Origin of the sequence: Marinobacter oulmenensis (genome assembly GCF_014201735.1) — a bacterium.
Taxonomy (GTDB): Bacteria; Pseudomonadota; Gammaproteobacteria; order Pseudomonadales; family Oleiphilaceae; genus Marinobacter; species Marinobacter oulmenensis.
The window spans coordinates 170,795-227,863 of record NZ_JACHFE010000003.1 but is presented as its reverse complement, the minus strand read 5'-3'; the positions used below and the strand labels follow the sequence as shown (position 1 = coordinate 227,863).

Sequence of the window (57,069 nt, the reverse complement as noted above, 5' to 3'; positions counted from 1 at the left end):
CCGGCTACGGGCCCTATGGGCTGGCGTTCATTGCCTGGGGCTATGCGCTGGTGCGCAGCCCGTCTTCCCTGCTGGGAGTGCTGACCTATCTGGTGCCGGTGATTTCCTCGGCCTTTCTGATTCTTGCCGGCTGGGCATCGGTCAGCGTGCAGTTACTGATTGCAGTGATCGCCATCGTCGCCAGTGCCTTTATCACCAGCTGCTCCCGGGGCGCTTCGGCGGCCGCCCATTAATCCCGGGCGACATCCATAAATTCACTGACCGAACAGGAATTGCATGAGCAACGACACATACGAGCTGGAGTATGCGGCTGCAGCGGCCGGGGAGGAGTCGATTCCTTCTCCGGACGGGCACTCGAATCTGATCGACACGGATTACGTGATCGGCCAGGACAACATCACCTATGGCTTCATGGGCCTGAAGGTGGATCTGCACAGCCAGGTTTTCGCCTGGTCTGCGCTGGTGATCCTCACGTTTGTCACCATCACCCTGGCCCTGCCGGACACCATGGGGCCGATGTTCAATGACATCCGCAGCTTCCTGACCAACAACCTGAGCTGGGCCTTCATGCTCTCGACCAATGCCTTCGTGATACTGGCCATTGGTCTGATCTTCTCTCCCCTGGGCAAGGTTCGTCTGGGAGGCACTCATGCCAGTCCGGATTTCAGCTACCTGGGCTGGTTTGCCATGCTCTTTGCCGCCGGTATGGGCGTGGGGCTCATGTTTTACTGCGTGTCGGAGCCGCTGACCTACTTTGATGATCTGCTGGCGGGGACCAGTGGCCCCCTGGGCCAGCAGTTGGTCAACACGGAAAGTGCCCGTTCGCTGAGCATGGCGACCTCGATTTTCCATTGGGGTATGCATCCCTGGGGCACCTACGCCATTGTCGCGCTCGCTCTGGCCCTGTTTGCCTTTAACAAGGGCCTGCCCCTGACCATGCGCTCGGTGTTTTACCCGGTGCTGGGTGAGCGCATCTGGGGCTGGCCAGGTCATGTGATCGACGTGCTGGCGGTGTTCGCCACCCTGTTTGGTCTGGCCACCTCGCTCGGACTGGGGGCCTCACAGGCGTCGGCCGGGCTGCATTACCTGTTTGGTTTCCCCAATGACAACACCACCATGGTGCTTCTGGTTCTCGGCATTACCGCAGTAACGCTGGTGTCAGTGATTGCCGGAGTCGAAAAGGGGGTTCGCCGGATTTCCCAGCTCAACATGACCCTGGCATTTTTGCTGATGATGTTCGTCATTGTCGTCGGTCCGACACTGCTGATTGCCACAGGGGTCGCCGGCAACCTGGTGTCCTATCTGCAGAATCTGCCGGTACTTTCGGTGCCCTTCGGCCGGGAAGACGAAGGCTTCATTCACGGCTGGACCGCGTTCTACTGGGCCTGGTGGGTCAGCTGGTCACCGTTTGTGGGGATGTTCATTGCACGGGTGTCCCGTGGCCGTACCGTGCGAGAGTTTCTGATCGCGGTGCTTCTCGTGCCGACCGCCGTCTCCGTTGTCTGGATGTCAGCGTTCGGAGAAACCGCACTGGATCAGCTGGCGCAGGGTTATGAGGGCGCGAAGAATGCCGCGCTGGAGCTGCAGCTGTTCTCCATGCTGGATCAGTTGCCGCTGGCATCGGTGACTTCGCTGGTCGGCATTCTGCTGGTGATGGTGTTCTTTATCACTTCTTCGGATTCCGGATCGCTGGTGATCGATTCCATCACGTCCGGTGGCAAGGTCAGTTCCCCGAAAACCCAGCGCGTTTTCTGGGTGACCATTGAGGCAGCGATTGCCATTGCCCTGTTGCTGGGCGGCGGCCTGACAGCGCTGCAGGCCGCCGTTCTGATCACCGGTGTGCCGTTCATGCTGGTGGTGCTGATTTCCGGCTACTCGGTAGTGCAGGGCCTGCGTTCCGAGCCACGGTTGTCATGATCCGCAACGCTGTGGCGTCACCAGGGCAGACCTTCCCGGAACCGGTCCACGAGAAAATCAGTCAGCACCTTGAGTTTCATCGACCGCTGCCGAGCCTGGGGATAGACCAGCCAGACTCCGCTGAACGGATAGCGGTAGCGCTCCAGCATGGACACCAACTCACCCCGGGCCAGCAGGGGTTCCACGTAGTAATCGGGCAACTGGGCAATGCCCAGGCCTTTGCGCACGGCGTCCAGCAGCGCCGGCCCAGAGTTGGAGCGCCAGTTGCCGGTTACTTTCAACTCCCGCCGCTGGCCGTTGTCCATGAACAGCCACCAGGGGTTGGAGCCCAGCAGGCAGTTGTGGTCTGACAGCTCCGAGAGCGTATGGGGCATGCCATGGCGCTGAAGGTAATCCGGGCTGGCGCAGAGGTATTCCCGGCGGTCGCAGAGCCGGCGGGATAGCAGCGAGGAATCCTTCATGGATCCCATACGTACGGCCAGATCATAGCCTTCGGTCACCAGATCTGTCTGCCGGTTGGTCAGATGCAGGTCCAGCCGGATACCCGGATACTGGGCGACAAAATCGTTCAGCGGCGGTGCCAGGAAGCGTTCGCCAAAGGTGGTGGCGCAGGTGACCCGGAGCGATCCGGTGGGTTCCTTCTGGGCCTGGCGGATCTGCTCCTCCGCGCCGAGAAATCCCTCCAGCAACTGGTGGCATTGCTCGAAATACTGCTCGCCGGCTTCACTCAGGCGGATTGATCGGGTGGTCCGGTAGATCAGCGGGGTGCCCAGGCGTTTTTCCAGTTCGGCCACCTGCCGGCTGATGTGGGACGGCGACACGTCCAGCCGGCGTGCTGCCGCGCTGAAACTGCCTTCCCGCACCACGGTGACAAAGGTTTCGATGGCGTCCCAGCGTCGCATTCTAAGGGTCCTCTCGGGGAATCCGGGAATTTGTACCAGGATTGTTGCTGTGTGGCAAAGATGATTTTCCATCTGTGCAGGGATGGTCGGCGCTGTCTCGTATACACTGAGTGACATACTCAACCGAACACGAGGAGACCGATCATGAAATCACGCGCTGCTGTTGCCTGGGCACCAGGCAAACCGCTGACCATCGAAGAAGTGGACGTTCAGGGCCCGAAGGCCGGTGAGGTACTGGTGCGCATCGTTGCCACCGGCGTCTGCCATACCGATGCCTACACCCTGTCCGGCGCCGATCCGGAAGGCATTTTCCCGTCCATCCTGGGCCACGAAGGCGCCGGTGTGGTGGAAGACGTGGGTGAAGGGGTCACCTCCCTGAAACCGGGCGACCACGTGATTCCCCTTTACACCGCCGAGTGTGGCAAGTGTAAATTCTGCCTGTCGGGCAAGACCAACCTGTGCGGCGCGGTGCGTGCCACCCAGGGACAGGGTCTGATGCCGGACGGTACCAGCCGTTTCTCCATGGGTGGCAAGACCATCCACCACTACATGGGCACCTCTACCTTCTCCGAGTACACCGTGCTGCCGGAAATCTCCCTGGCGAAAGTGCATGTGGATGCGCCGCTGGAAAAAGTCTGCCTGCTCGGTTGTGGCATCACCACCGGCATTGGTGCGGTGAGGAACACCGCGAAGGTCGAGCCGGGTTCCACCGTCGCCATCTTCGGTCTGGGCGGCATCGGTCTGTCCTGCATCCAGGGCGCCCGCATGGTGGGTGCTGAACGCATCATCGCCATCGACATCAACGAGGACAAGTTCGAAATGGCCCGCCAGTTCGGCGCCACCGACTGCATCAATCCGAAAGACTACTCGGACCCGATCCAGCAGGTGATTGTGGACCTGACCGACGGCGGCGTGGATTACTCCTTCGAGTGCATCGGCAATGTTCAGGTGATGCGCCAGGCGCTGGAGTGCTGCCACAAGGGTTGGGGTGAGTCCATCATCATCGGCGTGGCCGGTGCTGGTGAGGAAATCTCCACCCGTCCGTTCCAGCTGGTGACCGGTCGGGTCTGGAAAGGCTCCGCCTTTGGTGGCGTGAAGGGTCGCTCTGAACTGCCGGGTTATGTTGAGGATTACATGAACGGCAAGATCGAGATTGACCCGTTTGTCACCCATACCATGGGCCTGGAAGACATCAACAAGGCGTTCGATCTGATGCACGAAGGCAAGAGCATCCGGTCGGTCATCCTGTTTGACCAGTGAGGTGATGCATGGCTGAGTCCACCCCCGAACTCGTTGCCAGCAACAAGTGCTTTGACGGCTGGCTGAAACGCTACAAGCACACGTCCGAGGCCACCGGTACGGAGATGGTGTTTGCCATTTACCTGCCGCCACAGGCCCAGACCCGCAGTGTGCCGGTGCTGTACTGGCTGTCCGGGCTGACCTGTACGGATGAAAACTTCATGCAGAAGGCCGGCGCCCAGCGCCTGGCCGCGGAGCTGGGCATGGCGATTGTCGCGCCGGACACCAGCCCCCGTGGCACAGACCTGCCCGGCGAGCACGACAGTTACGACTTTGGCTCCGGCGCCGGCTTCTATGTCAACGCCACCCGCGAGCCCTGGGCGGCCCATTACCGGATGTACGACTATGTGACCGCAGAACTGCCGGCTCTGGTTGAGCAGCATTTTCCGGTGACGACTGAACGGGCCATCAGTGGCCACTCCATGGGCGGGCACGGGGCGCTGATCTGTGCCCTGAAAAACCCGGGGCGTTATGCCTCGGTATCGGCCTTCGCGCCGATCACCAACCCGGTGAACTGCCCCTGGGGTGAGAAGGCGTTCAGTGGTTACCTCGGGGATGACCGGGAGGCCTGGAAAGCTTGGGATGCCTGCGAGCTGATCGCCACAGCGGAGGAAAAACTGCCGCTACTGGTGGATCAGGGTGAAGCCGATGGTTTCCTGCAGGAACAGCTCAAACCACAAGCCCTGGAAGCGGCCTGTGAAGCAGCCGGTCATCCGCTGGAGCTGCGCCTGCAGCCCGGCTATGACCACAGCTACTTCTTCATTGCCAGCTTCATCGATGCGCATCTGCGCCATCACGCCCGGGCACTGGGCCTGACCGAAGACTGATCGGTTAGCTAGCTTGAGCCGGTGGCGTGCGTCTGAGTGACCTGGGCGTGCGCCCTGGCCGGTGCCAGCATTTCCACCGTCCGCATCAGCGCCAGTCGGCGCTGGGCCAGTTCGGTGAAACTGGCGAAGGCGTCAGAAGGGACCTTGGTGGCAGTGGGTATGTCGGCGGTCACCGGGTTTACCGGCCGGCCGTCGATGCGGAATTCAAAGTGCAGGTGTGGGCCAGTGGAACGCCCGGTGTTTCCGGACAGGGCGATTTTCTGGCCACGCTTGACCCTCTGCCCCTTGTGGACCAGTACCCGGCTCAGGTGCAGGTAGCGGGTGGTCAGGGAGCCGTTATGCCGGATGTTGATGTACTTGCCGGCGTAGGGATGGTCGCCAATACGGGTGACCACGCCGTCACCGGTGCTCATCACGCGGGTGCCGATAGGAGTGGCCAGATCCACGCCATTGTGAGGCGAGATCCGTCCGGTCATCGGGTGAATACGACCGGGATCGAACGGTGAGCTGATCCGGAAGCGATGCTGGGTGGGCCAGCGCCGGAACGCCGGCAGAATGCTCTCGCCGTTCTCGTCGTAATAGTTGCCGTCCGTGTACAGGAAGGCATTGGTGGTACGTCCCCGGGTGGACAGACTCACCGCCTCTATCCGGTAGCGACCGGTTTCCTGCTCGTGGGTGACCTCGTTGGCCACCAGCACCGTGAACGGATCGCCTTTGCGAATCTCCCGCCGGAAATCGATTTTCCGTTTCAGCATGCGGGCCAGTTCTTCCACCTGCTGCTCGGTCAGCCCGGCCCTGAGTCCGGCCTTGAAGAAGCTCTGTTCAATCGCCCCGGAACGCACGTGATACGACCACCGCGTTTCCGCCTCCACATGCTGGTAGGAAAACGACCCGTTGTCCTGACGCTGGAACACCACTTTACGGGCCGGATCCACGTGCAGGGTCAGTTGTTCAAGGTGTTGCTGGTCATTGAAGCGGAAAGCCAGCTCCGTGCCCGGATGCAGGATTTCCAGGGACAGGTACTCGGCATCGGCCGCCAGCAGTTCGTGGAGCGTACCCAGGGAAATGCCCCGGCTCTCGAAAATGGCACTGAGGGTGTCACCGGCCTGGATCTGATAACGCTGGACCGGGTCCGGCTCGGCGAGCACCGGGGCCGGGTCTGCCGGGGGCGTGGCTGTGGCCGGGGTTGCCCGTTTTTCCGCCGGTTCGGTGGTGACGGTGCCGGACTCCACGAAAAGCGCCTTGGAATGCTCCGGAGAGGCAAACAGCCCGACCAGCAGCACGATAATCGACAGTGCGAAAAGCAGGATGTGGCTTCGTGAAAACAGATGTCTGGTTGCCATGCCGTGTCGGTCCTGTCTGGCCGGTTTCTGGTCTAGTGGGCCGGTGTCTCCGTGCTTGTGTGCCGGAGGGCCCTGAATAGGCTCGAGAGAGCAAAAAGTATGGCCGCCGCGCATACGATGGTCGGCCCGGTCGGAGTATCCATTATATAGGAAGCTCTCAAACCTGAAAGGGAGGCCACGCTTCCAATGACTGCCGCCATCACCGCCATGACTTCCGGTGTCCGGCTCAGGGGGCGGGCTGCGGCCGCAGGCAGTATCAGCATGGAGGCAATCAGCAGTACGCCCACCACTTTAATGGCCACTGCCACCATCAGGGCCAGCGCCAGGGTCAGCACCAGTTGTTCCCGTTTCGGCGACACCCCGCCCGCATGCGCCAGGTCCGGATTGAGGGTGGACATCAACAGGGCGGACCAGCGCCAGGCCATGAGGATCAGAACCAGGGCCGTGCCACCCCAGATAATCGCCAGGTCAGCCTTTCCTACGGACAGGATATCACCAAACAGGTAGGCCATGAGATCAATCCGTATGCCGGACAGAAAGGAGACCGCCACCAGCCCGAAGGCAAGGGCGGAATGAGCCATGACCCCCAGCAGGGTGTCCATGGCGTAGCCGCGACCGCTGAGCAGTGTAACCAGCAGCGCCATCAGCAGCGACACCACCAGCACGCCGGCAAAAACCGAGGTGGACATGGCCAGCGAGATGGCCACACCCAGCATGGCCGCATGGGCGGTGGCGTCGCCGAAATAGGCCATCCGGCGCCAGACGATAAAGCAGCCCAGAGGCGCAGCCGCAAGTGCCACGCCCAAACCCGCCAGCGCGGCCCTGATCATGAAGTCGTCCAGCATTCAGGCCTCCCGACAGTTGGGATGGATGGGGTAGACCCCGGCGGTTGCGGGGTGACCGGATGGAGAGTCCAGACCAAACAGCGACTGGTATTCGGCCATTCCTGCAACGGTGTCAGGGCTTCCCTGGCAGACAATGGTGCCGCTCAGGCAGGCGACCCGGGTGGCCGACTGCATCACCAGATTCAGGTCGTGGCTGACGATGACAATGGCGCAATCCAGAGCCTGCTGAATCTGTTCGAGCTGCCGGTAGAACTGCCGGATGCCGGCGTAATCAAGCCCCTGCGAGGCTTCATCCAGCAACAGAAGATCCGGTTTTTCGAGAATCGCCCGGGCCAGGAGTACCCGTTGGAACTGCCCACCGGAGAGCGTCGACAGCTGTCTGGCCCCCAGGGCCGGGGCGCCGGCCTGATCAAGCGCCTGTTGGAGTTTTTCCCGCGGGTGCCGGTTGGGCAGTTGTAAAAACCGGTTGACCGTCATCGGCAGGGTTTCGTCAATGTGCAGCCGCTGCGGAACATAGCCGGTCACCAGGCCTGACTGTCGGGATATGCAGCCTGACGAGGGTGGCAGGGCGCCAATCAGTGTCCTCAAAAGGGAAGTCTTTCCCGAACCGTTGGGGCCGAGCAGGGCCAGGATCTCGCCCCTTCTGATATCAAGGTTCACCTGTTCGAGCAGGGGCTGGCCTGCGAAGCCGATGGTCAGGTTACGGGCTGCGATTAATGCCATGGCGTTACACCTGAATGGGTTGGGCTGGTTTCTGTTGACGCCGGACTGCATTGCAGCCGGAGTACTTTTCTGTCACTAATAAAATGTTATAACATAACATTAACAAAGTCGAACCAACGAGGTGAGGTAATCATGAAGAAACTCAGGATGCTGATGGCGGGCGCTTTAGCGCTGCCTTTGAGTGCCGTGGCGTCAGTGCCTAAGGTGGCGGTGGATATCACTCCGCTGCATTCTCTGGTGGCACAGGTGATGTCTGGAGTCGGGGAGCCGGAACTGCTGGTCCAGTCGGGGGCGTCGCCCCACGGTTATTCGCTCAGCCCGTCCGAGGCGGAGGCTCTGGAGGATGCCGACCTGGTGTTCTGGGTGGGGGAACCCCTGGAGCCGTGGCTGGAGAACTCCCTGGAGACACTGGGCCGGGATGCCAGGGTTATTGAAATGCTGGAGGTGCCAGGGACAACAACGCACGCTTTTCGCGAGGGGGCAACCTTTGAAGGGCATCACCATCACGACGGGGAAGACGCGTCCCACCATGAGGACGGCGAGGGCCATCATGACGAGCACGCTCATCATCACGAAGAGCATGATCATCACGACCACGGTCATCACCACGAAGGTCTGGATTCCCATGCCTGGCTGGATCCGGCCAACGCCCGTCTCTGGCTGGAGGTGATTGCCGATGAACTGTCCGGGATGGATCCGGAAAACGCCGACCTGTACTCCCGGAACGCGAAGCAGGGCCAGCAACAGATTGCGAAGATCAGTGCCGGCATCGAGGCCACCGTTGCGGACCTGGGCGACCTTCGCTTCATCGTATTCCACGACGCTTACCAGTACTTCGAGAAGCGCTTTGGCATCGAGGCGACCGGTGCCATTTCCATCGGTGATGCCTCGGACCCCGGTCCGGCCCGTGTCCGGGAAATCCGTGAACTGGTGAAGACCCTGAACATCCGTTGTGTGTTCACCGAACCCCAGTACAACCCGGATATGGTCAACACCGTGTTTGGCGGCACTGGCGTCAATACGTCGGCGGTCATGGACCCGCTGGGCGCCCACCTGGAGCCGGGGCCGAAGTTGTACCCGCAACTGCTGCAGGGCATCGCCGGCAGTCTGGACGACTGCAGGGACCAGGCTGGCTGAGTGACCGGCCCTGGCCAAACGGAGCATGGGCGCAGAGATTCTGATTGCGGTCCGGGTCTGCTAGCATTTCCACAAATCCGGGAACGACAACGCACACAGAGGTGCCCATGACCCCGTTGAAGCTGTTGATGATTGGTGCAGGTGGTATCGGTGGCTACTACGCCGCCAGGCTTGCCCAGGCTGGCCATTCACTGGTGCTCACTGCCCGTGGAGAACACCTGACGGCCATCCGGGCCGGGGGCCTGCAGGTGGATTATCAGGGGCAGCACCTGGCCTGTGATGCGCCGGTGTTTGACCATGCCTCACTGGTACAGCATCACCAGCCGGATGATTTTGATCTGATCATCGTGGCCCTGAAATCCACCGCCACGCACCCGGTGCTTGACGAACTGGGGGCCTGGCTGGCCGGTGGTCAGGCACCGGTTCTGTCGCTCCAGAACGGTGTGGATAATGAGCCGCTGATTGCCGGGGTGGTGGGCGAAAAGCGGACCCTGGGCGGACTGGCAGTCCGGATCGGTGGCCATATTACCGAGCCCGGCCATGTGTTCGCCGAGGGCGTGGCTCAGGTGGTGATGGGTGCCTGGCCAAGGAATCCGGAGGCCGGCGATCCGAGGCTCGCGCTTCTGGGCCGTCTGGAATCCTCGTTCTCCGAGGCGGGTATTCCCACGACGGTGACCGATAACATACGCTATGAACTCTGGCGCAAGCTGGTGATCAATAACGGGGTCAATCCGTTGTCCGCCCTCACCGGCCTGGACACCCGAAGCCTGACCCATCACCCGGAGTATGGCCGGGTGGTCTACCGCATGATGGCGGAAACGGTTGAGGCCTCGAAAGCCGATGGCGTTAATCTCAGCCAGCGGGATCTGGACGAGATGTTCGAGCTGATCAGCGACTTCAATGCCATCAAGACCTCCATGCTGGTCGACCGGGAGAAAGGCCGCCCGCTGGAACTGGACAGCATCGCCGGGGCGGTACTCCGGCGCTTGCCGGATCCGGAGACGGACGCGCCCTATACCTTTCTGGTGAACGCCCTGCTGTCCTCTGGGTCCTCACTGACTTCGTCATAGGCCGGGCTGTGAAAGCCCGGGACCGGCCGTTCTGATCCATGCTTTGGGGGTCGCTCCCCAGTGCTGCTTGAAGGCTTTGATAAAATGGCTGAGGCTGGCGAAACCGACGGCGTCAGCCACTTCCGTGACCCCCCATCCGCGCTCCAGAAGCGACGCGGCCGTCTCCATTCGTGTCTGCCTCAGACAGGAATGTACCGATTGGCCATAGAGGGCGGCAAAGCCCGCCTGAAGCCGTTTCTCACTGATGCCGACCTGCTCTGAAAGCACCTTGACGGTCAGGCCCTGCTCATAGTTCCGCTGGATATACTCGTATGCGTGCTGAACCCGGGTGCGGTCGAACGGGGCGGGCAGGGCTGGCTCCCGGCGGCGGGTATCCAGATGGCGAAGGGCCAGGGCCAGGGATTCCATGGCCTTGGCCTGCAGGAACAGCAGCGATGACAAGCCCGCCGCGCTGGTGGGCGGGTGACGCAGAATGTCGGCGGCCAGGCGTTTCATCTCACGGCTGGCCGGCAGGCTGCCCAGGTAGGCGTTCTGGCAGGGAACGCTGCAGTCACGCAGTAGCTTACCCGTGAGTTCAGGCGGCCGATGCCCGCACAGGGATGCCAGTCCCTCCGGTGTAAAGCGGATATCAACAATGCGGGTGGCGTGACCGCCCCGAAAATCGTCCCAGCCCCGGATGGGCTGGGCGGTGGAATAGAGAATGGCGGTGCCGGCTTCTATGTTCAGTGGCGGCCCGCCGTCCAGCGCCATGGCCCCGGCTCCCTCCAGGACAATGGCGATGCCAAAACCCGGCCGGGAAATACCATCAAGCTGCCAGTTGGATGTCGGCCGGCCGTCGAGGCAGCCGATACTGACTCCGTCACTGACTGAGTGCAATTGGCTGATCAGCGCCCAGTCCGGGGGCATGGACAGGGACATCGGGTTGCGGGGGGCTGAAGCAGGGCAATCCATCAGTTATTTCCTCATTTCCGCTATTTTCAGCGCAAATTCGCTAGCGGTTCATGATTGCGCTGTAGATGATACGCATTATCAATTCCGATTGTAATGCAGGTGTGACCATGAAGCACGTTCCAAGAGTCTGCGTCGGTGCAGGTATGCCACTGGCGACTGTCCTGGCGATTACCCTTTCTCCGTCGCCCGCTCTGGGGCAGGCTGAACAACAGGAGACGAAGGGCGCCCGGGAGCTGGATGCGCTGGTCATACAGGCGAGCAAGAAGGGTGAGCCGGCGGCGACCATGAACAAGGCCGTGGAAGTCGCCGACAATGAAGAGTTGAAGGCTGCGCACATCACTACCGTGCAGGGACTGGAACGGGCGTTCCCATCACTGCACATGTCTTACAGTGGCTCCGCCCTGTTTCCGATCATGACGATGCGTGGGGTGACCTCGGCCCAGGATTTCTACAATCCGGCGCTCACGGTTTATGTGGATGGCGTGCCTCAGTTGCCCGTGGCGTCGTTGCAGGCTCTGGGTGACGTCAGCCAGGTGGAGTTGCTGAAAGGCCCGCAGGGAACACTCTATGGCCGCAGTGCTTCGGGCGGCATCCTCAATATCGTGACCCGGGAGCCGGGTAATGAGCCGTATCTGCACGCCAGGGCCGGTGCCGCCAGTCGGGATGGGTATGAGTTGAAGGCGCAGGCCTCCGGCGCCATCAAACCAGGCCTTCTCTATGGCTCCCTTACCCTCCTGAGCCAGGAGCAAAACGGCGACCTGGACAGTTCACTGGTCAGGGACGATCTTGGTGGCAGCCAGACGGACGCCGGCCGGCTTCGACTCAGGCTGGCTCCGGATGACGCCGATTACGAATGGAATCTGACCGCGGCGAGGGACTGCACCCAGACCACCCAGGATGTCTATACCCTTTACGACGACATTGATGACCGCCAGGCCGCGATTTCACCCGACCTGCCGGAACCATACCGGAATTTTGACCAGGAACGCTGCGGCAATCAGTTTGCGGTTAACGGCCAATATGACCTAGGCGGCTGGCAGGTTTCCGCGATGCTCAGTGATCAGGACCTGGACATCCGCCGACACTGGGCGATCACCAACTATTATTCCTCCCAGCCCGAGCAATGGGACCAGCGTACGGCGGAGCTCAGGATGGTCAGCCTGAATGACGGCAGCCAGCCCTGGGACATGATCATGGGGATCTTCCATCAGGAAACGGACCAGAGCCGGCGCTATCTGTTCGACATGGTGGCACCGGTATATTCCCCCTATATCGACACCCGCTCTGACAATGAACGCCGGTCTCTGGCGGCCTACGCCGACCTGACCTGGTACCTGACGGAGCGTGCGGATATTTCCGTAGGCGGTCGTTTTTCCCGGGATCATGCCGAAACCCGTTTCAATGGCACGGTCGCCGGCAGTGGCTTAAGCGGTGATGAGGAGGTGACAGACAACACCTGGCTCGGGCGGGTTGCTGCGGGGTACTGGCTCAGTGACCGTTGGCGGACCTATGTGAACGTTTCCCAGGGTTACAAACCCGCCGGCTATAACCTGGCGCCATCCAGTGTGGCCGATGCGGAAGGCTTTGATCGTGAAACCTCGATCAACTACGAACTGGGCCTTCGCTACCAATCCCCCCGATTGAGTTTCGCCTCTGCCATTTACCGGATCAACACCCGGGATGTGCAGATGTACGGCGACAGTGACATGGGGACCCAGACGCTCACCAACGTGGGCGATATGCTCGCTACCGGCGTGGAGATGTCTCTGGACTGGCGGGCATTGTCTTACCTGTCCCTGTCTGCCGCCGGTCATTATACCCGGGCGGAGTACGATGATTACGACAGCCCGGCCAGTTGCAGTGACTGCTCCGGAAACAAGGTGCCGCTGGTGCCGGAGTACAAGGGCAGCGTGTCGGTGACTGGCCACTTCCGGCCCTCGGGCCAGCGCCTGGAGCCAAGGGTGACGGTGTCGAGGACCGGCCGGCAGTACTTCGACAGTGCCAATACCCTGGAGCAGCCCGGGTACACCCTGCTGGATGCCAGCGTTGACTGGCAGCCCCTTCCGGACGTCACCCTGTCCATTTACGGCCAGAACCTGACCGATGAAACCTACCGTGGCTACGGCTTTGTGTTCGGTGGCACACGGTATGCGCAGGTTGCAGACGGCAGAACCCTGGGTGCTTCGGTCGACTATGTCTACTGAGCCCGGGTCCATGGCCGGGACGGCGGGGGCGAGATTCCTGCTGGCCTGCGGTGCGGTCTATGTCTCCCAGACGCTGGTCACCACCCTGGCGACCCAGTCCATGCCGGCATTGCTTAGGGACGCCGGGTTATCGCTGCAGATCGTGGGGCTCAGTTACCTGTTCTATCTGCCCTGGGTGCTGAAGTTCCTCTGGTCGCCGGCGGTGGAGCGGGCCCGTCATCCGTTACCGGGTAACGACCGGTCGGTACGGATGATCGTCGGCGGTCAGTGTCTGCTGGCCCTGATTCTTCTGCTCCCTGCCGTACTGTCACTGGCAGGAATCACGCTGCCGCTAGTGATCGGTGTGATGCTGCTGCTGGCGGCGCTGGTATCGGCTTCCGTGGATATCGTCACGGACGGCCTGCTCATCGACACCCTGCGTGGAGAGGCCCGTTTCGACCGGGGCAACCTGATGCAGGTGGGCGGCAGCTATGTTGGTGTTTTGCTGGGGGGCGGGGGATTCCTGCTGGTTGCCGGTGCCACAGGCTGGCCCCGAGCGTTGCTGATTGTCTCCTTGCTGGTGGTTGTGATCAGCCTGCCATTGCTGATCACCCGGCGCCCGACTGTCTGGCTGGCCGGCCACCGCAAGCGGCCATCACTCCTGAAGGCCTTGGCGCGCCGGGAGATCCGCCAGGGCCTGCTTCTGGTGTTATTGCTGGGCGCTGGCGTACGCACGGCCTTCGGCATGTTGGGGCCGATGCTTCTGGATCATGGTGTGGAGTTGTCAGAGCTTGGTTGGCTGTTTGGCGGTTTCAGTGCCCTGGCCGGACTGCTGGGCACCCTGGTCGGCGGCATACTTGCCCGCTTCTTGCCCGGCTGGTGGGCCGTGACCGTGGTGTTGGCGCTGCAGGCTTTGACATTGGGCGGGGTGATTGCCGGGCTGGAATCCGGCGCCACGACCAGCGTGTTGGTTACCCTGGCCGGCGGCCTCTTTTCCAGTATGGCTGCCGGCTTCGTGGTGATCTATTCCGCGCTGATGCAATTGACCAGCCCAAGTCAATCCGGCGTCGACTTCACGCTCTTCCAATGCTCTGACGCCCTGATTGCCATGATTGGCGGGGTCGTGGGCGGTGTTCTGGCGCAGCATTTTGGTTATCCCGTCTGTTTTGGGGTCTCCGCCTCCCTGGCCCTGCTGGCCACCCTGGTGTTGGTTTCGATGAATGTGAGGAACCGGGCGCCGTTGAATCCCCATCAAACTGACCTGGAGCCCGCCTAATGACGCCGGACCCCGTAACACCGTTGAGCCTGACCCGACTACTGGGGCTGGCACCTGGCCCTGTTGCCGTTTCGATTGTCTGTGCCATGTTGGCGGCAGGCCTGAGTATCCTGCCCCTGTGGCTGATCTATCGCATGGTGGTTGAGCTGGAAGGCGTGTCTCCGTCGATGACGTTCATCTGGCAGCAGATAGCGTTGATTGCCCTGGTGTTGATGCTGCGTTGGGCGCTGATGGCCGTCTCCCATGTGCAGGCGCACAAGGGCGCCTTCCGAATCCAGCACCGCCTGAAGCTGGCCATGGTCCGCCGGCTCGGCGAGGTTCCGCTGTCATTCTTCAGCGGTCGGGGCAGCGGCCCCCTCCGGCGTGTGGTTAACGACGATGCCAATAGTATGGAAGGCTTCTTCGCTCACATGTTGCCGGACATTGCCGCCTCGGCCACGGTGCCGGTGCTGGCTGCCGCCCTCCTGATGGCGGTCGACTGGCCATTGGGGCTGGCGGCGGTCGCCCCGTTGCCCCTGGCGCTGCTGGGGCAGTGGTGGTTCATGCGTGGCAGCGGCGAACGCATGCGCCAGTGGAGCGAACTCCAGCAACGCATCGCCGGTCAGGTCAGTGAGTACATTCGGGGCATCCACCTGATCAAGACCTATGGCCTCAGTGCCCGCTCCTTTGGCGAACTGGCCCGGGCGATCCGGGGCGCCGTTGACTGGGTTTCGGGTTTTGCCCGCCAGTCTTCGGGTGCTTGGGTGGTGTTTGTCGCGCTCCTGGGCTCCGGCCTGGTTATTGTTGCGCCTTGGGGCGCCTGGCGCGCACTGAACCAGGATCTGGAACTATCCACACTGGTGCTGTTTCTTCTGGTGGCGCCCACGGTTCTGTCCCCCCTGCTGCGTCTGACCTTCGCTGTCGGTGAACAGGCACAACGCCAGGAGGCTCTGAAGCGAATCGGAGACATCCTCGAGGCTCCTCCTTTGCAGCAGGCCCACGCAGACGGCCTTCCGGCAACGGACCTGGCGATTGAGTTCCGTAATGTCAGCCAGCGCTATCACGACAACTGGGTGCTGGATGGGGTCAGTTTTACCGCGTCAGCCGGGCAACTGACGGCGATTGTTGGAGCCAGTGGCGCTGGCAAAAGTACCCTGTTGAGCGTCGTTGGCCGGCTTTATGAATACCAGCGGGGTGAAATCCTGGTGGGTGGCCGGGAGATCCGGGAGTGGCCCCTGGATGAATTGCTCCAGCGATTCGGTGTGGTGCTGCAGGAGGTCTTCCTGTTTTACGGCAGCGTTCGTGACAACCTGCGGATGGCCCGGCCATCGGCCTCGGATGAAGACATCGAACAGGCGGCCCGGGCCGCCCGTGCCCATGACTTTATTGCCGGGCTCCCCGAGGGCTATGACACCGACATTGGTGAACGGGGTGCCCGCCTGTCGGGCGGCGAGCGCCAGCGGATCTCCATTGCCCGGGCCCTGCTCAAGGATGCGCCGATACTGCTGCTGGATGAAGCGACCGCCAGTATTGACGCGGATAACGAGGTTTATATCCAGCAGGCCCTTAACCGCCTGTGCCGGAATCGCACCGTGCTGATGATCGCGCACCGGCTGGCCACCATCAGGCACGCCGACCGGATTGTGGTGATGGACGAAGGGCGGGTTGTCGGTTGTGGCCGGCATGAGCAATTGCTGGCGACCTGCGAGGCCTATCGCCGGTTGTGGGCCGCAGACCAGCAGGCCCGCCAGTGGACTCTGGGATCAACGACAGGAGCAGAGGCATGATCCGGGAACTCATGCAGGCGGGATTCCGGCTTTCCGGACAACGCGATCCAAGGCTGGCCAGGGGGCTTGCCTGGATCATGGTTGAGGCCTTCTTTACGGCTCTGCCTTACGTCTTTGTCTATTATCTCCTGGCCGGCCTTTTTGACGGATCACTCACCGGCGTGGAGGTGCTGTCCTTTGCTGCCCTGATGGTGCTGTCGGTGGTCTTACGCATACTGGCCGGTGTGCGCGGCATGCCACTGGTGTTCAGTGGCGCCTATGCCATGATGGCCGAAGCCCGGTTGCGGGTGGCGGACCACCTGGGGCGGGTTCCGCTGGGTTGGTTTGGCCAGCAGCGGGGCGGTGACCTGGGGGCCCGGCTGACCTCTGACCTGGAACTGGTGGAACACATCTGGTCGCATTTTCTGGGGGTGTTTGTATCCGGCTTGCTGGTGCCGGTTTTTCTATTGCTCTTTCTGTTTACCCTTGATGTCCAACTGGCGCTGGTCACCCTCATTACCATCCCCTTCGCGTTAATGACGCTGTACCTGACCCAGAAGGTGCTGAGCCGGACTGGACCGCGCCTGATGGCGGCGGGATCCCACGCCCAGGCTGCGGTTCAGGAGTATATTCAGGGCATTGCCGCTATTCGCGGGTTTGGTCGGTTTGGCTGGGCATGGAACCGGCTTGAGTCGATCCTGAACGAGCATCATCTTGCGCAACTGGAGGCGGAATCCCGGCCTGCGCCCTGGCTGGTGGCTTTCGGTTTTGTGTTGGAGTTGGGCTACCTCCTGATACTGGTGGCGGGAGCCGGCTGGCTGGGCAACGATGCCATCGGAACTGCCGACCTGGTGACGTTCCTGGTGCTGGCCCTGCCCGTTTACCGGCAACTCTTCGAGGTTGGGCTATCCACGCTGCTGTTGCGGTTTGCCAGCCGGGCCATGGCGCGCATTGAGGAACTGCTGGAACAGCCGGTTATGCCGGAGCCATCGTCACCTGCCGTGCCGGTTGACCAGAGCATCGAGTTTGAGCAGGTCAGCTTTGGTTACGACGACCAGCCTGTGTTGAAACACCTGAGTTGCGAGATTCCCGCCAACGCTCTGACGGCGGTGGTCGGGCCGAGCGGCGCCGGGAAGACCACCCTGGTTCACCTGATTGCCCGCCTGTGGGACGTTGACACCGGCCGTGTTCGCATTGGCGGAGTGGATGTGCGTGATATGAGCCGGGATACGCTCTATCAGCAAGTGGCCATGGTGTTCCAGGATGTTGTCCTGTTTTCCGGTACGGTCATGGACAATCTGCGCCTGGGCAGGCCGGACGCCTCCTTTGACGAAGTCGTTGCGGCAGCGAGACAGGCCTACGCCGACGACTTTATCCGGGCTTTGCCCAATGGCTATGACACCGTGCTGGATGAAAATGGCGGGTCGCTCTCCGGAGGTGAGCGCCAGCGCCTGTCCATTGCCCGCGCCTTGCTGAGAAATGCCCCCATCCTGCTGCTGGATGAGGCGACTGCCAGTGTCGATCCTTCCGCTGAACGCGAGATCCAGCGGGCCATCAGTAACCTGGCCCGGGGCCGCACCGTCGTCATTATTGCCCATCGACTGAAGACGATCCGGGACGCGGACAGAATCCTGGTTCTTGATCACGGAAGCCTGGTGGAGGCTGGCTGCCATGACACGTTGATGGCACGGAAGGGCCTGTATGCGCATCTTTGGCAGCAACAACAGCGGGCTGAAGACTGGCAGATTGGTTTCGACGGGGTCTCTGAGCCTGTCCCCCAGCCCCTGTGATCCCGGGGCGGAAATTGACAGCGCGGGTGGCTGAACATATATTGATAATCATTCTCATTTTAGAGGTGTGAAAACGTGGGTGTCTGGTCCCGGCAATTTGCAACCGATTTGACGATGTCGGCGAGTACCTTTACTCCCGATCACGCAGTGATCGAACAGGGCCCGGTATTTGAGGGATTGCAGGTCATTGTCTCGCTGGATGGCTGTCGACAGGCCCGGGTTAATGGCAGCAGGCCTTTTGATATCGATAATTCGTCTGTCTATCTGGTGATCTCTGAAGGCGGGCAGGATGGCAGCGATTATCTCGTTGCCCATCGGCTGCAGCGAAGCCTGCGGGTCGGCCTGGACTGGGTGAGTGCACGCCGTAACGGTTTCAATCTGGAAATGATGGCTCAATGCCGTCGGGGGCGTCTCCACACCCAGAGGGGCATTCAGGTTCTGAAACAACCCATGACTCCCGCCATCAAGGCGATTGCGGCCCAGGCCATGGCGTGTCCGTTCCAGGGGGGCGTGCGTGACGTCTATCTTGCCGGCAAGGGACTGGAACTGGCCGCGACGGCGGTCAATAACCTGCTGGGTGAGGGCGTTGAACCGGGGCGTCGTCTCAACCGGATGGATATCGAACGTGTGCATCATGTTCGGGAGCTTGCCATTGAGCATTACCAGAACCCGCTATCGCTGGCGGAACTGGCCCGACGGGCCGGTACCAATACCAAGAAGCTGTCCGTGGATTTTCGCCAGGTATTCGGGATGAGTGTGTTTGCATTCATCCAGCGATACCGCCTGCAGGAAGCCTACAGCATGCTGGCCACAGGGGAGTACTCGGTGTCCGAGGTGGCCTCCTTTGTTGGCTACGCCATTCCCCATTTCTCCACCCTCTTTCGCAAGGTTTACGGTTTTCCCCCAAGCCGCCTTGCAGGTTGACCGAAAAACGAAAGAAATAGCGCATCAATCTGAAGCGGTCGTTGTCCCTACTGGATATCGTTAATAATTATTCTCATTAACATTCTGGGGTAGGCAATGATATCCGTTTTTTCTGTTCGCTCTTCCTTTTTGGGGCATTCACCAGGCTTTCGGCCGGTCAGTGTGTCTGCTTTGGTGTTGTCCTGCGCCACCGCCGCGTTGCCGGTCTCTGCACAATCGAGCGACGAGGCCGGGCAATCCGGCTCTTCCTATGAACTGCCCGCCATCGAGGTGAAGGGCAGTGCCATGCCGAGTTTCCAGACCGAAGGCACGGGACAGTATTCCACGCCTTCGGCGTCCGTCGGGTCAAAGGGCGCAGCGTCGCGTAAAGAGACCCCGCAATCCATCACCGTCATCACCCGACAGCAGATTGAGGACCAGAACCTGACCAGTCTTGATGAGGTGATGGCCAAGACCCCGGGTATAACGGTCGATCAGTCAGGGACCGCGATCATTCCCGCCTTCTATTCCCGGGGGTATCCGGTGCAGTATTTTCAGTATGACGGTGTTCCCATCCAGACTGGCGGAGCCTCCTGGTCCCAGCCCGACATGCTGATGTTCGACCATGTTGAAGTGCTGCGGGGGGCGGCCGGGCTGTTTAACGGCGCCGGCCAGCCGGGCGGTGTGATCAATCTGGTGCGCAAGCGGCCGGGTGCGGAGCCGGCTTTCCGTGCGTCTGCGGGCCTTGGTTCCTGGAATAATCAACGCATCGAGCTTGATTACAGTTCGCCGCTGAACCAGAGCGGCAGTGTGCGTGGGCGCATTGCCGGCGCCTGGGACGACCGTGAGTCCCACATCGATTATGTGGAGGGCGAGCGGCACGCCCTTTACGGCATTGTCGAGAGTGACCTGGGTGAGCGCACGCTGTTCACCCTGGGGGCCGGGTACCAGAAACGGGACTGGACACCGCCTTTTGGCGGCCTGCCCAGATACAGCGACGGTGGCGACCTGGATCTGTCACGGGATACGTTTTTGTCCACTCCGTGGACCTACTGGGATTTCGAGACGACCCAGGTCTTCGCGGAGCTGGAACATGCCCTGAGCCGGAACTGGCGGCTGAAGCTCAGCGCTGTCTACGACGACGAAACCAGTGAACTGAAATACGCCTATACCCGCGGCGCGGTGGACAGGGGCTCCCTGACCGGGCCGATGATGATGGGCGGTGCCAATGCCTATGACAATGAGCAGTTGGCCCTGGATGCCTATCTGGATGGTCGCTTTGACGCTTTCGGGCAGACCCACGAGGCGGTTCTGGGGGCCAACTGGTATGACCGTGATGCCCGTTCAAACCGCGGCCAGTTGCCCGGGTTTGGCGGCACGCCCGTTGATGTGTTTAATTTCCACCCGTCCTCCATCGCCGATCCCGGGGCGCCTGTCTGGGGGGACGAATCCAGTACCGAGACCCGACAGAAAGGCATCTACGGAACCCTGCGCCTGTCGCTGACGGATCCTCTGACCGTGATTGCCGGAGGGCGTGTCAGTTGGTGGGACACCCGCTCGAAGAATCTCGCCACTGGCGAGGTCAGCTCCGATTATGATCAGGACCACGAATTTACCCCCTATCTTGGCCTGGTCTATGAGCTCACGGAGGACTGGGCCGCCTATGCCAGCTATGCCGATATCTTCGAGGTTCAGAGCAATCGAAAGGACGTTAACGGCAATTCCCTGCCACCGGTGGTCGGTGCCAACTATGAGGTGGGCATCAAGGGTGAACTCATGGACGGCCGTCTCAACACCTCTCTGGCGTTGTTCCGTATCGAGGAAACCGATCGAGCCATTGCGGTCACTGATCCCATCGTGGACAACTGCTGCTATGCCAGTGATGGCGAGGTCCGAAGTGAAGGGGTTGAGGTTCAGGTGTATGGACAACTGCAACCGGACTGGCAGGTTGGTGCCGGCTATACCTACAACACCTCGGAATACCTGGATGATCCCGAGAACGAGGGGCAGCCATACCGGACCTTTACGCCCCGCCACCTGCTGAAACTCTGGACCAACTATCGGCTTCCCGGTGCCTGGGATGCCTGGAGCGTGGGGGCCGGTCTGAATGCCCAGTCCGACATCTATTCCGAGGGCGGACGCCCCCCGGTTCGGGTGGAGCAGGGCGGTTTTGCGATTGCCGACATGAGGGTCGGATACAGGATCAACCAACACTGGTCGGCGGGCCTGAATATCAACAACCTGTTTGACCGGAAATACTACAACCGGTTGGGCAGTGCCAACTTTGGTCCGGCCACCATGGGCAATGTCTACGGACAGCCGAGAAACCTGATGCTGACCGTCAGAGCCAAGTACTAAGGCGTCAGCTATGGGCTCTGTAAAACGAAAGCGGTCGGCCAGGCGCCAGGTGTGGCTGCGCGTCCACCGTTGGCTGGCCCTGGGGTTGGGGCTGTTCCTGGCACTTGAGGGGGTGACGGGTGCGGCCCTGGTGTTCAAGGAGTCCTGGTTGGGCGCCGAGGTTGGGGACTCGATGCTGACCCTCATGGAGTCCCCCGGGGCCACCACGACACCGGCGTCCCCGGATCGGTTAAAGGCCGCCGCCCTGGGTGCTTTCCCGGAACTTGAGCGCGCCCTGGGAACGGCGCCGCCAGGGCGCGGCTTTCTGCCCTCGGAAAACGTGATTGTGTTTGGCCCCCTGCGAGATCGCCCGGGAATGGGGGTGGCCATGCTGGATCCATACAGCGCGCAGCCCCGGGGGTTTTTCGTTTACGACGACCTGTGGTTGTCAAAGGTGGTGTCCCTGCATACCGCCATGATGCTGCCGCCGCCCGCGGGCCGGCTGCTTGCCGCCTCTTTGGGCGTGGTCATGATGCTGTCACTGGTATCGGGCGTCTGGTTGTGGTGGCCAAGGGGCAAACGGCCGGACCGCTGGCGGCGGGCGCTGCTGCCGGGATGGCAGTGTCTTGGCCTCAAACCCTATGCGCGTCGCTGGCGGGATATCCATAACCTGAGTGCCGTTGCCCTGTGGTTGCCCATGACCCTGCTGGCCGTGACCGGGGTATGGCTATGCGTACCCATGATGTTCGCGGGTGAGGAAGCCATGCGATCACTCAAACCCGTGTTTTCCGAAATCCACGCGTCACTGATGCTGGGCGCGGTTGGTCAAACGCTTGTTGTGCTTGCCGGCGTTTTTCTGGTCGTTCTCTATGCCACGGGCCTGGCTGTCTGGTGGCAGAAGAAGACACGTAACCGTTCATCCAATTCCTGACGAGGTTATCTGAATATGTGGCGTCCGAATGCTTCTGCCAGCCGGATTCTTGTGTTGTTGATGGTGCTGTTTTCCATGTCGGCCGGAGCCCGGGAGGTGGTTGATGTTACCGGCCGAACGGTCGTGGTTCCTGATCACGTGGAACGGGTATTACTCGGCGAGGGGCGGCTTATCTACAGCCTGGCTTTGCTGGAACGCAGCGATCTTACCGAGCGTGTTGTCGGCTGGCAGGGGGATTTCCGGATGCTGGATGTACAGGGCTATCAGGCCTTCCAGCGCAGCTTCCCGGACATGGCCGAGATTCCCCTGGTGGGTGGCAGTTCCGCCCAGACCTTCAGCGTGGAGAAGGCGCTCGCCCTGGCGCCGGATGTGGTGTTTCTGACCGTGACCGGAGGGCACGGCCCCGGCTCCGGGAGTGCCGCGGTCAGACAACTGGAAAAAGCCAGTGTGCCGGTTGTCTATGTGGATTTCAGCGCACACCCACTGACAAACACCTTACCGAGTATCCGGGCAATGGGACAGGTACTCGAGCGGGATAAAGAAGCAGAAGCCTTCATCAGGTTTTACCGGCAGCAACTGAAACGGGTGGCCTCCGTGCTCGACAGTGCGCGGGAAGCCCCGGAGTTCCATCGGCCAACGGTCTTCCTCGATATGCTGGCCGGCCTCAGGGACTGTTGTGGCTCGCCCGGTGAGGGCAACCTTGGCGAGCTGATCGCACTGGCTGGCGGAGAGAACATCGGGGCCAAACTGATCCCGGGGCCATTTGGCACGCTGAACCCGGAGTACATTCTTACCCGCGACCCGGAGGTTTATATCGCCACCGGCGTGTTCGCCGGCGATCAGGGGGGCGTCACGCTCGGATACCAGGCAACCCGGGCCGCCGCCCGCAGGAGTCTCGAAGCCGTCGCCCACCGGGACGCCACGTCGGCGCTGACGTCTGTCCGGGAAGGCCGGGTCTACGGGCTCTGGCACATCTTCTACGATTCCCCGGAACATTTCCTGGCGGTCCAGGCGCTCGCCCGGTGGCTGCATCCGGAGCTTTTCCCTAATCTGGACCCGTACGCCACCCGGGCGGAATTCTACCGCCGCTTCATGCCGATTCCGGAGACCGGGGTACTGTTCACGGAGCTATCCCGTTGAGCCCATACAGAACCGGCTATCAGGCGAGGTTCCGGCGGGGAGTGCTGATTGTTGGCGCCCTGATGCTTGGCGTCCTTGTGGCGGTTTCTGTTGATGTGACCACGGGGCCGTCGGGCATGAGTGTCGCCCGGCTCTGGCATATTCTGCTGCACCCGGAGACCGTATCGCCGGCGGAGGCGGTGATCGTCTGGAACGTTCGCCTGCCCTACGCCTTGATGGCGATACTGGTTGGCGCGGCTCTGGCTCTGTCCGGCTGTGAAATGCAGACCACACTGATGAACCCGCTTGCCAGTCCTTTTACCCTCGGGGTTTCTGCGGCGGCCTCCTTCGGCGCTGCCCTGGCGATTGTGTTGGGACTGGGCCTGCCCGGTCTGGCCCAGGAGTACATGGTCGCGACCAATGCCTTCGTGTTTGCCCTGGCTTCGTCGTGTCTGCTGTGGCTACTGGCGAGCTGGCGGGGCCTGGGCGTGGAGAGTCTGGTGCTTTTCGGGATCGCCCTGGTCTTCGCGTTCAACGCGTTGGTGGCGTTGCTGCAGTTTGTTGCCAGTCAGGATACCCTGCAGCAACTGGTGTTCTGGACCCTCGGGAGTCTGGGGCGGGCGTCATGGAGCAAGCTGGCGGTGCTGGCGACCCTGCTGCTGGCCTCTTTGCCTTTTGCTATGCGAAGGTCCTGGTCGCTCACCGCTCTGACGCTTGGCGAGGACCGGGCGCGCAGTTTCGGTATTGATGTCGGACACCTGCGGTTGTCCTCGCTGGTAAGGGTGAGCCTTCTGGCGGGCGTCTCGGTCTCGTTTGTCGGTGTCATCGGGTTTGTCGGTCTGGTTGCCCCCCATATCGCGCGTCTGATGATTGGCGAGGATCACCGCTTCCTGCTCCCGGTATCGGCGTTGACCGGGGCCTTTATCCTGTCTCTGGCATCCATTGCGAGCAAGGTGCTGATCAGTGGCGTGCTGATCCCGGTCGGGATCGTCACCGCGCTGGTGGGCATTCCCTTCTTCGTCGCCATTGTCTTTCGGGTCAGGGAGGGCGCGGCATGAGTGCTCATTCACCGGAACGCCGCGGGTCGCGCCTGGATGTCAGCAAACTCAGTCTGCGTTACGGGATGGTACAGGTCCTGCACCAGGTCTCCTTGCCGTCCATACTGCCCGGAACGGTTGTCGCGCTGCTGGGCCCCAATGCCGCCGGCAAGAGCTCATTGCTCCGGGGCATTGCCGGGCTTAGCAGCACGACCGGCGAGGTCTGCCTGGATGGCGTTCCGGTCGGTCAGGCCGGCTTTGCTGAGCGTGCCCGGAAAATCGCCTATGTCCCCCAGACGCTCCCCGCCGCATCCCGCCTGTGTGTCTTCGAATCGGTGCTCAGCGCAGCCATGGCCGGGGCTGGGCCTGATGGGCGTGAACTTCGGGTTGCCCGCGCAGCAGAGCAGGTGGAGGCGACGCTTCACCAACTGGAACTCATGCCGTTGGCTGACCGCATGCTGGCGCAACTGTCCGGTGGTCAGCGCCAACGGGTGGGGCTGGCCCAGGCTCTGGTCCGGAAGCCCAGGGTCATGCTCCTGGATGAGCCCACCAGTGCACTGGATCTGTATTACCAGCTCAGATCCCTGGAGCAGGTTGTGGCCGAAACCAAGCGTTCGGGGCTCATATCCATGATTGCCCTGCATGATATAAACCTGGCGTTGCGATACGCCGACACGGTCGTCGTGTTAAGCAACGGGTGTGTCAGGGGTGTGGGTTGCCCACGGCAGGTACTGTCTCCGGCACTGTTTGCTGAGGTTTATGGTGTTTCCGGCCGGGTTGTGGAGTTCGATGGCGTCCCCCAGGCGGTCATCACTGGCGTCAGGGCGATCAGGGACTAGCGCATGTTCATCCCACGGGGTCCGGAAAACCGAAAAGCCTTGCCGGGTTCTTTCCCGGCAGGGCCTTATCGTTTTTATCGACTCAGAACCGGCTGGGGTCCAGCCGCCCCTGGTACATTGGCAGCTCCAGCACCGGGTCGTCCGGCCGGGATTGCGCCCAGAGCCGGTTCAGCCCGGCGGTCCCGAACTGGCGCACCCGCGCCACTTCCTCCATATTCAGTACATCGGTCAGAATCCCGGGCGTTGCGCCGGGCATCGCCGTGCGTACAAGGCCTTCCGGGTCGACGATCAGGCTCTGCCCGGTGCCGGCCGGTTCCGCCATGTTGGCGCTGACCACGTAGGTCTGGTTGAAAATGGCATTGGCCCGGACCAGTACCTGCTCCTGTGCCCGGTCGCAGGTGGTGGTGGCCGCCTGATTGATGATCACCTCCGCACCCATCCAGGCCAGTTGCCGGGAAACCTCCGGAAACCAGATGTCGTAGCAGACCGCCAGTCCGACCCGGGCAATGCCCGGCACATCAAAGACCACAAATTCATGGCCCGGGCGGTAAGGCTCAAAGGGCCGCCAGGGGAAGCACTTGCGGTAGGAGGCCACCAGCTCACCTTCCGGTGAGAAAACCGGAGCGGTGTTGTACAGGTGGCCGTCTTCTCCGCGTTCACAGACGGTGCCTGGTAGCAGCCAGATGCCCAATCGGCGGGCAATCTCGCCCAGTCGCCGGATGCGTGGCCCGGACAGCGGTTCGGCCAGGGCCTCAAGCTGTGTAGTTCGCTCCTCAGGCGTGCCTTCGGCGCTGCACAGGTGCAACTCCGGATACACCACCATGCGGGCTTCGGTGAATGCCGGGCCGAAATCGCTCAGATAGGTGGCCATTTCGTGCTCGAAGCCATCCAGGTTCGGGTCCCGCCCCGGCGCGCGGGCCGGGGCCTGAACGAGTAGCAGGGGAAGAAATCTCGACATGCTGTTCCTCGTCACCTGTCAGACCGGGTCTGCGGCACGCGGGGTGGTGTCAGCGTCATCTTCGCTGAAATCCACTTCCGGCGGCTGCTTGGTGAAGAACCGGGTCAGGTGCATCAGTTGAATGAAGCCAATCGCCAGCCATACCAGGCCCAGGGTCACGGCGTTGATGTCCAGCTTGCTCATCAGCCACAGGTTGACCATGGCACCCAGTGCTGGGACCACGACCGCCTTGAGGACGTTGTATTCGTTGCGCATGCCCCGATCACGGAAATACATGACGATGACCGAGACATTCACCATGGTAAAGGCGATGAACGCGCCGAAGTTGATGAAGGAGGCGGCGGACAGCACGTCCATGAACAGTGCGACAACGCCGATCAGTCCGGTCAGCGCAATGCTGTATACCGGTGTGTGAAAACGCTTGTGAAGCGTGCCGAAAAACCGGCGCGGCAATACGGAATCACGGCCCATCGCAAAGAGCAGGCGGGACGCGCTGGCCTGGGCGGCAATGCCGGAGGTGAACTGGGCCAGGACCATGCCCGCCAGGAACACCGCACCGAACAGGTCGGCACCAATGGCGGTGGCGATCTCGAAGGCGGCCGAGTCGGCGTCGTTGAACTGGGCGCCCGGATGCACCAACTGGGTGGTGTAGCCGACCAGCACGTAGATACCGCCACCGATCAGGGCTGTCAGGAGGATTGCCCGGGGGATGTTGCGTCGGGGATTGACCGTTTCCTCAGTCAGCGTGGTCACCGCGTCAAAGCCGAGGAAGGAATAGGCGGCCACAGCAGCACCGGCCGCGATGGTTGAAAAGCTGGACTCCGAATTGAAAAACGGTGCCAGGCTGAACAGGGCATCAGCACCACCGTCGGCGAACACGTGCCGGAGTGACAGCAGCACGAAGAACACGATAACCAGTACCTGGAAGGCCATCAGCAGGGAATTGACCTTCGCGGCCAGTTTGATGCCATAGACGTTCAGGATCGTGGTAATGCCGATAAAGCCAATCAGGAACAGCCAGTTGGGTACCTCGGGGAAGCGGGCGTGCAGGTAAGCGGCGCCGATCAGCCAGATCACCATCGGCAGGAAGAAGTAGTCCAGGAGGACGCCCCAGCCGACCATGAAGCCGACACGGGAATCGATGGTCCGGCGCACGTAGGTGTAGGCGGAACCGGACACCGGGAAGGCCCGGGACATGACGCCATAGCTGTAGGCGGTAAACAGCATGGCAATGGTGGTGATGATGTAGGCCGTTGGCACCGAGCCGTTGGTGGTGCTGGCCACCACCCCGAAGGTTCCCAGAACAATCAGGGGGGTCATATAGGCGAGGCCGAACAGTACCACGGCCCGCAGCGATAGGGTTCTCTCCAGTGTAATTCTGTCTTGCGACATAAGCCCGTCTCCAGAACAGTCAGGGCGCACCCGGTGCGCCTTATTTTCGTTGTTTACCTCTGCCTGCGTCTTTGTTGCGGCCATTACAGCAACGCCGTTAGACTGCAATACGTAGTAATCGCAGGGCGTGTAAACGTTAGCGAGACGACGCCGGGGCGACTATAACCCCACTGTGGTATGTTTTGGCGAGTAGCCCTCCGTGAAATCAACCGATCAAGACAAGGCGCTGGCCCAGGCCATCCGGGCCCTGGGCACCCCGGACTTTGCCCGTGCCTATGCCGCCCTGCTGCGATGCTATTGCCATTTCGACAACCTCATCATCATTGCCTACAGCGGCGAGAATCGCCCGACGGTGCTGTACCGGGAATACACCGATCCCATCGTCTATCAGCCCATGGACAGCCAGTACCTGGACAGCGCCTATCTGCTGGACCCGCTCTATCACCAGCACCGCAAGGGTGAAACCCGGGGCGTTGTCCGGCTGCGGGACATAGCGCCGGATCACTTCCGGCGCACCCAGTACTTCAAGGCCTATTACAAGCAGACCACGCTGCTGGATGAGATGGCGGTTTTCGCAACGATTTCGGAATCGGTGACCATCACCAGTTGCCTGGGCCGTGACCGCTCCAGCGGCACGCCCTTCAGCAAACGGGAAATCCGGACGTTGTACGAAAATGGCCAGTCACTGAGCGCATTGGCCGAACAGAACTGGCAGGGATATCAGCCGGATGGCCAGCGCGCCGCCGAGCCAGCGCCACTGGGAGACCGGCTGAGGGAGGCACTGAAACGTCAGCATGATATCCGGCTCAGCCCGCGGCAGGCAGAAGTGGCCCTGTTTATCCTGCGGGGGCACTCGTCCCTGTCCATTGGCCTGAACCTGGAGGTCAGCCCCCAGACGGTGAAGGTGTTTCGTCGGCAGTTGTACGCCAAGTGCGGGATTTCCTCCCAGGCGGAGCTGTTCGCCCTGCTGATGCCGTTGTTTGCCAAGCTGACGCAGGAAGAGTGAGGCCGTTTCGGACAGGGACTCAGAGCTCCACCACAATGGCCGGGTTGATCGGCTGGTAAAGCACATTGCAGGTGCTGGCATTGATCAGGCGGGTGTTGCCCAGTTGGTACTGACCATAGCCCTCGTGAATGTGGCCGAATACATGGGCTTTCACGTTCAGTTCCCGCAGTCGGTCGGTCAGATCGGCACAGCCGACGGGCTCGTAGCTGAGTCCGGTATCCACCTGATCGCCAAAACCCATGGGTGGGCCATGGGTGATTAGCACATCTGTATCGGCCGGAATCTGCTGCCATTTTTCCGCAAGTGGCTGGCCACGTTTGAGCATGAAGGCCCAGTCCATGAAGTTCGGTGTCCAGGGTGAACCCCAGAATGTCACGCCATCAATCTTGACCGCCTCGTCTTCCAGGTAGATGGCATTGGTGAGTGCTGCCCTGGCCGCCTGCGGTGCCTCCTGAAAGGCCCAGTCGTGGTTGCCGGCAATCACAACCCGGTGGCGGTAGGGTAGAGAACTCAGCCAGTCATTGAACTCTTCCACGTCATCCAGCGTGCCCGCGCCGAGCCCATCGCCGGCATGGATCAATACATCGCCTTCGGGGAGTTCCGGCAGTTTCCGGTGCAGGCTGTGGGTGTCGGAAATGCAAATCAGTTTCATGATTGTCCGCGCTTTTTCAGCTTCATTGTTGGTCGGGTTCTGGCCCGCCTCCTGGTGCTTCAAGGGCCGTTGACCGAGTTCGTGCCAGGTAAGTAGCTGACTTATCGACCTTGCGTGCCCCGTGTCGTACGACTATACAGGCATAGTAAAAGAGTTCTTCGCTCTGGATGGCTGTCATGAGCACCGGTACATGAAAAAGAATCTACCTGTTACGGATATCGAGCATAAGTTTTCGCCCAGTCAGAAACTGATCTCTTCCACTGACCTCAAAGGCCGGATTACCCATTGTAACCGGGCCTTTGAAGAAGTCAGCGGGTTCTCTAAAGAAGAATTGGTTGGGCGTCCTCACAATATCGTCCGGCATCCCGATATGCCACCGGAGGCCTACGAGAACATGTGGTCGCATCTGAAGGCCGGGCATGCCTGGATGGGCCTGGTGAAGAATCGCTGCAAGAACGGCGATTATTACTGGGTGAGCGCCTATGTCACCCCGGTGACTGAGAACGGTGAAATTGTCGGGTATGAATCGGTGCGGTCTTGCCCGACTCGCGGTCAGGTTGAAAGAGCTGCGAAGCTTTATGCCCGGCTCCGGGCCGGGAAATCCACCACAAGACTGATCGACAAGGTGGCCCCAAGCACCCTGTTTCTGGGCGCGGTTTTTGTGGTGGCGGCTCTTCTCGTCGTGATAGGCCAGCAGGCAGTCTCCGAGTCAGTGCTGGCGATTGGCGTCATTGGCTACGCGGCCTGGCAGTTTGTCGAGCGCAAACGCATGATGCGCTCATTCCGTAATCTGCTGGCTCAGAGCTTTACCGATCCTCTGGCGGCGAGGACCTACACCAACGACAGTCTGGAAGTGGGAAAACTGAAAGTGTCGATTTTGGCGCAGACTGCCCACCTGGATGCCGTACTCACCCGCATTGAGGATTCGGCCAACAGCGTTCGTGCCCGCTCCATGGAGAGCCTGGAGCGGATCCATGAAGGCCAGGAAACCTCCCGGGCCCAGCAGGAGGAAACCGAACGGGTGGCGGCGGCAGTTCACGAGATGAGCCAGACCGTCGGCGAGGTTTCCTCCAACGTGTCGATGACGGCGGACAAGGCCAAGCAGGCCAAGGAATCCACCCAGGACAGTACGCGGGTGGTGGAAGAAACCCGTGAAGCCATCGTTCAGCTCAAGGAAACCGTCCATAACGTTAGCCAGGCGGTGGCGGCCGCCTCGGAACAGAGCAGTAACATTGCGTCGGCGGCACAGACCATTGAACAGATTGCGGAACAGACCAACCTGCTGGCCCTCAATGCGGCCATTGAAGCGGCCCGGGCCGGTGAGCATGGCCGTGGCTTTTCGGTAGTGGCCGACGAAGTCCGGGCACTGGCCAAGCGCACCCGGGAATCAACCAATGAAATTCACGGCATCATGTCGGAGCTGCTGGACAAAACCCAGGGCTCGGTCTCCATGGCCGAGCGGGGTGTATCCGCAGCGGACGAAGGGCTGGAGAAAATGATCTCCGCTGAAACCACTCTGGCCAGCATTACTGACGCGGTGGGTGAAATCGCCGAAATGGCCATTCAGATGGCCGCCGCTGTGGAGGAGCAGTCCCAGGTCGCCGAGCAGATCAACTCACAGGTGGACAACATCTCCACGATGGCCAAACAGAATCTGGCCAAGGGAGAAGAATCCACCCAGAGCATACGTGAGCTTGGTAGCATTGCCGAGGGCCTGCACGAGCTGGTGGTCCGCTTCAAGAACTAGTGTTTTCTGTCGGCCAGCAGTGTCAGTAGCAGGGTTATGCCGCCGGAGCCGATCAGGGCACCGGCAAAGGGTGCCAATGTTGGCGCGCCGCCGGGGAAGCTGGCAATGAGCAGGGCTTCACCCATGCTGCCGGTTATTATCCAGTCCGGCAGAATGGCACCGGCCAGACCCGCGAGAACCCCGGCCATGGCGGCGGTTGTGGTAACCCGGGGCCACAGACCCATCAACACTGGCACGATGGCTGTAGCACAGAGCAGGTCCGCGATCAGGAACAGGCGCAGAACGGATGCCCCCTGAAGCGCAATGATCACCACCGGGACCATCAGCGCCACGGTTATCCAGCGGGCCGAGGTCAGTGTCAGCCCTGCTTTCTCCGCGACTGCCAGAGAGGCGATGCCGTTCTGCAGTGTATCCACGGAGGACGCCACCAGCGTGACGGCCAGCACCAGAGCAACCGCTCCCAGCCATTGCGGCGCTTCATTCAGCAGCGCGAAAAACGGAATCGGTGGCTGGCCAAGGTCCAGACCCGCCATGGCGGCGCTCATGCCCAGGCCACCCACCACGGCAACCACCACAATGGTGGAGCCGCCACCGAGGATGGCCCCTTTCCAGAGGGAGGCACTGTCTCGGGCTGCCCAGACCCGTTGCCAGTAGCCCTGATGGAACAGGTTGGCGGCGGTGACCGCCAGTACCAGTGTGAGCGCCACACTAACCGCGCTCCAGAAGGGAATACCGGGCAGGCTGGCGGAACCGGTGCTGGCAGGCAGGTGTTTCCAGTCTACGAACAGAACGGCGGCCAGCAGCGCCATCAGCAGCAGCGCCTGCCAGCGGTCCGTGGCCAGGCTGGCACGCAGGCCTCCCCAGGCGGTGTATACGAGTGTGGTCACCGCCACTGCAATGATCACGATATCCCCGTTCAGATTGGACAGCAGCCCGGTAATCGAGCCGATGGCCGTCAGTTCGGCGGCCAGGAAACAGAGCATGTACAGAACGGAAACCAGGGACACCCAGCGGCGCATCCCTTTGCCGAAGCGCTGTTCGGTGAATTCACTGATACTGCGGCCATGAGGCATCCGCTTGCGGATCACCGGGCCCAGGGTGGCAAAGACAATAAACGGCAGGGCCGCGCCCAGGGCGTAGCCGGCCAGAGCAACCGGCCCGACAAACGCGCCCACTTCCGGCGGCGCGAACAGGATCCAGGCACCCATACCTGAGGCCAGGAACGACAGGCCAATGGTGGTGGCGCCCTGGCTGTTGCGGGCAGTCATGTAGTCGTCGAGCCCTTCGGCGGTTTTCCGGGCCCGCAGTCCGAGCCAGCCAAAAAGGCACAGTGCCGCCACAATGGCGGCCAGGTGGGTCATCATCATGTCGCGCTTCCTCCGCCGGTATCAACCGGATCAGGTTCCAGGGTCTGTCTGTGACACTCTCAGTCCCGGTTGACGGCCGGGACTCCCCTGTCGACTCAAGTAGTGTGACCGCTATGCTAGAGGTTTTGGTGCGACCTTCCAAGTCTGGGCACCATGTCGGTAAATGGTCGTCCATACGGAGAGAGCGTTATACTCGAGCCATGAGCCACGCTGACATTTCGCTCCATCTGAGAAGCTACGGGGATGAGGGCAGGACCCATGCCCACGACCATCACCAGATTGTGTTGCCGCTGGCGGGCACGCTGTGCCTGTCTGTGGATGCCGTTGAGGGGGAGGTTAGCCAGCAACGGGCTGCGATTATTCCGTCGGGCAGCGCCCACGGATACGCTGCGCCCGATGAAAACCGCTTCCTGGTGGCCGATGTGCCGGAAGCGCTGGTGCCGGCGCTGGAGCGCCTGCCTTTTTTCGTGGAGCTGGACGCACCACTGGTTCACTACGTGCAGTTTCTGCACAGCCAACTGACCGGTGGCGGTGGTTCAGCCCATACCCAGCACCAGATGCTGCTCCTGCTGATCCAGTTACTGCAGGAGCGCCACGGCAGTGCTCTGGACCTGGACCGGCGGGTTGCCGCTGCCAAGCAGTTGCTGGATGAACGCTTCCGGGAACCCGTGGCCACCGGCGATCTGGCCGCCGTTGCCCACCTGAGTGCCCGGCAGTTGAACGATCTGTTCCGTCAGCAGGTGGGGATGACACCGCATCAGTACCTGACCGAGCTTCGCATGAAAGAGTCCTGGCGCCTGCTGGAACAGTCGGATCTGAGCATTCAGCGTGTGGCCGACGCGGTGGGTTATTCATCCCTGTCACACTTCAGTGACCGCTTTCGTCGCCACTATGGCCGCTCACCGGGCCACTTCCGCCGAAAACAACCCCCGTCCGGATAAAAACAGCCCGGACCGTATAGGGTTGTCTGCGCCAGCATGTTGCGCGCGCACTGATCAGGTGCGCCCCTTTGCGCTGTTACGGCGTTCCCTGCCCCGGAACCTGCTTGCCGGAACCCGGCCAGTTTTCTGAAATTAAAAGAAATGCGGCGGGAATTGTCGTGCTTGGCATGGTCTCTGCACTTTCGTCTGGTGACGGAATCCGAAGGGTTTCGTCGTGACAAACTGATTCAGACGACGGCGTCTACTGGCATCTGCACCCTGCAGATAGCCGGTGGCGCCGTTTTTTTATGCCTGGTCCACAGGGCGGGGCCATCGAGAAAGGACAGGGGAACAGATTATGTCTTACATCATGCCTTCGGAATTCGTGACCAAAATGGTCGATGCGGGTGAGTCGAAAATATACATGTCGACGCGTGACACGCTGATCCGGGCCTTTATGGCCGGGGCAATCCTGGCATTGGCGGCGGCCTTTGCCATTACCGTCGCCGTGCAAACCGGTGTCTTTCTGATTGGCGCCCTCCTGTTTCCCATCGGATTCTGCATGCTTTATCTGATGGGGTTTGATCTGCTGACGGGGGTTTTCATGCTCACGCCCCTGGCTTTGCTCGATAAACGCCCGGGTGTGACGCCGGCCGCTGTGCTGCGAAACTGGGGCTGGGTGTTTCTGGGGAACCTGGGTGGCGCGCTGACCGTCGCCTTCATGATGGCGTTTATTTTCACTTATGGTTTCAGCACGGATCCGGGAGCGGTGGGCGAAAAAATTGCCGGTGTGGGTGAGGCTCGCACCTTGGGCTACGCGGAGTACGGTGCGGCTGGCTGGGCCACCATATTCATCCGGGGCATGCTGTGTAACTGGATGGTATCCATGGGCGTGGTTGGCGCCATGATCTCCACCAACGTGAGCGGCAAGGTGCTGGCCATGTGGATGCCGATCATGCTCTTCTTCTTCATGGGTTTTGAACACTCCATCGTGAACATGTTCCTGTTCCCATCGGCGCTGATTATGGGCGGTGAATTTTCCATCATGGACTACCTCTGGTGGAATGAAATCCCCACAGTGCTGGGTAATCTGGTGGGGGGCATCGCCTTCACGGGCCTGACGCTTTACACCACCCATGTTCGCACTGCGCCCAAGCGCCCGGCACCGGCTGCGATGCACGACGCAGCCCTGGCACGCTCCAACTAGGCTGAGCCTGCCACCCTGGCCGCCGTACCGGCCGGGGTGGTTTTTCCTGTTGGAGGACCGGTTCAAATGACGACTTCCCTCTCGGTTTCTGCCGGCCAGTTTTCCCAGGCAGGCCAGAAACCGGTGAACCAGGATTTCCACGGCATGCTGGTGCCGGATAACCACCAGTTGCTGACCAAAGGGATTGCCGTGACCATTGCCGATGGCATCAGTTCCAGCGGTGTCAGCCAGGTGGCCAGTGAGTCCGCAGTGGCCGGCTTTCTCAACGACTACTACTCCACGCCAGACAGCTGGTCGGTCAAGCACTCTGTCCAGCGGGTGCTGACTGCACTTAATAGCTGGTTGTACGCCCAGACTTCGCGGAGCCAGTATCGTTTTGACCGGGACCGCGGTTATGTCTGCACCTTTAGCGCGATGGTGATCAAGGCTGCCACCGCCCATCTTTTTCACGTTGGCGATGCCCGGATCTATCGGATCCATGCGGGTAGGCTGGAGCAACTCACCACTGACCACCGGGTCTGGCTTTCCCGGGAAGAGAGCTGTCTGACGCGGGCTTTGGGGATTAGTCATCAACTGGAGGTGGATTACCTCAGCGTGTCGATCCAGCCGGGAGACTGCTTTCTGCTTGCAACCGATGGCGTCCATGAATATATCGACGAGCGTGCGATGTCGGCCATCGTTCTGGGTTTCCCGGATGATCCCGATTTCGCCGCTCGCCGCCTTACCGAGACCGCACTGGGTAACGGCAGCGAAGACAACCTGACGGCCCAGATTATCCGGATTGACTCGGTGCCTGCAGAGCTTGATAGCAGTGAGTTGTTCCGGCAAATGGCAGACCTGCCGTTTGCGCCCGAGTTGCAGGCGGGGCAGCACCTGGATGGATACCGGATTTTGCGAGCCTTGCATGCCAGCAGCCGCAGCCATGTTTACCTGGCGGAGGAAGCGCGTTCCGGCCGTCAGGTGGTATTAAAGATGCCCTCCATGGAGCAGCGAGAGGACCCGGTCTATCTTGAACAGTTTATGACCGAACACTGGATTGCCCGGCGCCTGAATAACCCTCATGTTGTCCGGCCTTTCCAGGCAGACCGTCCGCCGAGGTATCTGTATCTGGCCATGGAGTTTGTTGAGGGCCAGACCCTGAGGCAGTGGATTCTGGACAACCCCCGGCCGGACCTTGAGACCGTTCGTAAACTGGTTGAGCAGATTGTTCGGGCCCTCAGGGCTTTTCACCGACTGGAAATGGTCCACCAGGACCTGAAGCCGGAGAATCTGCTGGTGGACCGGAACGACACGGTCACGCTGATCGACTTCGGGGCCACGTATGTGACCGGCCTTGAGGAATCCGGCCAGCAGCCATCGACCGGAGAACCGCGGGGCGCAGCGCTGTTCAGCGCACCAGAGACCTTTCTGGGAGAGGCGGGAAGCTGGCTGTCGGACCAGTTCTCCCTGGGGGTAATCACCTACCACCTGCTGACGGGCCGGTTACCCTACGGTGCTGAGGTGCCGAAAATCCGCAGCCGGTCGCAGCAGCGGCGGTTGACCTATCAATCGGCCTGTCAGTTCCGTGATGATCTGCCAGCCTGGATGGACGCAGCCATTGAGCGGGCCGTGCATCCCCAGCCCCATCGGCGTTATCCGGCTCTGTCGGAGTACATTAATGACCTGCGCCAGCCCGGGAAAAACACCGATGGGCGGCCTCCGGTGCCCCTGATCGAGCGCTGCCCGGTGGCGTTCTGGCAGGCCGTATCAGGTTTACTGCTGCTGGCCTTACTGGCCAGTCTGGCATTCGGATAGACGGCTGGTTATTTAAGCACGTCTGCCATGGAAAGCAGGGCACGGGCTACGTCCGGCAGTTTCCGACCCTGGTCCATAGCCAGCCGGCGCAGCACCCGGTGGGCTTCATCGTTACTGATCCCCCGGTGCTCCATCAGAAACAGGACAGCCTTTTCCTGGGTTTTCCGGTCTTCCAGTGCTTCCCTGGCACCCTGGAGTTCGTCATTCATATCTTTCAGGCGTTGAGTTTGCTCCTGTACCAGATGAAATATGGATCGACCAAAGTGTTGGCCAACGCCGTCACTGGCCCAGGATTCTCCGGATGGCTGATCCTTGCCGGAGTCGCATAAAACCAGCATGGGTTGAGAGGCCGTTGTCCGGGCATCCAGGGAGGCGATCAGGGTTTCCTGATGCGCCAGGGAATTGCGGGCTTCGGCGAAGCGTTCGGTGCAGCGGGCATGGAAACAGCCCTCGACAGAGTCCTCGACCGTTTTGAGGTCGTCCATGCGTTCGGACATCAAGCGGAACCACTCGTCGGCGAGTGACGGGTCGAGCGGTTTGTAGCGGCCTATCGACACCCCCAGTTGACGGAGTCTGTGAATTTCCTGTTCCCGGGGATTGGCCAGCAACTGATGCCAGAGCCTGATCGAATCTTCATCCGCGAAACTCGTAAACACCTCGAAACAGCGTTCCTGTGACTCAATCAGGTGCACCATGCGTTCAGAGAGTGCAGAGTCAAAGTGACCGCTGGAAAAGCCTGCCGATCCCACCGCACGCTCCTGCCCGCAGAATTCCTTACCGTTCATCAGGTGCACCATGGCCACCAGTGGGCCGGCAATGGTTGGATCAACCGCTACGTCCGCGGCTTCAAACACCACCGAAATCAGGCTCTGAATCAGTTGACAATAGTGCCCGGTGGCGTCAACGGCCGTGATCTCTCGTGCGGAGACTCCCTGGCGCAGTCCGGAAAGCCCGTCCAGTGCATGGAGGGCGGCGGCCATCTGGTTGAGCAGTGTGGGGCTGACCGGATGGCAGGTCAGTTCCTGGTGGATATCGCCGAGGGCCTGGTTGAATTCCTCGTTCAGTCGGTCTGATCGGGACACCATGGTCTGGCGCTCCTCGGAGAATTTCCCTCCGTCGGAACCAAGGAATACATTGGATGCTCCCCGTTCACACTGCAGGGCATGGACCAGATTGCTTATACACTGCACGACCTTCCCCATCTGGAGGAAGTACTGAAGGTTCTTCAGTTCGGAGTCTTTCGATGCGATCAGGAAGTCGCTCGCACTCGGGCCTGTCTCGCAAGAAACCTGTTGGCTGTTCATCACCGTCTCCTCTGATTGGGAACCCTGGTTACTCCGCCCTCATCACCACCAGAATCTCCGCGGGTCTTATTTCTGCACGCAATTACTGCACCATCGCTGATGCACCGATGGTGTGCGGGGTGCCCTGAAGTGGTTCTCCAGTAAGTCGTCGGCAGGCCTCGGGAACGGTTGTCCCGGTTTTAACTTGTTGATTCCGTGAGGTTCTTATGGCTGGCATGCATTTCGCAGGAGGGTAGGAAAGCAGCTCTGCCGCCTATGAGGCCGGGCCGCTTGAAGAACACAGTTATTGGCATTGGAGCCGGACCATCCTTCCCTCGGGGAGTGATGCTCCGGCTTTTTTTGTTTGTGCCAGAAAACCGGAGGACAGATCCATGAGCAAGAAAACCCTGATCGTGATTGGCAATGGCATGGTGGGCCACCATTTTCTGGAACAGTTCGTTGCCAGCCCGGCCGCCGAGGATTTCCGCGTGGTGGTGTTCGGTGAAGAGAAGCAGCTGGCCTATGACCGGGTGCACCTGTCGGAATATTTCAGTGGTTCCAGCCATGCCGACCTGGCCATGGGCACGGCGGACTGGTACACCGAGAACCGTATCGAACTGCGGCTGAACGAGGCGGTCACCCGTATTGATCGGGAAGGCCGCAAGGTAACGACCGATCGGGGTGATTACGCCTACGACGAGCTGGTACTGGCCACCGGCTCCTACCCGTTTGTGCCGCCCATCGAGGGGCGTGAGCACCCCCACTGTTTTGTCTACCGGACCCTGGAAGATCTGGATGCCATTCGCGCCAGTGCCCGGGATGGGAAGTCCGGTGTTGTGATTGGTGGCGGTCTGCTGGGCCTGGAAGCGGCCAACGCTCTCAAGAGTCTGGGGCTGCAGGCCCATGTGGTGGAATTTGCTCCACGCCTGATGCCCGTGCAACTGGATGCCGAAGGCGGTTCCCTGTTACGCCACAAGATTGAGGAACTGGGCGTTCAGGTACACACCGACAAGGCGACGACCGCCATCGTTGAAGGCCAGGATGCCCGTTTGCGGATGAACTTCAGTGACGACAGTCACCTGGATACCGATCTGATCGTTTTCTCCGCCGGTATCCGGCCCCAGGATACGCTGGCCCGCGCCTGTGGCCTTGAGATTGGTGAACGTGGTGGCATTGTGATCGACGACCACTGCACCACCTCCGACCGCCACATCCATGCCATCGGCGAATGCGCGTTGTGGGATCAACGGATCTTTGGCCTGGTGGCCCCCGGCTACACCATGGCCCGCACCTTGTCCTCGGTTCTGAATAACGACGAGGAAGCGGTCTTCACCGGCGCGGACATGAGCACCAAGTTGAAACTTCTGGGCGTGGACGTGGGCGCCATTGGCGATGCCCATGGCCAGGCCCCGGGTGCCCGCAGCATCCGTTTCAATGACGAACAGGCCGGGCATTACCGCCGAATGGTCATCAGCGAGGATGGCAAGCGCCTGCTGGGTGCGATTCTGGTGGGTGACAACAGCCACTACGACACCCTGCTGCAATACGCCCTCAATGAGATCACCCTGCCAGGCAACCCGGAAACCCTGATCCTGCCGGAAAGCCAGGGCGGCGCGCCGGCCCTGGGGCCGGACGCCCTGCCGGAGACGGCGTCGATCTGTTCCTGCCACAACGTCACCAAGGGCGACATCTGCGGTGCCATCGATGCCGGTTGTTCGGACCTGGCCAGCGTCAAGGTCGAAACCAAGGCCAGTACCGGTTGTGGTGGCTGTTCCGCGCTGCTCAAGAACGTGGTGGACAGCGAGCTGGAAAAACGCGGGGTGGAGGTGAGCAAGGATATCTGCGAACACTTTCCGTATAGCCGCCAGGACCTGTTTCACCTGGTCAAGGTTAATGGCATTCGCACGTTCCGCACGCTGATCAGTCAGTACGGCAAGGGCCACGGCTGCGACATCTGCAAGCCGACGGTGGCATCCATTCTGGCCACCTGCTGGAACGAACATATCCTGACCACAGATCACGTGCCGTTGCAGGACACCAACGACACCTTCATGGCCAACATGCAGAAGAACGGCACCTATTCCATCGTGCCCCGTGTGCCGGGCGGCGAGATCACCCCGGACAAACTGATTGTGCTGGGGGAAGTGGCCCGGGAGTATGACCTGTACACCAAGATCACCGGCGGCCAGCGGGTGGATCTGTTTGGTGCCACCCTGAGCCAGTTGCCGGAGATCTGGGAAAAGCTCATCGCCGCCGGCTTTGAAACCGGCCACGCTTACGGCAAGTCCCTGCGCACGGTGAAGTCCTGTGTCGGTAATACCTGGTGCCGCTACGGTGTTCAGGACAGCGTGGGCATGGCGATCTTCCTGGAGAACCGCTACAAGGGCCTGCGCGCACCCCACAAGATCAAGATGGCCGTTTCCGGTTGTACCCGCGAATGCGCCGAAGCCCAGAGCAAGGATATTGGCGTGATTGCCACCGAGAATGGCTGGAACCTGTACGTCTGCGGTAACGGCGGCATGCGCCCGCGCCACGCTGACCTGTTCGCCACCGATCTGTCTGACGACGGACTGATCCGCACCATCGACCGGGTACTCATGCTGTACGTGCGCACGGCGGACCGCCTGCAACGCACCAGTGTGTGGATGGAAAACCTGGAAGGCGGACTGGACTACCTCAAGGAAGTGGTGCTGGAGGACAGTCTGGGCATGGGCGCCGAGCTGGAGGCGCACATGGCCGACATTGTCAGCACCTACCAGTGCGAATGGAAAACCGCCGTGGAGGACCCCGAGAAACGCAAGCGCTTCCGGGAGTTCGTCAATGAGCCTGAGAAGAAAGACCCGGTACAGCAGTGGACCGTGGAGCGGGATCAGCGCCGGCCGGTTCTGGAGTCTGCCTAGCCTTGGAACTTTGAGTTGGAGCAAGGTGGTAACGCCTGTAAAAAAACAGATTGAGATCAGGAGAAACATCATGAAAGCACCAACCCGTTGGGACGCCGTTTGCACCGTGGATGACCTGGTGCCGGAATCCGGCATCGCCGTGTGGACCGAGGACGGGCCGGTGGCGGTGTTCTATTTGCCGCACCGGCTGCCCGCGCTGTTTGCCATCAGCCATCACGATCCGATCAGTGGCGCGAACGTGCTGGCCCGGGGCATTACCGGGGATCTGAAGGGCGAACCGGTTGTGGCCTCGCCGCTTTACAAGCAGCACTTCAGCCTGCGCACGGGGCGTTGCCTTGAAGATGAGTCGGTCCAGGTCAAACGTTATCCGGTTTTGCTGGACGGGGGCCGGGTGCGTCTGGAGGTTCCCTGCGAACAACGACAGACCTCTGCCGCCTGATGCGGGCAAAAGGCCACTTCCGCCGAAAACCGCAACAGCCCCGCCGGAATCTGAAAGCCGGCTGTGTGATCCCGCGATAGCCTTGCGTCTGAACCAGAAACGGGAGGCGAAACCGCATGATTCGTTGGGAAGATTTCGAAAAGGTGGAGATCCGGGTGGGCACCATCCATGAGGTCATGGCGTTTCCAGAAGCCAGAAAGCCGGCCTACAAGCTGATGGTGTATTTCGGCCCGGAGATAGGGATGCGTAAATCCAGTGCCCAGATCACCGATCTCTACAGCCAGGAGCAACTGGTCGGGAAGCAGGTGCTGGCGGTGACCAATTTCCCGCCGAAACAGATTGGCCCGTTTTTGTCCGAATGTCTGGTGACGGGGGTTCAGACCCAGAGCGGAGCAGTCACCCTGGTTGGGCCGGATAGCCCGGTGGAAGACGGAACCCGCCTGTTCTGAGAGCGGCCTGAAAACCGGTCTGGTCCGTTTTATGCAGCATCCGACAGGGACTTGTTTCCGGAGAATCCCTCATGCGAGCTCTGTCGGTACTGGCACCCATCCGTTCCATTCTTATCAGTGTGGCCCTGCTGCTGTTGGGCAATGGCCTGATCAATACGCTGCTGGCCTTGCGGGGCACGGCGGAGGGGATTTCCACGCCCTTCCTCGGGCTGATCATGTCCAGCTATTTCGCCGGCTTCATCTGTGGCTCCTGGGCTGGGCGTCATCTGATCCGGCGCATGCGCCATATTCGAACATTTGCCTTCTGCGCTGCCATTTGTGCAAGCGCCGCACTGCTGCACCTGGTCTTCATTGACCCCTGGGTCTGGGTCCTGCTCCGGTTTGTCTATGGCCTGGCCTACATCACCCTGATTACGGTGATTGAAAGCTGGCTGAACAGTCAGTCTGCTGCCTCGGAGCGTGGCCGGATCTTTGCCATCTACATGGCGATCAACCTGGGGGCTCTGGCGCTGGCGCAGCAGATTCTGAGGATCGGCAGTACTGAGGGAGCCGTCCTGTTTGTGGTGGTGACGGTGCTCATCTGTTGGGCCCTGCTGCCTATCACTCTGACCAGCAAACCGGAACCGGTGGTGCCGGAGCGGGCCTGGGCCAACCTGCGGGAACTGGCCCGGCATACACCGCTGCCGATCGTGACGGCCTTGCTGTCGGGGCTGGCCATGGGCGCTTTCTGGGGCATGGCCCCGGTCTATGTGGTGAAACTGGGTTTTGATAATGCCGGTGTCGCCATGGTCATGAGCCTGACCATCATCGGTGGTGCGGTTTTCCAGATACCGGTGGGGCGTTTTTCCGACCGTCATGACCGGGCCCGGGTGTTGAACTGGATTCTGGTGCTGGCAGCGGTTAGTGCCGCTGCCATGCCCTTTGCGAGCTATCCGCCGGCATTGATGGCGCTGTTCTTTGTCTGGGGCGGGCTGGCTTTTACCCTGTATCCGCTGGCGGTGGCGCAGCTGGTGGACCAGTTGCCGCCCGAAGAGATCATCTCAGGTTCTGCAGCCATGCTGATGCTCCACGGGGCCGGCTGCGCCATTGCCCCGGTGCTTGCCGGGACCCTGATGGGGGTGCTGGGCAACCATGCGCTGCCTGGCTATATTGCCCTGACTCTGGTCGGGCTGGCGGGCTATACCCTGTACCGGCGCCGCCACGTCAGTGATCTGACCACCGGAGCCGCGCATTTTGAGCCCTTGATGCAGGCCGGGCCGGAGTCGCTGGATATGGCCTTCAGTGAGTTTGAGCCGGAGGAAGAGCCGGCCCGGGCGCCGGCCTAGACGATAGCCCCCTCGGCTGGTGCCACTACGTAGCGGTCCCGGCCCCCGTCCTTGGCAGCATAGAGCGCTTCGTCGGCACGCTGGAGCAGGCGGGTACGGTCTTCATCCTGATCCCCCAGCACCGCGATGCCGATACTGGTGGTAAAGCTGACCTGCTCACCGGTCGGGACCTTGAGGCTGGTTTTATGGCAGCCGGCGCGTACGGCATCAGCCACCCGGCTGGCCTCTGCTTCGCCCATGCCGGGCAGCACCATCAGGAATTCCTCACCGCCAAAACGGCCGGCCAGGTCCACTTTGCGTTTGGCGTTTTCCTTGAGAATGCGGGCAAACTGTTTCAGCACCAGGTCGCCGGCAGCATGGCCATGGTTGTCGTTGAAACTCTTGAACTTGTCCAGATCGAACAGCAATACCGACAGCGGTTGACCACCTTCCAGGGATTCACTGATATCGCTGTCCAACTGCTCCATCACCTGGCGCCGGTTGGCCAGGCCGGTGAGCGGGTCGCGGGTGGCCTGGCGGTGCATGACCAGCAACATGCTAAGCTGATTGACCGAGGCCCAGCCGGCAATGCAGCCAAGCAGCGCCAGCAGCCAGAGATCATTCAGGCCACTGACCAGCCCGAACTTGCCGTTCCAGAGCTGGGACACGAGTTCAACCAGAATGACAAAGGCGGCGAAGCCCAGGACCTCCAGTATGGTCAGGGGGAAGATTGCCAGCATGGTGATGATCATGAAGGGGAAGAACGCGTAGCCCGCCAGTTCGGATTCAAACCCGGCATGGATGAGCACCCAGTTGCTCCAGGTCTGGAACACGGTCAGTACCAGTACCAGCAACAGCAGACGGATGAGTGACGCCTCGATCCGGTAGGGGTGGCTGAACCACAGGGCGAGCACCAGGCAACAGGCACTGGCGGTGATCCGGCCGTAGGCGATGGTGCTGCTGATGCCTTCAGGCAAAAGCAACCAGTCCACTGCGATCCAGGCTGTCTGAAGCACCACGAGAATCCAGGCAATGGTGCGCACCCGGGAGAACAGGCTGTAACTTCGTGTATGGTTGAAATAGCGCGAGTGTCGGCCCGCTCTTAACAGGTCATTCATAAATTCAAACATGCATCGTCCCAGTTGATGTCAGCCTCAGAATGCGAAAGACAGTCCCAAACCGTGGATCATGGGACAGTTTGGATGGGTAATTGTTTTAAGCCGCATAAGATGGCAGAAGAATGCCCGGACCGCCAGCAGGAAGTGCCGTTGCCAGTGATGGGGTTGATCGTGATCAGTTTGGAAGAGGGGGATCCCGAGCCGGGCGGGTCAGGATCCCTTGAACAAAGCAGGGTGATGGGTCACGCGCACTGATTGGCAGCCGCGCGGCCAGCCAGAGCGCCCATGACCACAGCACTTAACAGTCCGTTTCCGGACATATAGCCACTGTTACCGGCCCCCGAAACGCCCCGGGCGGCACCGCCACCGGCATACAGATTCGGGAAGGGCTGGCTGTCACGGTCCAGTACCCGGCCGTCGGTTGTCACTTCCAGACCGCCCTGGGTGTGGAAGAGCGCACCGGTCACCCGTATCGCGTAGTAGGGCGCTGACAGTGCCAGCTCCGGCGCGAACCGTCGTCCGAACCGGTCGGCTTCGCCGGTTTCCTGCAGGGCCTGAATTTCACGGAAGGTGTCCCGGACTGCCTCAGGCGGCAGGTCCAGCCCGTCGGCCAGTGCGTCCAGTGTTTCGAAGGTTTTGACCGCACCGGTACTCTCGGCGTTGCGATAGTCCTCGAACTGCAGGCACTGGGCGTGAATCCGGCCATCGAACACGTTGAAGGCAATGCCTTCGGGTTGCCCCAGAACCCTGGCGGCCTGCTCCGAATAGCCCCCATGCTCATTTGAGAACCGGCGCCCCTCGAGATTCAGCTGAATGCCGCCCTGCATCATCACGGCCCAGGAGATCAGGGTCTGGTGGGGCCAGGCGAGGGAGCCGTGGCCCTGATAGGCGGCCATGTCTTTCAGGCTGGCGTCCAGGGACTGGCCCCAGAGTACGGCCTCGCCCTGATTGCCTTCGTGGCCGTAGTAGAGCGCGCTGGCCATCTCCGGGACGTGTTCTGCAATCAGGTCCGGATTGCCGCCGTAGCCATTGCAGGCCAGTATCAGGGCGTCGCAACCGAGCTGCTCGGTGGAACCGTCCGGCCGTTGGTAGGACACGCCGCGAATCCGGCGTTCTTGGTCCGCATGCAGGGTGGTCACCTTCGCTTCGGTCAGCACTGGCAGGCCCGCGCTCTCGGCCGCGTTCAGCAGGCAGGCCATGAGTTCTTCGCCGGTCCGCCGAGGCGTGCAGTGCATCCGCATCTGGCTATGGCCCGGGTACAGAAAGCCCTGAACCAGTTCGAAGGGTATACCGTGTTCATCGGCCAGCCATTCGATCACTTCGGCGGAGGCGCCGGCCAGAGCGGCCACGATGTCCGGGTCGGCCTGTCGCTCATTCTTGGTCAGGATGTCGTTGGCCATGATGGCCGGAGAGTCTGCAATGCCGAGCGCTCTCTGGAAGCGTGTGCCGGCCGCCGGCACGAACCCGGAGGACATGAAGGTGCTGCCCCGGGGTGTGCTGTCACGTTCCAGCACCACCGCCTCCACGCCCCGGGAGAGCGCGGCAAGGCCTGCGACCAGGCCGCAGGCGCCGCCACCGACAATGACCAGTGGTATGGTCAGCTCATACTCAATGTCTGCGCCGTCGAGGGAAACCATGGCCATGGCTCAGTTTCCCTTGCCGGACTGGGCGTTGAAGGCATCGACGATGTCGCCGGCTGTTGCCTGCCAGATCTCGCTGTGACCGGTGATGTACTCCAGCACCGCTTCCAGGCTGGCGATCCGGTGCGGCTGTCCGATCATCCAGGGGTGGATGTTCAGTGCCAGCATGCGGCCGCCCTGGTTGCGGGCTTCATTGAGGAGAAAGTCGAAGGCATCCTTGACCTGCTCCACCCAGGCATCCTCGGAGTGCAGGTTCTGGCCGATCACGAACTGGTCCTCGATCTCGGTGGTCAGGGGCATCATGGTCAGCGGACCATGGTCGGTACGAAAACCGTAGGGCATGTCATCATTCACCCAGTCGCAACAGTACTCGATGCCGTTCTCTGTCAGCAGATCCGGCGTGTTCCAGCTTTCGTTCTTGGCGGGGCTGAGCCAGCCGCGCACGGGGCTGTCCACCAGGCTGCGCAGGGTGTCCACCGAGCGCTGAACCAGTTCCGCTTCCTCGTCCCGGTCCTGCCCGCCGTAGTGCAGGTGATCCATGTTCCAGCCGTGGCAGATAAATTCCCCGCCGGTGGCCTGCAACTGGTCCAGCAGGTAGGGCGTGTCTTTGGCCAGTTGGCTGTTGATGGCAAAGGTGGGCCGGATGCCATAACGCTCAAACGCTTTCAGGCACCGGTAGATGCCCACCCGGTTGCCGTAGTCACGCAGGGTGAAGTGGCGCAGGTCCGGGTAGGGCATGGTCATGCCGTTGGGAACCTTGAACGGTTTGCCCTGCTGGTTCAACGGGTAGAACTGCAGGGACGTGTTGATCCAGACTGCCAGTTGCTTGTCGCCGGGCCAGCTCACGGCCGGCCGGTCAGCCAGCATGCTCCACTCGTACCGGTCGTGGTCGTGGCCATAGCCGCGCTTCGGGTATTCCAGGTAGTCTTTGTCGAGGCTCATTGAACACCTCCGTTCTTGCGCTTGATGTCCTCGAGCGCGGCATCATAGGAATGAGTCAGATAGTGCTCGGCAATCTCCCGGCCGGTAGCCAGCCAGACATCGCTGTGGCCGGTGATGTACTCCAGCGCCTCCTCGAACGCCTTCATGCGGTGGGGGCAGCTCACCTGATAGTTGTGGGTCGGAATACACATGACGGTGCCGGATTCCTTACCCTCTTCGTACAGACGGTCGAAATGCCGCTTGAGCATGGTGCCGTAGTGGCGGGGTTCGACCTTGTTGACGGCGTAGACAATGGTGTCGTTCATCTCCAGTGAGTAGGGCACCGAGATGAAACGTTTGCCGTTACGCACGCGCACGGGCGTGGGCTGGTCATCATGGAACAGGTCGCAGGTATAGAAACCGGCGTCGTCACCAAACAGATCACTGCCGGCTTCGGCGAACAGGTCCAGCGTCCGTTCGGAATGGGACAGGGCCGGGGCCAGATAGCCGGCACATTTCTGGCCGCTGTGCCGGTAGATGGTCTCGATGGAGTCCCGGATCATCTCCATTTCCTGTTCTTCGCTCAGGCCGTAGGTGTAGCGGGTGTTGTAAATGCCATGGCTGAACAGTTCCCAGCCACGCTCGCAGACCCTATCGATGATCTCCGGATGGTGCTCGCACAGTGCCACAGACAGCGAAACAGAGCCGCGGATTCCGTACTTGTCGAGCAGGTCCATCTGGCGCCGGTGACCCACCCGGTTGCCATAGTCACGGATGGTGTAGCCCGGCAGCGCCGGGCTCGGCTGCGGCCAGGCCTTGCGGTGAGGGTTGGCTGGCGGATCCAGTTCGTAGAACTCGATGTTCGGGGCCACCCACAGCGCCACCCGGGCACCGTTCGGCCACTCGATCTTCGGCCGGTTGTGGTACGGCCAGTAGTCATATACGCCGAGACTCTCTTTCATCTCTGGTGCCCCCTTCAGTCCTGCTTGGCGATCTGGTCATCCAGCCAGTCAAATACGCTCTGAACCTTCATGACATCCGCGTACTTGAGGTGCAGGTCGGTCAGGTTGGCGAAGTGATAGCTTTCGTGTTTGTCGGCCACGCATTCTTCGGGAACGATGGTGCGATACCCCCGGGAAAGGCTCTCGACAGCGGTCGCCCGGATGCAGCCCGATGTGGAGCCGCCAGTGACAATCACGGTGTCGACCTGATGCCAGACCAGCAGCGACTGCAGCGGGGTTTCAAAGAAGGCTGAGGGCATGCGCTTGGTGTACACCACGTCCCGGGCGTAATCGATCTCGGCCCGCTCATCGAACGCTGCCCGGTCAGAGCCGTACTTGATGTTCTGAAGGGAGTCCGGAGTATCGGTCCGGGTGCCCCAGACGCCAGCATCCTCTGCCGAATCCAGGAAGGCGACGTGAGTCCAGACCACGGGCCAGCCAAGCTCGCGGAACCGTTTGGCCAGCTCGTTGGTGTATTCCAGCTGGCGGGGATCGGTCTCGTAGGCGGTCTTGTACAGGTCGGTCCGGGTGTAGGCCTTCTGGGGGTCTACATTGACCAGTACCGCTTTTTTGCCGAAGCCGAACGGAACCCGCTGGGGATTCTCCATCACCTCGTGGAAGATCTGCTTGGCAGTTTTGTCAGTGGTAATCATCGTGCGTCTCCTGAAATGGGGTTGTGTGCGCTCTAGCGTGAACGGTCTTCGTACTGCTGGCCCATTTCCAGCAGTGACTGGGTGCCGAGATAATCGTTCAGCTGCTTGAAGTCCAGCATACGGTCACGGAAGTTGTCGGTGGTACCGTCGGTTTTCAGTGTATTGAAAAACTGAGAGGCCATGTGAGTAAACGCGCGAACCAGGGCGCCCGGGAAAATCACCATGGAGAAACCCAGCTCGTTCAGGGTTTGGGCGTCCTGTAGCGGTGTGTCACCACCCTCGACCATGTTGGCCATGACAGGCACCTTGCCCCGGAACCGGCTCATGACCTTTTCCACCTGTTCCGCCGAGCGAATGCCTTCCACGAACAGGACATCCGCCCCGGCTTCATAATAGGACTGGGCCCGCTCCAGTGCCTTGTCGACACCTTCGGTGGCAATCGCATCGGTGCGCCCGATGATCAGGGTCTGGTCGCTGTGGCGGGCATCCAGGGCGGCTTTGATCTTGCCGACCATCTCGCCCTGGCTGACCAGGCTCTTGCCGCGCAGGTGGCCGCAGCGTTTCGGGTAGGTCTGGTCCTCGAGCTGAATGGCGTTGGCACCGGAGCGCTCCAGCAGGCGGACACTGCGCATAACATTCAGTGCGTTACCAAAACCGGTATCGCAGTCGACCACGATATTGATGTCGGAGCGCTCACGGATGTGGGCGAGGGAATCGTTGACTTCGGTCAGGCTCATCAGCCCGATATCGGGACGCCCGAGTTTGGTGTAGGCCAGGCTGGCCCCGGACAGATAGGCCGTGTCGAATCCGGCCTGTTCTGCCAGGGACGCGCTCAGCGCATCATAGATGCCGGGCGCCACAACGATGTCCGGGCCGGACAGACGGTCTTTGAATGTCTTTGACGCCATATCACTGGCTGACTTGGTCATAAATTCCATGCTCACTTTTAACAGTAGGTGAAACCACCGGCTTATCAGGCTTGGTGGCTATCGGTTGTTTAAGAAGAGGCGGCTATCGCCAGATCGTTCCAGACGTCCTGGCGAACCAGGCGGTCTGCGTGCATCACGAAGCGATCAATAAAACGTACGCCTTCGAATTCGGTGCCATCCGGCCATTCGCCCCGCAGGGTGCCCAGCACAAAAACCGTGATGTCATCCATGCCGTAGGCAACATCCACGGTGCTGATGGTCTTTTGTACGTACCGGTACCGGCCTTTTGACCAGGCCACCAGTTGTTCCAGTGACCCGAGTTCGCCGCTGCCGGGAAATGTCATCACAAAATCGTCGGCGAGATGCTTCCGGGCGGTGTCCAGATCCCGATTTTCCATCGCTGTCAGGTAGTCAAGGACAATTGACTCCGGCGCCCCCATCTCCTGCCCCGGTGTGCGCGATTCGCCCCCTCGGCTATAGCAGTCCGGGTCAAACTCATGCAGCCAGACCGTGATCGCTTCCGGTTTGGCCTGGGTGATACCGGCCAGAACCGAGGTCAGCGCCCGGGACAGACGGTTCTTTAGCTGGCCGCTATAGCCGGATAGCAGGTTGACCTGTAACATCGGCATGTTTCAGTCCTCTTTGACATTGAAGACAGGTGAGCCGCCTTGGTATGACCGCTTACTTGTACTATTAATAATACATTTATATGTGCCATACCGATGCGCTGTCAAGTAATGGCCATCGGTGCTGCGAGGGAGTCATCATGGCAACACAGCTTCAGAGGAACGGGCCTGGCGGTACCAAGTCCCACCAGCTTTTTCTCCTGCTTAAGGATGCAATTACCAGCGGCCGGATGGCCCCTGGCACCAAGCTGTCGGGTGAACTGAAGCTTGCCGAAGAGCACCGGGTCAGCCGGGTGACGGTGCGCAGGGCGCTGGAAGCACTGATGGAAGAAGGGCTCATCATGCGCAAGCCGGGCGTGGGGACTCTGGTCTGTGAGCGCCCCGTGGGTGCCACGGTGATGACGGCGAGTGTGTCGAACCTTTTGCCCAACATCGTCAAGATGGGGGAGAGTTCCCGCGTCCGCCTGCTGGAATTTGGCTATGGCTATCCCCAGGATGGGGTAAGAGAGCGACTGCGCCTGGAAGAGGGAGAGCGGACCCAGCTTTCCGTCCGGGTTCGTCTGGCCGAGGACAAGCCCTTCTCCTACCTGACAACGCATGTGCCGGAGCGAATCGCACTCTCCTACAACGAAGAGGATCTCGGTAGCACGCCCCTGTATTCCCTGCTTGAGCGCAGTGGTGTCCGGCTTGATCATGCCGCCCAGACCATTTCCGCTACCCTGGCAACGAAAGACGTGGCGGAGGCGCTCGATGTGGCGGTCGGGTCCCCCCTGATTTCTCTGACCCGTGTGGTTTACGACGTCGATGGTCGGGGCGTTGAACACCTGCACGCGCTCTATCGTCCGGACCGTTACCGGATCGAGATTGATCTGTGCCGTGCCGGTGATGCCGATGATCGTTACTGGCAGCCCCTGGCGCCTGAAAGCCAGTAGCAGACGCCCATGACAGTGTTATGTCCGGTTCTCGTCAGTGTTTGACATCGTCTAAAAAGGTGTTATACCTTCAGTTGTATTGAAAATAATACATTTGAATGGTTTGGCATGAGACAGGGGTTGTCCTTGGTGGCGGCTATTGTCCCGAACAAAAAAGACGTTGAATGAGAGTGGCGCGATGGCCGGTAAGACACTGTTTGACAAGGTTTGGCAGGCCCATGAGGTCTGCCGGAATGACGAAGGCCAGAGCCTGCTGTGGGTTGACCGGCACCTGGCCCATGAAGGGTCGTTCCACGCCTTCAACAAGCTGGCTGAGCGTGATATGCCGGTCCGCCATCCGGAATGCACGATCGGTATCGCCGATCACTATGTGCCCACCAATGCCCGGAACCTGATTGCGGTTCAACCAAAAGTCCGAAGTGTTATTGAGCAACTGGTCGATAACACGCGCAAGCACGGCGTTGAACTGATCGGGCTTGATGATCCCCGCCAGGGCATCGTTCATGTGGTCGGCCCCGAGCAGGGCATTACCCAGCCGGGTCTTCTGATGGTGTGTGGTGACAGTCATACATCGACCCACGGTGCACTGGGCGCGCTGGCCTTTGGTATCGGGGCTTCCGAAGTGGCCCACGTCCTCGCCACCCAGACCCTGTGGCAAACCAAGCCCAAGCGGATGCGTATCACCATTGACGGGCAGTTGGCGCCGGGCGTATCGGCAAAAGACATTGCGCTGGCCTGGATTTCCCGACTGGGTGCGGACGGCGCCCGTGGCTACGCCATCGAGTACGCCGGCAGTGTGATTCGGGGCCTGAGCGTTGAGGCGCGGCTGACACTGTGCAACCTCTCCATCGAAGGCGGTGGGCGCTGCGGCATGATTGCGCCGGATGAGAAAACCATCGAATACGTACGCGGTCGCCCCTACGCCCCGAAGGGAGAGGCGCTGGCGCAGGCAGAGGCCTACTGGCGCACGCTCTTTACTGATGAGGATGCGCAATTCGACCGGGAGGTGGCCCTGCGTGGCGAGGACATCGCGCCGATCGTGACCTGGGGTGTATCACCGGAAGAGGCCCTGCCCATTGATTCGATGGTACCGGATCCGGCAAATGAGACCTCACCCTCGAAGGCCCGGCAGATCCGGGACAGCCTGGACTACATGGGGCTCAAGCCTGGCCAGAAGCTGGAAGATGTGACCGTCGACCGGGTGTTTATTGGCTCCTGTACCAATGCCCGTCTGGAAGACCTGCGTGCCGCCGCCAGTGTGCTTCGCGGTAAAAACTGCAGGGTGCCGGGCATCGTATCCCCCGGTTCAACCCTGGTGAAAGCGAAGGCAGAGGCCGAAGGGCTGGATCGGGTGTTTGTCGACGCCGGCCTGGAATGGCGTGAATCCGGCTGTTCCATGTGCGTGGGTATGAACGGGGACCTGGTTGCCAGTGGTGAGCGCTGCGCCTCAACCACCAACCGGAACTTCAAGGGCCGTCAGGGCCCTGGCGCCCGTACCCATCTCATGTCGCCGGCCATGGTTGCCGCCGCGGCACTGACCGGCCATCTCACCGACATTCGAGCCTTGCGGGGGTAAAACACCATGGAACCGATGAATCAGTTTTCTGCTGTTGCACTGCCCCTGCCACTGGAGAATGTGGATACCGATCAGTTGATTCCCGCGCGGTTTATGAAGGAACCCCGCAAGCCCAACGGTTACGGCGCCTTCCTGCTGCATGATATGCGCTTCGACAGCAGCGGCGAGCCGCTGGATTTCATGCTCAACCGACCGGAAGCGGCGTCATCCGAAGTGCTGGTTGCCCGCCGCAATTTCGGTGCGGGCTCCTCCCGTGAAGCTGCGGTCTACGCGTTGGTGGATCATGGCTTCCGCTGTGTAATTGCACCGAGTTTCGGGGACATCTTCGCCTCGAACTCAGTCAACAACGGCCTGCTGCCGGCCCTGGTTTCAGAGCAGGATTGCGAACGGCTGCTGGAGGCCATGGCAGAGCAGCCGGCCACAATAACCATTGACCTGCAGAACCAGTGCATTTCTCTGGGGGAACAGACCGTCAGTTTCGATATCAACCCGACCTGGAAGCTCAAGCTGCTCAACGGCTGGGATGACATCGATCTGACCCTGGCGAGAACGCCGGAAATCGAACAATTCAGGACGAACTATAAAAACCGCTATCCCTGGCTGGGGTAGCACAGGCACGGGACTGCCTTGAGAGAAAAAACGATCCAAAAAGAAACGCACAACGAGGTTGCCATGAAAAAACACAGTCTTGCATTCACTGCCGGTCTTTCCATGTTGTTCGCCGCAAACGCATCTGCGGTCCAGGAAATCAAGGCAGTACACGCTTTCCCTTCATCCCTCATCTACTCCCAGAGTTTTCTGGAGTTTGTGGACAAGGTTAATGAGGCGGGTGAAGGTGTGGTCCAGATCCGCGTGCTGGGTGGTCCCGAGGTGATCGGTCTGCCCCAGCAGCCGGACGCCGTTCGTAATGGTGTCGTTGATATGGCCTACACCGCCGCCAGCTTCTACTCCGGCAAGGTGCCTGAGCGGGATGCCCTGATCTCCTCCAACACCAACGCTGTATACGCCCGTGAGTCCGGTGGTATTGATCTGCTGAACCAGATTCACCAGGACAAAATGGGTGTGTATTATCTGGGGTGGTTCGACAGCGGGGTTAACTACAACCTCTACACCATCAATGAGCCCACCCTCAACGACGATGGCAGCCTGGATATGTCCGGTATCCGCCTGCGCAGCAACCCGGTCTACGACGCGTTCTTTACCGACTACCTGAAGGCGCAGCCGATCAGCCTGCCGACCACCGACGTGTATTCAGCGCTGGAGCGCAGCATTGTGGACGCCACCGGCTGGACCCAGATCGGTATGCAGGATCTGAACTGGGACAAGTTCCTGAACTACCGGATCGACCCGGCGTTCTACTCCACCGACATGGGCGTGATCGTCAACCTGGACAGCTGGAACGAGCTGACCGACGAAGCCAAGGACATTCTCCAGAGTGTGGCCATTGAGCACGAGCGCTCCAGTGCCGAGTCGTTTGCCGAGGTTGCTGCCGAGCAGCAGGCCGAGCTGGAGGAAAATGGCATGACGCCGGTCAAACTGTCTGACGAAGCGGCAGACAAGTACCTGAAGGCCGCCAAAGAGGCTTCCCTCAACCGGATGCGGGAGCGTATGGAACAGCACCCGGATGGTCTTGAAAACTACGATGCCCTCGTCGAACTGTTCAATGACCCGGCTGCCCAATAGCGACACAATGCCCGGCTTCGGCCGGGCTGTTCCCCATCCTGATGACGAGTAGTCCCATGTCTTCGTTCATTCGACTCTACGACCGGCTGGTGGATGCCTTTGCGGTGATCTCCGGATTGATGCTGGTGTGGTTGATGGTTGCTGTCGTGGCTTCGGTCCTCATACGCAACTTTGGTGGCCAGCCGCCAGCCTGGCTGTTCACCTCGACCGAATATTCAATGTTTTACCTCACGCTGCTGGGCGCGCCCTGGCTGGTGCGGGAAAAGGGCCACGTGTTTGTGGAAATCGTGATTGTCCATTTGCCGCCCGCCCTGCTGAGCCTCATGTCGCGACTGGTCATGTTGATCTGCGCCGTCATTGCCTTTGTGCTGGCCTGGAAAGGGCTTGAGCTGGTGACGGCCAATATCCAGGGCGGCGATTACGACGTGCGGACCTATTTTATTCCAATGTGGATTTTTACCATCGTTTACCCGATCAGTTTTGCCTTGATGGGCATTGAGTTCGCCCGTTTTGTGTTCTCCAAAGAACTGTTTCACAGCGCCACGACCCAGGGAGGCCTCTGACATGGTCTGGTATGAGGCGTTGCTGTTCCTGCTGTCTGTGGTTCTGGTTCTGATGTTGATTGGCGCCCCCGTGGCGTTCGCGTTCATCGGTGCGAACCTGGTTGGCGCCTGGGTGTTCATGGGTGGAAATTCCGGCCTGATCCAGATCCTCAATAACGGCTTCGGGTCCCTGTCGTCCTTCGGGCTTGTACCCATTCCGCTGTTTCTGCTGATGGGGGAACTGTTCTTCCGGACCGGCCTGGGCATGCGCATGTTCAATGCCATCGACCAGTTGATGGGCCGGGTTCCGGGGCGCCTGTCCTATGTGACGGTTGTCGGTGGTACCGCCTTTTCTACCCTGAGTGGTTCATCCATGGGGTCGACGGCGCTGCTGGGCTCGCTGCTGGTTCCGGAAATGGAGCGCCGGGGCTATAAGCGGTACATGTCCATCGGCCCCATTCTGGGCACCGGCGGGCTGGCGATCATTATTCCGCCTTCTGCCATCGCGGTACTGCTGGCGACGCTTGCCAAGATCGATATTGGCGATGTGCTGATTGGCGGTATTATCCCCGGGCTGCTGTTGGCAGCACTGTACGTCGGTACCATCTGGCTGAAGACCCGTCTGGATCCGGATGCTGCACCCGCTTATGACGTGGACTCGGTCCCGCTGGCGCAGAAACTCAAGATCTTTGCCCGGGACATCATGCCCATGCTCAGCATCATCGTGATGATCGTGGTGATGATGCTGACCGGCTTTGCCACGCCGTCGGAATCCGCTGCTTTCGGCGCATTGGGCATTATTGTGCTGGCGGCCATCTTCAAAGGCCTGTCTGTCGACAGCTTCAAGCAGTCGGTGATTGGCGCGCTTAAGGTGACGCTGATGGCCTACCTGATCGTCTTCGGTTCGGCTACCTTCAGTCAGTTGCTGGCCTTTTCCGGCGCGTCCAGTGGCCTGATCCAGTGGGCGATCAGCTTTGATCTGTCACCATTGCTGATGCTGCTGGCGATGTTCCTGGTCCTGCTGGCCCTGGGCACTTTTATGGAAGCCATTTCCATCATGATGATCACCGTGCCGTTCTTCTTCCCGTTGGCGCAGTCCCTGGGCTTCGACCAGATCTGGTTTGCGATCATCACGCTGGTGGCCCTGGAGGTCGGGTTCTCAACGCCGCCGCTGGGTCTGAACCTGTTTGTGATGAAGGGCGTGGCGCCTGCTGGTACCACCATGCGGGAGATCTACATGGCCTCGATCCCCTACATCATCTGTTCACTGATTCTGGTGGGCGTGATGGTGATGTTCCCGGGCATCGTGACCTGGCTGCCGGGCCTGTCTGTGGGGTAGTGGGCAGGAGGGAATTCCTGACACTTCGCCGGTGACGGCGGCGTGTCAGGGCTTACGGGCGCGGGTCGCCGCCCAGGAAGTGCTGGTTGAGCTGGCCTTCAAGCTCCCGGTTGAAGTGCTCGGCCGACAGCATGTGCTCTTTCATAAGGTGACGGGACGCTTGAGCATCCTTTTGCTCGAACGCTTCCAGCAGTTGCTTGTGAAAGCCCAGGTTGGCGCAGGAAAATTCCCGCTGCTCCGGCAGCGCAGACTTCTTGAAGATGACCAGATCCCGGATCATGTCGTTCACGAACCGCCCAATGAAGGACAGCATGGCATTGCCGCACCGTTGCGCCAGCAGTACGTGAAAGTCCAGTTCGGCAATGCGCTGGTCTATGCGCTCATCGAAGGTTACCGGATCCACCTCGCAGCGGGCGACAAGCTCTCTTAATGTTGCCAAGTCCTCGTCGGTGAGGCGCGGAGTGGCAAGCGCGGCAATCTCCGGCTCAACGAGCGTTCTCAGGGCATAGATTTCCGGCCCGGACGGCTGCTCGAAATGCAGGAAATTCCGCAGCAGTTCACTGGCTTTCCCGTAGGGCACTCTGGCCAGTACCGCCCCGCCATTGGGCCCCGTGCGAATGGAAACCAGACCCTGTACCTCCAACGACTTGAGCGCCTCCCGAACGGTTCCCTTTGAGCACTCGAACTGCTCCATGAGCTCGCGCTCATTGGGCAGGCGATCACCCGGCTGCATCCGGTTCAGCGCCACCCAGCGTTTGACCGAATCGACGATCTGGTCCGAGCGCTTGACCCGTTTCGGGATACGTAAGTTCTGATCTTTCATCGGGTTTGGTGGTCTCCTGTGGAAAACGCCATTCTGGCACAGGATAGTTTTTTTTACGACTCGGTTGAATTATTATATTTATTAGCATAAATTGCTTTAAAGCTTTTCTGGACAGCTGCGGGCGGCCGTGGCTGAGACTTGATGAACACGACGCATTCGTTGGAGATTTGATATGGCACATTCATCCGGCTTTAACTGGGAAGATCCGCTCCTGCTGAGCCAGCAGCTGAGCAGCGAAGAGCGGCAGATCAGCGAAGCCGCGCGGGCCTACTGCCAGCAGAAGCTTCAACCAAGGGTTCTGAGCGCCTATCGTGAAGAGCGTTTTGACCGCGAGATTCTCTCCGAAATGGGCGAGATGGGCCTGCTGGGCGCGACGGTTGCTGAGCAATACGGCGGCGCCGGACTCAACCACGTTGCCTATGGCCTGATTGCCCGGGAAGTGGAACGGGTCGACTCCGGATACCGTTCCGCAATGAGTGTACAGTCATCACTGGTGATGTATCCGATTGAAGCCTACGGCTCCGAAGAGCAGAAAATGAAGTTTTTGCCCAAGCTGGCCAGTGGCGAAATGGTGGGCTGTTTCGGCCTGACCGAACCGGATCACGGGTCCGATCCGGGGTCCATGAACACCCGTGCCAAGAAAGTGGATGGTGGTTATCTGCTGAGTGGGCAGAAAATGTGGATCACCAACAGC

50 protein-coding genes and 1 riboswitch (2 of these 51 only partly in view) are annotated in these 57,069 nt (G+C 60.7%); of the genes, 32 read left to right on the top strand and 18 right to left on the bottom strand.

What is annotated here, in order from left to right; genetic code table 11:
- Together HNR38_RS07285 and HNR38_RS07280 are read left to right on the top strand one after the other, a co-directional pair.
- Positions 1–280 carry the final stretch of an EamA family transporter gene (locus HNR38_RS07285; RefSeq protein WP_183701396.1) on the top strand. Its footprint begins 362 nt before the window's first position, so the window shows 280 of its 642 coding nt (coding positions 363–642); its start codon lies beyond the left edge, outside the window; the stop codon is at positions 278–280.
- A complete protein-coding gene (locus HNR38_RS07280) occupies positions 277–1,917 on the top strand; it encodes a BCCT family transporter (protein ID WP_183701393.1) in 1,641 nt (546 codons plus the stop codon). Before HNR38_RS07285 ends, HNR38_RS07280 begins: the two co-directional genes overlap by 4 nt.
- A 17-nt stretch (positions 1,918–1,934) precedes the next feature.
- Here HNR38_RS07280 and HNR38_RS07275 read toward each other — a convergent pair whose 3' ends face one another.
- A complete protein-coding gene (locus HNR38_RS07275; RefSeq protein WP_183701390.1) occupies positions 1,935–2,819 on the bottom strand; it encodes a LysR family transcriptional regulator in 885 nt (294 codons plus the stop codon).
- 141 nt (positions 2,820–2,960) lie between these two features.
- Here HNR38_RS07275 and HNR38_RS07270 point away from each other — a divergent pair, with 141 nt between their 5' ends.
- Both HNR38_RS07270 and fghA read left to right on the top strand, forming a co-directional pair.
- On the top strand, positions 2,961–4,079 hold the full coding sequence (locus tag HNR38_RS07270) for an S-(hydroxymethyl)glutathione dehydrogenase/class III alcohol dehydrogenase (protein ID WP_343068265.1): 1,119 nt from the start codon (positions 2,961–2,963) through the stop codon (positions 4,077–4,079).
- Between the two features lie 8 nt (positions 4,080–4,087).
- The gene (gene fghA / locus HNR38_RS07265) at positions 4,088–4,945 is read left to right on the top strand and encodes an S-formylglutathione hydrolase (RefSeq protein ID WP_183701382.1); all 858 of its coding nucleotides are present in this window, start codon (positions 4,088–4,090) and stop codon (positions 4,943–4,945) included.
- 8 nt (positions 4,946–4,953) lie between these two features.
- On the opposite strand, the gene HNR38_RS07260 is transcribed toward fghA, so the two are convergent.
- The 3 genes from HNR38_RS07260 to HNR38_RS07250 are packed head-to-tail and all read right to left on the bottom strand — an operon-like array spanning position 4,954 to position 7,856.
- Positions 4,954–6,288, bottom strand: coding sequence for a peptidoglycan DD-metalloendopeptidase family protein (locus HNR38_RS07260; RefSeq protein WP_183701379.1), 1,335 nt, complete (start codon positions 6,286–6,288; stop codon positions 4,954–4,956).
- Between the two features lie 32 nt (positions 6,289–6,320).
- The gene (locus tag HNR38_RS07255) at positions 6,321–7,133 is read right to left on the bottom strand and encodes a metal ABC transporter permease (protein WP_183701376.1); all 813 of its coding nucleotides are present in this window, start codon (positions 7,131–7,133) and stop codon (positions 6,321–6,323) included.
- Positions 7,134–7,856, bottom strand: coding sequence for a metal ABC transporter ATP-binding protein (locus HNR38_RS07250; protein WP_183701373.1), 723 nt, complete (start codon positions 7,854–7,856; stop codon positions 7,134–7,136).
- A gap of 132 nt (positions 7,857–7,988) precedes the next feature.
- On the opposite strand from HNR38_RS07250, the gene HNR38_RS07245 reads away from it, so the two are divergent.
- On the top strand, positions 7,989–8,993 hold the full coding sequence (locus HNR38_RS07245; protein WP_183701370.1) for a zinc ABC transporter substrate-binding protein: 1,005 nt from the start codon (positions 7,989–7,991) through the stop codon (positions 8,991–8,993).
- Between the two features lie 107 nt (positions 8,994–9,100).
- Entirely contained in the window at positions 9,101–10,063 is a 963-nt protein-coding gene (locus tag HNR38_RS07240) for a ketopantoate reductase family protein (RefSeq protein ID WP_246362527.1), read from the top strand.
- On the opposite strand, the gene HNR38_RS07235 is transcribed toward HNR38_RS07240, so the two are convergent.
- Positions 10,058–11,014 carry a helix-turn-helix transcriptional regulator gene (locus HNR38_RS07235; RefSeq protein WP_183701367.1) on the bottom strand — a complete coding sequence of 319 codons (957 nt, stop codon included), beginning with the start codon at positions 11,012–11,014 and terminating at the stop codon, positions 10,058–10,060. The genes HNR38_RS07240 and HNR38_RS07235 overlap by 6 nt on opposite strands.
- A gap of 107 nt (positions 11,015–11,121) precedes the next feature.
- On the opposite strand from HNR38_RS07235, the gene HNR38_RS07230 reads away from it, so the two are divergent.
- The 10 genes from HNR38_RS07230 to HNR38_RS07185 all read left to right on the top strand — a co-directional run bounded on the left by HNR38_RS07230 (position 11,122) and on the right by HNR38_RS07185 (position 25,174).
- Complete coding sequence (locus tag HNR38_RS07230) at positions 11,122–13,218, top strand: TonB-dependent receptor (protein WP_221275719.1); 2,097 nt, start codon at positions 11,122–11,124, stop codon at positions 13,216–13,218.
- Positions 13,208–14,473 (top strand): MFS transporter, encoded by a 1,266-nt coding sequence (locus HNR38_RS07225; RefSeq protein WP_183701364.1) that lies wholly within the window; start codon positions 13,208–13,210, stop codon positions 14,471–14,473. The genes HNR38_RS07230 and HNR38_RS07225 overlap by 11 nt, the downstream gene beginning before the upstream one ends.
- On the top strand, positions 14,473–16,239 hold the full coding sequence (locus HNR38_RS07220; protein ID WP_183701361.1) for an ABC transporter ATP-binding protein: 1,767 nt from the start codon (positions 14,473–14,475) through the stop codon (positions 16,237–16,239). Before HNR38_RS07225 ends, HNR38_RS07220 begins: the two co-directional genes overlap by 1 nt.
- Positions 16,236–18,008 carry an ABC transporter ATP-binding protein gene (locus HNR38_RS07215; protein WP_183701358.1) on the top strand — a complete coding sequence of 591 codons (1,773 nt, stop codon included), beginning with the start codon at positions 16,236–16,238 and terminating at the stop codon, positions 18,006–18,008. Before HNR38_RS07220 ends, HNR38_RS07215 begins: the two co-directional genes overlap by 4 nt.
- A gap of 114 nt (positions 18,009–18,122) precedes the next feature.
- Positions 18,123–18,932 (top strand): helix-turn-helix domain-containing protein, encoded by an 810-nt coding sequence (locus tag HNR38_RS07210; protein ID WP_183701355.1) that lies wholly within the window; start codon positions 18,123–18,125, stop codon positions 18,930–18,932.
- 162 nt (positions 18,933–19,094) lie between these two features.
- Positions 19,095–21,269 (top strand): TonB-dependent siderophore receptor, encoded by a 2,175-nt coding sequence (locus HNR38_RS07205; protein WP_221275718.1) that lies wholly within the window; start codon positions 19,095–19,097, stop codon positions 21,267–21,269.
- A 10-nt stretch (positions 21,270–21,279) separates the two neighbouring features.
- Positions 21,280–22,179, top strand: a complete 900-nt coding sequence (locus HNR38_RS07200) for a PepSY-associated TM helix domain-containing protein (RefSeq protein WP_183701349.1) — start codon at positions 21,280–21,282, stop codon at positions 22,177–22,179.
- 15 nt (positions 22,180–22,194) lie between these two features.
- Positions 22,195–23,319, top strand: coding sequence for an ABC transporter substrate-binding protein (locus HNR38_RS07195; protein ID WP_183701346.1), 1,125 nt, complete (start codon positions 22,195–22,197; stop codon positions 23,317–23,319).
- On the top strand, positions 23,316–24,356 hold the full coding sequence (locus HNR38_RS07190; RefSeq protein ID WP_221275717.1) for a FecCD family ABC transporter permease: 1,041 nt from the start codon (positions 23,316–23,318) through the stop codon (positions 24,354–24,356). The genes HNR38_RS07195 and HNR38_RS07190 overlap by 4 nt, the downstream gene beginning before the upstream one ends.
- Positions 24,353–25,174: an ABC transporter ATP-binding protein gene (locus HNR38_RS07185; protein ID WP_183701343.1), complete on the top strand. Its 822-nt coding sequence runs from the start codon at positions 24,353–24,355 to the stop codon at positions 25,172–25,174. The genes HNR38_RS07190 and HNR38_RS07185 overlap by 4 nt, the downstream gene beginning before the upstream one ends.
- An 82-nt stretch (positions 25,175–25,256) precedes the next feature.
- On the opposite strand, the gene HNR38_RS07180 is transcribed toward HNR38_RS07185, so the two are convergent.
- Entirely contained in the window at positions 25,257–26,132 is an 876-nt protein-coding gene (locus tag HNR38_RS07180; protein WP_183701340.1) for a carbon-nitrogen hydrolase family protein, read from the bottom strand.
- An 18-nt stretch (positions 26,133–26,150) separates the two neighbouring features.
- Positions 26,151–27,524 carry an APC family permease gene (locus HNR38_RS07175; RefSeq protein WP_183701337.1) on the bottom strand — a complete coding sequence of 458 codons (1,374 nt, stop codon included), beginning with the start codon at positions 27,522–27,524 and terminating at the stop codon, positions 26,151–26,153.
- Positions 27,525–27,723: 199 nt separating this feature from the next.
- Here HNR38_RS07175 and HNR38_RS07170 point away from each other — a divergent pair, with 199 nt between their 5' ends.
- Positions 27,724–28,530 (top strand): LuxR C-terminal-related transcriptional regulator, encoded by an 807-nt coding sequence (locus HNR38_RS07170; RefSeq protein ID WP_183701334.1) that lies wholly within the window; start codon positions 27,724–27,726, stop codon positions 28,528–28,530.
- Positions 28,531–28,549: 19 nt separating this feature from the next.
- Here HNR38_RS07170 and HNR38_RS07165 read toward each other — a convergent pair whose 3' ends face one another.
- Positions 28,550–29,182: a metallophosphatase domain-containing protein gene (locus HNR38_RS07165; RefSeq protein WP_183701331.1), complete on the bottom strand. Its 633-nt coding sequence runs from the start codon at positions 29,180–29,182 to the stop codon at positions 28,550–28,552.
- A gap of 190 nt (positions 29,183–29,372) precedes the next feature.
- On the opposite strand from HNR38_RS07165, the gene HNR38_RS07160 reads away from it, so the two are divergent.
- Entirely contained in the window at positions 29,373–30,929 is a 1,557-nt protein-coding gene (locus HNR38_RS07160; protein WP_183701328.1) for a methyl-accepting chemotaxis protein, read from the top strand.
- Here the strand turns inward: HNR38_RS07160 and HNR38_RS07155 are convergent.
- Positions 30,926–32,296, bottom strand: coding sequence for a sodium:solute symporter family transporter (locus tag HNR38_RS07155; protein WP_183701325.1), 1,371 nt, complete (start codon positions 32,294–32,296; stop codon positions 30,926–30,928). The genes HNR38_RS07160 and HNR38_RS07155 overlap by 4 nt on opposite strands.
- A riboswitch (TPP riboswitch) is annotated at positions 32,286–32,395 on the bottom strand. It overlaps the preceding gene by 11 nt.
- Positions 32,396–32,496: 101 nt before the next feature.
- Between HNR38_RS07155 and HNR38_RS07150 the strand changes: the two genes are divergently transcribed.
- The 3 genes from HNR38_RS07150 (at position 32,497) to HNR38_RS07140 (ending at position 36,217) form a co-directional block, all read left to right on the top strand.
- On the top strand, positions 32,497–33,237 hold the full coding sequence (locus HNR38_RS07150; RefSeq protein WP_183701321.1) for an AraC family transcriptional regulator: 741 nt from the start codon (positions 32,497–32,499) through the stop codon (positions 33,235–33,237).
- A gap of 337 nt (positions 33,238–33,574) precedes the next feature.
- Positions 33,575–34,423: a formate/nitrite transporter family protein gene (locus HNR38_RS07145; protein WP_183701318.1), complete on the top strand. Its 849-nt coding sequence runs from the start codon at positions 33,575–33,577 to the stop codon at positions 34,421–34,423.
- Positions 34,424–34,489: 66 nt separating this feature from the next.
- The gene (locus HNR38_RS07140) at positions 34,490–36,217 is read left to right on the top strand and encodes a bifunctional protein-serine/threonine kinase/phosphatase (protein WP_183701315.1); all 1,728 of its coding nucleotides are present in this window, start codon (positions 34,490–34,492) and stop codon (positions 36,215–36,217) included.
- An 8-nt stretch (positions 36,218–36,225) separates the two neighbouring features.
- Here HNR38_RS07140 and HNR38_RS07135 read toward each other — a convergent pair whose 3' ends face one another.
- Positions 36,226–37,521, bottom strand: a complete 1,296-nt coding sequence (locus HNR38_RS07135) for a nitrate- and nitrite sensing domain-containing protein (protein WP_183701312.1) — start codon at positions 37,519–37,521, stop codon at positions 36,226–36,228.
- A gap of 371 nt (positions 37,522–37,892) precedes the next feature.
- On the opposite strand from HNR38_RS07135, the gene nirB reads away from it, so the two are divergent.
- The 4 genes from nirB to HNR38_RS07115 all read left to right on the top strand — a co-directional run bounded on the left by nirB (position 37,893) and on the right by HNR38_RS07115 (position 42,613).
- On the top strand, positions 37,893–40,400 hold the full coding sequence (nirB, locus tag HNR38_RS07130) for a nitrite reductase large subunit NirB (protein ID WP_183701309.1): 2,508 nt from the start codon (positions 37,893–37,895) through the stop codon (positions 40,398–40,400).
- A gap of 70 nt (positions 40,401–40,470) precedes the next feature.
- Positions 40,471–40,839, top strand: a complete 369-nt coding sequence (gene nirD, locus HNR38_RS07125; RefSeq protein ID WP_183701306.1) for a nitrite reductase small subunit NirD — start codon at positions 40,471–40,473, stop codon at positions 40,837–40,839.
- A gap of 116 nt (positions 40,840–40,955) precedes the next feature.
- Positions 40,956–41,288 (top strand): tRNA-binding protein, encoded by a 333-nt coding sequence (locus tag HNR38_RS07120; RefSeq protein WP_183701303.1) that lies wholly within the window; start codon positions 40,956–40,958, stop codon positions 41,286–41,288.
- Between the two features lie 71 nt (positions 41,289–41,359).
- Positions 41,360–42,613: an MFS transporter gene (locus HNR38_RS07115; protein WP_183701299.1), complete on the top strand. Its 1,254-nt coding sequence runs from the start codon at positions 41,360–41,362 to the stop codon at positions 42,611–42,613.
- Here HNR38_RS07115 and HNR38_RS07110 read toward each other — a convergent pair.
- From HNR38_RS07110 to HNR38_RS07080, 7 genes are all read right to left on the bottom strand, one after another.
- A complete protein-coding gene (locus HNR38_RS07110) occupies positions 42,610–43,722 on the bottom strand; it encodes a GGDEF domain-containing protein (RefSeq protein ID WP_183701296.1) in 1,113 nt (370 codons plus the stop codon). The genes HNR38_RS07115 and HNR38_RS07110 overlap by 4 nt on opposite strands.
- Before the next feature lie 230 nt (positions 43,723–43,952).
- Positions 43,953–45,353, bottom strand: coding sequence for an FAD-dependent oxidoreductase (locus HNR38_RS07105; RefSeq protein ID WP_183701294.1), 1,401 nt, complete (start codon positions 45,351–45,353; stop codon positions 43,953–43,955).
- A gap of 3 nt (positions 45,354–45,356) precedes the next feature.
- Complete coding sequence (locus HNR38_RS07100) at positions 45,357–46,292, bottom strand: polysaccharide deacetylase family protein (protein WP_183701291.1); 936 nt, start codon at positions 46,290–46,292, stop codon at positions 45,357–45,359.
- Entirely contained in the window at positions 46,289–47,233 is a 945-nt protein-coding gene (locus tag HNR38_RS07095) for a polysaccharide deacetylase family protein (RefSeq protein WP_183701288.1), read from the bottom strand. The genes HNR38_RS07100 and HNR38_RS07095 overlap by 4 nt, the downstream gene beginning before the upstream one ends.
- Before the next feature lie 14 nt (positions 47,234–47,247).
- Positions 47,248–47,925: an isochorismatase family protein gene (locus HNR38_RS07090; RefSeq protein WP_183701285.1), complete on the bottom strand. Its 678-nt coding sequence runs from the start codon at positions 47,923–47,925 to the stop codon at positions 47,248–47,250.
- Positions 47,926–47,957: 32 nt separating this feature from the next.
- Complete coding sequence (locus tag HNR38_RS07085; RefSeq protein ID WP_183701282.1) at positions 47,958–48,854, bottom strand: isocitrate lyase/PEP mutase family protein; 897 nt, start codon at positions 48,852–48,854, stop codon at positions 47,958–47,960.
- A gap of 68 nt (positions 48,855–48,922) precedes the next feature.
- Positions 48,923–49,483 carry a tautomerase family protein gene (locus tag HNR38_RS07080; protein WP_183701279.1) on the bottom strand — a complete coding sequence of 187 codons (561 nt, stop codon included), beginning with the start codon at positions 49,481–49,483 and terminating at the stop codon, positions 48,923–48,925.
- Between the two features lie 137 nt (positions 49,484–49,620).
- On the opposite strand from HNR38_RS07080, the gene HNR38_RS07075 reads away from it, so the two are divergent.
- The 6 genes from HNR38_RS07075 (at position 49,621) to HNR38_RS07050 (ending at position 55,552) form a co-directional block, all read left to right on the top strand.
- The gene (locus tag HNR38_RS07075; protein WP_183701276.1) at positions 49,621–50,412 is read left to right on the top strand and encodes a GntR family transcriptional regulator; all 792 of its coding nucleotides are present in this window, start codon (positions 49,621–49,623) and stop codon (positions 50,410–50,412) included.
- A 178-nt stretch (positions 50,413–50,590) separates the two neighbouring features.
- The gene (gene leuC, locus HNR38_RS07070; RefSeq protein ID WP_183701273.1) at positions 50,591–51,988 is read left to right on the top strand and encodes a 3-isopropylmalate dehydratase large subunit; all 1,398 of its coding nucleotides are present in this window, start codon (positions 50,591–50,593) and stop codon (positions 51,986–51,988) included.
- A 6-nt stretch (positions 51,989–51,994) separates the two neighbouring features.
- A complete protein-coding gene (gene leuD, locus HNR38_RS07065) occupies positions 51,995–52,597 on the top strand; it encodes a 3-isopropylmalate dehydratase small subunit (RefSeq protein ID WP_183701269.1) in 603 nt (200 codons plus the stop codon).
- Positions 52,598–52,660: 63 nt separating this feature from the next.
- Positions 52,661–53,671, top strand: coding sequence for a TRAP transporter substrate-binding protein DctP (dctP, locus tag HNR38_RS07060; protein WP_183701266.1), 1,011 nt, complete (start codon positions 52,661–52,663; stop codon positions 53,669–53,671).
- A gap of 56 nt (positions 53,672–53,727) precedes the next feature.
- Entirely contained in the window at positions 53,728–54,234 is a 507-nt protein-coding gene (locus tag HNR38_RS07055; protein WP_183701263.1) for a TRAP transporter small permease, read from the top strand.
- Position 54,235: 1 nt separating this feature from the next.
- Positions 54,236–55,552, top strand: a complete 1,317-nt coding sequence (locus tag HNR38_RS07050) for a TRAP transporter large permease (protein WP_183701260.1) — start codon at positions 54,236–54,238, stop codon at positions 55,550–55,552.
- 52 nt (positions 55,553–55,604) lie between these two features.
- Here HNR38_RS07050 and HNR38_RS07045 read toward each other — a convergent pair whose 3' ends face one another.
- On the bottom strand, positions 55,605–56,375 hold the full coding sequence (locus HNR38_RS07045) for a FadR/GntR family transcriptional regulator (RefSeq protein ID WP_183701257.1): 771 nt from the start codon (positions 56,373–56,375) through the stop codon (positions 55,605–55,607).
- Between the two features lie 172 nt (positions 56,376–56,547).
- Here HNR38_RS07045 and HNR38_RS07040 point away from each other — a divergent pair, with 172 nt between their 5' ends.
- Positions 56,548–57,069, top strand: partial view of an acyl-CoA dehydrogenase gene (locus HNR38_RS07040; protein WP_183701254.1) — the 5' portion only. Its footprint extends 666 nt past the window's final position; 522 of the gene's 1,188 nt are visible here — the first part of the coding sequence; it begins with the start codon at positions 56,548–56,550; its stop codon lies off the right edge, out of view.

Coding starts and splice junctions, on each gene's coding strand:
- HNR38_RS07090 (WP_183701285.1), bottom strand. CDS start 47,925: ATGATTACCACTGACAAAACTGCCAAGCAGATCTTCCACGAGGTGATG.
- HNR38_RS07275 (WP_183701390.1), bottom strand. CDS start 2,819: ATGCGACGCTGGGACGCCATCGAAACCTTTGTCACCGTGGTGCGGGAA.
- HNR38_RS07155 (WP_183701325.1), bottom strand. CDS start 32,296: ATGATGATGACCCACCTGGCCGCCATTGTGGCGGCACTGTGCCTTTTT.
- nirD (WP_183701306.1), top strand. CDS start 40,471: ATGAAAGCACCAACCCGTTGGGACGCCGTTTGCACCGTGGATGACCTG.
- HNR38_RS07215 (WP_183701358.1), top strand. CDS start 16,236: ATGATCCGGGAACTCATGCAGGCGGGATTCCGGCTTTCCGGACAACGC.
- HNR38_RS07250 (WP_183701373.1), bottom strand. CDS start 7,856: ATGGCATTAATCGCAGCCCGTAACCTGACCATCGGCTTCGCAGGCCAG.
- HNR38_RS07230 (WP_221275719.1), top strand. CDS start 11,122: ATGAAGCACGTTCCAAGAGTCTGCGTCGGTGCAGGTATGCCACTGGCG.
- HNR38_RS07280 (WP_183701393.1), top strand. CDS start 277: ATGAGCAACGACACATACGAGCTGGAGTATGCGGCTGCAGCGGCCGGG.
- HNR38_RS07195 (WP_183701346.1), top strand. CDS start 22,195: ATGTGGCGTCCGAATGCTTCTGCCAGCCGGATTCTTGTGTTGTTGATG.
- HNR38_RS07260 (WP_183701379.1), bottom strand. CDS start 6,288: ATGGCAACCAGACATCTGTTTTCACGAAGCCACATCCTGCTTTTCGCA.
- HNR38_RS07165 (WP_183701331.1), bottom strand. CDS start 29,182: ATGAAACTGATTTGCATTTCCGACACCCACAGCCTGCACCGGAAACTG.
- nirB (WP_183701309.1), top strand. CDS start 37,893: ATGAGCAAGAAAACCCTGATCGTGATTGGCAATGGCATGGTGGGCCAC.
- leuD (WP_183701269.1), top strand. CDS start 51,995: ATGGAACCGATGAATCAGTTTTCTGCTGTTGCACTGCCCCTGCCACTG.
- HNR38_RS07255 (WP_183701376.1), bottom strand. CDS start 7,133: ATGCTGGACGACTTCATGATCAGGGCCGCGCTGGCGGGTTTGGGCGTG.
- fghA (WP_183701382.1), top strand. CDS start 4,088: ATGGCTGAGTCCACCCCCGAACTCGTTGCCAGCAACAAGTGCTTTGAC.
- HNR38_RS07210 (WP_183701355.1), top strand. CDS start 18,123: ATGTCGGCGAGTACCTTTACTCCCGATCACGCAGTGATCGAACAGGGC.
- HNR38_RS07225 (WP_183701364.1), top strand. CDS start 13,208: ATGTCTACTGAGCCCGGGTCCATGGCCGGGACGGCGGGGGCGAGATTC.
- HNR38_RS07050 (WP_183701260.1), top strand. CDS start 54,236: ATGGTCTGGTATGAGGCGTTGCTGTTCCTGCTGTCTGTGGTTCTGGTT.
- HNR38_RS07140 (WP_183701315.1), top strand. CDS start 34,490: ATGACGACTTCCCTCTCGGTTTCTGCCGGCCAGTTTTCCCAGGCAGGC.
- HNR38_RS07220 (WP_183701361.1), top strand. CDS start 14,473: ATGACGCCGGACCCCGTAACACCGTTGAGCCTGACCCGACTACTGGGG.
- HNR38_RS07135 (WP_183701312.1), bottom strand. CDS start 37,521: ATGAACAGCCAACAGGTTTCTTGCGAGACAGGCCCGAGTGCGAGCGAC.
- HNR38_RS07110 (WP_183701296.1), bottom strand. CDS start 43,722: ATGTTTGAATTTATGAATGACCTGTTAAGAGCGGGCCGACACTCGCGC.
- HNR38_RS07100 (WP_183701291.1), bottom strand. CDS start 46,292: ATGAGCCTCGACAAAGACTACCTGGAATACCCGAAGCGCGGCTATGGC.
- HNR38_RS07045 (WP_183701257.1), bottom strand. CDS start 56,375: ATGAAAGATCAGAACTTACGTATCCCGAAACGGGTCAAGCGCTCGGAC.
- HNR38_RS07245 (WP_183701370.1), top strand. CDS start 7,989: ATGAAGAAACTCAGGATGCTGATGGCGGGCGCTTTAGCGCTGCCTTTG.
- HNR38_RS07200 (WP_183701349.1), top strand. CDS start 21,280: ATGGGCTCTGTAAAACGAAAGCGGTCGGCCAGGCGCCAGGTGTGGCTG.
- HNR38_RS07105 (WP_183701294.1), bottom strand. CDS start 45,353: ATGGCCATGGTTTCCCTCGACGGCGCAGACATTGAGTATGAGCTGACC.
- HNR38_RS07075 (WP_183701276.1), top strand. CDS start 49,621: ATGGCAACACAGCTTCAGAGGAACGGGCCTGGCGGTACCAAGTCCCAC.
- HNR38_RS07080 (WP_183701279.1), bottom strand. CDS start 49,483: ATGCCGATGTTACAGGTCAACCTGCTATCCGGCTATAGCGGCCAGCTA.
- HNR38_RS07160 (WP_183701328.1), top strand. CDS start 29,373: ATGAAAAAGAATCTACCTGTTACGGATATCGAGCATAAGTTTTCGCCC.
- HNR38_RS07145 (WP_183701318.1), top strand. CDS start 33,575: ATGTCTTACATCATGCCTTCGGAATTCGTGACCAAAATGGTCGATGCG.
- HNR38_RS07180 (WP_183701340.1), bottom strand. CDS start 26,132: ATGTCGAGATTTCTTCCCCTGCTACTCGTTCAGGCCCCGGCCCGCGCG.
- HNR38_RS07150 (WP_183701321.1), top strand. CDS start 32,497: ATGAGCCACGCTGACATTTCGCTCCATCTGAGAAGCTACGGGGATGAG.
- HNR38_RS07235 (WP_183701367.1), bottom strand. CDS start 11,014: ATGGATTGCCCTGCTTCAGCCCCCCGCAACCCGATGTCCCTGTCCATG.
- HNR38_RS07175 (WP_183701337.1), bottom strand. CDS start 27,524: ATGTCGCAAGACAGAATTACACTGGAGAGAACCCTATCGCTGCGGGCC.
- HNR38_RS07120 (WP_183701303.1), top strand. CDS start 40,956: ATGATTCGTTGGGAAGATTTCGAAAAGGTGGAGATCCGGGTGGGCACC.
- HNR38_RS07085 (WP_183701282.1), bottom strand. CDS start 48,854: ATGACCAAGTCAGCCAGTGATATGGCGTCAAAGACATTCAAAGACCGT.
- leuC (WP_183701273.1), top strand. CDS start 50,591: ATGGCCGGTAAGACACTGTTTGACAAGGTTTGGCAGGCCCATGAGGTC.
- HNR38_RS07185 (WP_183701343.1), top strand. CDS start 24,353: ATGAGTGCTCATTCACCGGAACGCCGCGGGTCGCGCCTGGATGTCAGC.
- HNR38_RS07055 (WP_183701263.1), top strand. CDS start 53,728: ATGTCTTCGTTCATTCGACTCTACGACCGGCTGGTGGATGCCTTTGCG.
- dctP (WP_183701266.1), top strand. CDS start 52,661: ATGAAAAAACACAGTCTTGCATTCACTGCCGGTCTTTCCATGTTGTTC.
- HNR38_RS07240 (WP_246362527.1), top strand. CDS start 9,101: ATGACCCCGTTGAAGCTGTTGATGATTGGTGCAGGTGGTATCGGTGGC.
- HNR38_RS07095 (WP_183701288.1), bottom strand. CDS start 47,233: ATGAAAGAGAGTCTCGGCGTATATGACTACTGGCCGTACCACAACCGG.
- HNR38_RS07115 (WP_183701299.1), top strand. CDS start 41,360: ATGCGAGCTCTGTCGGTACTGGCACCCATCCGTTCCATTCTTATCAGT.